At 65.5% G+C, this 54,795-nt stretch carries 54 protein-coding genes, 1 tRNA gene and 1 rRNA gene (1 of these 56 only partly in view); 28 read left to right on the forward strand and 28 right to left on the reverse strand.

Annotated features, from left to right (window positions below; genetic code table 11):
- Positions 1-58 precede the first annotated feature (58 nt).
- The 10 genes from rrf to TQ98_RS00050 all read left to right on the forward strand — a co-directional run bounded on the left by rrf (position 59) and on the right by TQ98_RS00050 (position 11,274).
- A 5S ribosomal RNA gene (gene rrf, locus TQ98_RS00005) occupies positions 59-174 on the forward strand.
- A gap of 156 nt (positions 175-330) precedes the next feature.
- Positions 331-1,323, forward strand: a complete 993-nt coding sequence (locus TQ98_RS00010; protein WP_044870899.1) for an asparaginase — start codon at positions 331-333, stop codon at positions 1,321-1,323.
- 331 nt (positions 1,324-1,654) lie between these two features.
- Positions 1,655-2,806 (forward strand): hypothetical protein, encoded by a 1,152-nt coding sequence (locus TQ98_RS00015; RefSeq protein WP_044870900.1) that lies wholly within the window; start codon positions 1,655-1,657, stop codon positions 2,804-2,806.
- Between the two features lie 57 nt (positions 2,807-2,863).
- A complete protein-coding gene (locus TQ98_RS00020; RefSeq protein ID WP_044870901.1) occupies positions 2,864-3,751 on the forward strand; it encodes a hypothetical protein in 888 nt (295 codons plus the stop codon).
- A gap of 27 nt (positions 3,752-3,778) precedes the next feature.
- Complete coding sequence (locus TQ98_RS00025; RefSeq protein WP_044870902.1) at positions 3,779-5,080, forward strand: hypothetical protein; 1,302 nt, start codon at positions 3,779-3,781, stop codon at positions 5,078-5,080.
- Between the two features lie 25 nt (positions 5,081-5,105).
- Positions 5,106-7,502 (forward strand): hypothetical protein, encoded by a 2,397-nt coding sequence (locus tag TQ98_RS00030; RefSeq protein ID WP_052659151.1) that lies wholly within the window; start codon positions 5,106-5,108, stop codon positions 7,500-7,502.
- Between the two features lie 61 nt (positions 7,503-7,563).
- On the forward strand, positions 7,564-8,664 hold the full coding sequence (locus tag TQ98_RS00035; protein WP_044870903.1) for a hypothetical protein: 1,101 nt from the start codon (positions 7,564-7,566) through the stop codon (positions 8,662-8,664).
- Positions 8,665-8,737: 73 nt separating this feature from the next.
- Complete coding sequence (locus TQ98_RS00040) at positions 8,738-9,622, forward strand: hypothetical protein (protein ID WP_044870904.1); 885 nt, start codon at positions 8,738-8,740, stop codon at positions 9,620-9,622.
- A gap of 35 nt (positions 9,623-9,657) precedes the next feature.
- Positions 9,658-10,674: a DUF4438 domain-containing protein gene (locus tag TQ98_RS00045; RefSeq protein WP_082073147.1), complete on the forward strand. Its 1,017-nt coding sequence runs from the start codon at positions 9,658-9,660 to the stop codon at positions 10,672-10,674.
- Positions 10,675-10,902: 228 nt separating this feature from the next.
- Positions 10,903-11,274 carry a helix-turn-helix transcriptional regulator gene (locus TQ98_RS00050; RefSeq protein WP_044870905.1) on the forward strand — a complete coding sequence of 124 codons (372 nt, stop codon included), beginning with the start codon at positions 10,903-10,905 and terminating at the stop codon, positions 11,272-11,274.
- Between the two features lie 101 nt (positions 11,275-11,375).
- Here TQ98_RS00050 and TQ98_RS00055 read toward each other — a convergent pair whose 3' ends face one another.
- Complete coding sequence (locus tag TQ98_RS00055) at positions 11,376-11,672, reverse strand: hypothetical protein (RefSeq protein ID WP_052659152.1); 297 nt, start codon at positions 11,670-11,672, stop codon at positions 11,376-11,378.
- A 530-nt stretch (positions 11,673-12,202) separates the two neighbouring features.
- Here TQ98_RS00055 and TQ98_RS28000 point away from each other — a divergent pair.
- Together TQ98_RS28000 and TQ98_RS28005 are read left to right on the forward strand one after the other, a co-directional pair.
- The gene (locus TQ98_RS28000; RefSeq protein ID WP_242443022.1) at positions 12,203-12,772 is read left to right on the forward strand and encodes an ATP-binding protein; all 570 of its coding nucleotides are present in this window, start codon (positions 12,203-12,205) and stop codon (positions 12,770-12,772) included.
- Positions 12,733-13,671, forward strand: coding sequence for an ATP-binding protein (locus TQ98_RS28005; protein WP_242443024.1), 939 nt, complete (start codon positions 12,733-12,735; stop codon positions 13,669-13,671). The genes TQ98_RS28000 and TQ98_RS28005 overlap by 40 nt, the downstream gene beginning before the upstream one ends.
- Positions 13,672-13,848: 177 nt before the next feature.
- Here TQ98_RS28005 and TQ98_RS27525 read toward each other — a convergent pair whose 3' ends face one another.
- Together TQ98_RS27525 and TQ98_RS00065 are read right to left on the reverse strand one after the other, a co-directional pair.
- Entirely contained in the window at positions 13,849-14,184 is a 336-nt protein-coding gene (locus tag TQ98_RS27525) for a hypothetical protein (protein ID WP_146035980.1), read from the reverse strand.
- Positions 14,157-14,233 (reverse strand) — tRNA-Arg (locus TQ98_RS00065). Before TQ98_RS00065 ends, TQ98_RS27525 begins: the two co-directional genes overlap by 28 nt.
- A gap of 322 nt (positions 14,234-14,555) precedes the next feature.
- Here TQ98_RS00065 and gabD point away from each other — a divergent pair.
- From gabD to TQ98_RS00085, 4 genes are all read left to right on the forward strand, one after another.
- The gene (gabD, locus tag TQ98_RS00070) at positions 14,556-16,007 is read left to right on the forward strand and encodes an NADP-dependent succinate-semialdehyde dehydrogenase (protein WP_044870906.1); all 1,452 of its coding nucleotides are present in this window, start codon (positions 14,556-14,558) and stop codon (positions 16,005-16,007) included.
- Between the two features lie 169 nt (positions 16,008-16,176).
- Positions 16,177-17,454 carry a 4-aminobutyrate--2-oxoglutarate transaminase gene (gene gabT / locus TQ98_RS00075; protein ID WP_103102821.1) on the forward strand — a complete coding sequence of 426 codons (1,278 nt, stop codon included), beginning with the start codon at positions 16,177-16,179 and terminating at the stop codon, positions 17,452-17,454.
- A gap of 241 nt (positions 17,455-17,695) precedes the next feature.
- Positions 17,696-18,907, forward strand: coding sequence for an HDOD domain-containing protein (locus tag TQ98_RS00080; protein ID WP_044870909.1), 1,212 nt, complete (start codon positions 17,696-17,698; stop codon positions 18,905-18,907).
- A gap of 130 nt (positions 18,908-19,037) precedes the next feature.
- Positions 19,038-20,255, forward strand: a complete 1,218-nt coding sequence (locus TQ98_RS00085) for an HDOD domain-containing protein (protein WP_044870910.1) — start codon at positions 19,038-19,040, stop codon at positions 20,253-20,255.
- Here TQ98_RS00085 and TQ98_RS00090 read toward each other — a convergent pair.
- Both TQ98_RS00090 and TQ98_RS00095 read right to left on the reverse strand, forming a co-directional pair.
- Entirely contained in the window at positions 20,252-20,842 is a 591-nt protein-coding gene (locus TQ98_RS00090; RefSeq protein WP_103102822.1) for a 2-hydroxychromene-2-carboxylate isomerase, read from the reverse strand. The genes TQ98_RS00085 and TQ98_RS00090 overlap by 4 nt on opposite strands.
- Before the next feature lie 94 nt (positions 20,843-20,936).
- Positions 20,937-21,677 carry an SDR family oxidoreductase gene (locus TQ98_RS00095; RefSeq protein ID WP_044870913.1) on the reverse strand — a complete coding sequence of 247 codons (741 nt, stop codon included), beginning with the start codon at positions 21,675-21,677 and terminating at the stop codon, positions 20,937-20,939.
- Positions 21,678-21,764: 87 nt separating this feature from the next.
- On the opposite strand from TQ98_RS00095, the gene TQ98_RS00100 reads away from it, so the two are divergent.
- Positions 21,765-22,337, forward strand: a complete 573-nt coding sequence (locus TQ98_RS00100; RefSeq protein ID WP_044870914.1) for a TetR/AcrR family transcriptional regulator — start codon at positions 21,765-21,767, stop codon at positions 22,335-22,337.
- Here TQ98_RS00100 and TQ98_RS00105 read toward each other — a convergent pair.
- Together TQ98_RS00105 and TQ98_RS00110 are read right to left on the reverse strand one after the other, a co-directional pair.
- On the reverse strand, positions 22,326-23,246 hold the full coding sequence (locus tag TQ98_RS00105; RefSeq protein ID WP_044870915.1) for a LysR family transcriptional regulator: 921 nt from the start codon (positions 23,244-23,246) through the stop codon (positions 22,326-22,328). The genes TQ98_RS00100 and TQ98_RS00105 overlap by 12 nt on opposite strands.
- Positions 23,247-23,306: 60 nt before the next feature.
- Positions 23,307-24,209: a DMT family transporter gene (locus TQ98_RS00110; RefSeq protein WP_044870916.1), complete on the reverse strand. Its 903-nt coding sequence runs from the start codon at positions 24,207-24,209 to the stop codon at positions 23,307-23,309.
- Between the two features lie 146 nt (positions 24,210-24,355).
- Here TQ98_RS00110 and TQ98_RS00115 point away from each other — a divergent pair, with 146 nt between their 5' ends.
- Entirely contained in the window at positions 24,356-25,279 is a 924-nt protein-coding gene (locus tag TQ98_RS00115) for an autotransporter domain-containing protein (RefSeq protein ID WP_044870917.1), read from the forward strand.
- Positions 25,280-25,411: 132 nt separating this feature from the next.
- Here TQ98_RS00115 and TQ98_RS00120 read toward each other — a convergent pair whose 3' ends face one another.
- Together TQ98_RS00120 and TQ98_RS00125 are read right to left on the reverse strand one after the other, a co-directional pair.
- A complete protein-coding gene (locus TQ98_RS00120; protein WP_044870918.1) occupies positions 25,412-25,576 on the reverse strand; it encodes a rubredoxin in 165 nt (54 codons plus the stop codon).
- Positions 25,577-25,672: 96 nt separating this feature from the next.
- Entirely contained in the window at positions 25,673-26,746 is a 1,074-nt protein-coding gene (locus tag TQ98_RS00125; protein ID WP_044870919.1) for a fatty acid desaturase, read from the reverse strand.
- A gap of 100 nt (positions 26,747-26,846) precedes the next feature.
- Between TQ98_RS00125 and TQ98_RS00130 the strand changes: the two genes are divergently transcribed.
- Positions 26,847-27,863, forward strand: a complete 1,017-nt coding sequence (locus TQ98_RS00130) for an AraC family transcriptional regulator (RefSeq protein WP_044870920.1) — start codon at positions 26,847-26,849, stop codon at positions 27,861-27,863.
- A gap of 119 nt (positions 27,864-27,982) precedes the next feature.
- On the opposite strand, the gene TQ98_RS00135 is transcribed toward TQ98_RS00130, so the two are convergent.
- Positions 27,983-28,678 (reverse strand): Crp/Fnr family transcriptional regulator, encoded by a 696-nt coding sequence (locus tag TQ98_RS00135; RefSeq protein WP_044870921.1) that lies wholly within the window; start codon positions 28,676-28,678, stop codon positions 27,983-27,985.
- 85 nt (positions 28,679-28,763) lie between these two features.
- On the opposite strand from TQ98_RS00135, the gene TQ98_RS00140 reads away from it, so the two are divergent.
- Positions 28,764-29,288: an Mpo1-like protein gene (locus TQ98_RS00140; protein ID WP_044870922.1), complete on the forward strand. Its 525-nt coding sequence runs from the start codon at positions 28,764-28,766 to the stop codon at positions 29,286-29,288.
- A 76-nt stretch (positions 29,289-29,364) separates the two neighbouring features.
- On the opposite strand, the gene TQ98_RS00145 is transcribed toward TQ98_RS00140, so the two are convergent.
- The 8 genes from TQ98_RS00145 to dibA form a co-directional block, all read right to left on the reverse strand.
- A complete protein-coding gene (locus TQ98_RS00145; protein WP_044870923.1) occupies positions 29,365-30,102 on the reverse strand; it encodes a hypothetical protein in 738 nt (245 codons plus the stop codon).
- Between the two features lie 123 nt (positions 30,103-30,225).
- Positions 30,226-30,966, reverse strand: coding sequence for a sulfite exporter TauE/SafE family protein (locus tag TQ98_RS00150; RefSeq protein WP_103103118.1), 741 nt, complete (start codon positions 30,964-30,966; stop codon positions 30,226-30,228).
- Between the two features lie 174 nt (positions 30,967-31,140).
- Positions 31,141-32,130: a sulfate ABC transporter ATP-binding protein gene (locus TQ98_RS00155; protein ID WP_044870925.1), complete on the reverse strand. Its 990-nt coding sequence runs from the start codon at positions 32,128-32,130 to the stop codon at positions 31,141-31,143.
- 3 nt (positions 32,131-32,133) lie between these two features.
- Positions 32,134-33,006, reverse strand: a complete 873-nt coding sequence (gene cysW, locus TQ98_RS00160) for a sulfate ABC transporter permease subunit CysW (protein WP_044870926.1) — start codon at positions 33,004-33,006, stop codon at positions 32,134-32,136.
- A gap of 10 nt (positions 33,007-33,016) precedes the next feature.
- A complete protein-coding gene (gene cysT / locus TQ98_RS00165; protein ID WP_044870927.1) occupies positions 33,017-33,835 on the reverse strand; it encodes a sulfate ABC transporter permease subunit CysT in 819 nt (272 codons plus the stop codon).
- 236 nt (positions 33,836-34,071) lie between these two features.
- Complete coding sequence (locus TQ98_RS00170) at positions 34,072-35,070, reverse strand: sulfate ABC transporter substrate-binding protein (protein ID WP_044870928.1); 999 nt, start codon at positions 35,068-35,070, stop codon at positions 34,072-34,074.
- A 128-nt stretch (positions 35,071-35,198) separates the two neighbouring features.
- Entirely contained in the window at positions 35,199-35,381 is a 183-nt protein-coding gene (oscA, locus tag TQ98_RS00175) for a sulfur starvation response protein OscA (protein ID WP_044870929.1), read from the reverse strand.
- 199 nt (positions 35,382-35,580) lie between these two features.
- Entirely contained in the window at positions 35,581-37,485 is a 1,905-nt protein-coding gene (dibA, locus tag TQ98_RS00180) for a phosphodiesterase DibA (RefSeq protein WP_044870930.1), read from the reverse strand.
- A 172-nt stretch (positions 37,486-37,657) separates the two neighbouring features.
- Between dibA and desA the strand changes: the two genes are divergently transcribed.
- Positions 37,658-38,842 carry a delta-9 fatty acid desaturase DesA gene (gene desA / locus TQ98_RS00185; protein WP_044870931.1) on the forward strand — a complete coding sequence of 395 codons (1,185 nt, stop codon included), beginning with the start codon at positions 37,658-37,660 and terminating at the stop codon, positions 38,840-38,842.
- A gap of 199 nt (positions 38,843-39,041) precedes the next feature.
- Here desA and TQ98_RS00190 read toward each other — a convergent pair whose 3' ends face one another.
- The 3 genes from TQ98_RS00190 to TQ98_RS00200 form a co-directional block, all read right to left on the reverse strand.
- Positions 39,042-40,370: an OprD family porin gene (locus TQ98_RS00190; RefSeq protein WP_103102823.1), complete on the reverse strand. Its 1,329-nt coding sequence runs from the start codon at positions 40,368-40,370 to the stop codon at positions 39,042-39,044.
- A gap of 212 nt (positions 40,371-40,582) precedes the next feature.
- Complete coding sequence (locus tag TQ98_RS00195) at positions 40,583-40,789, reverse strand: hypothetical protein (RefSeq protein ID WP_044870932.1); 207 nt, start codon at positions 40,787-40,789, stop codon at positions 40,583-40,585.
- Between the two features lie 89 nt (positions 40,790-40,878).
- Positions 40,879-41,844, reverse strand: a complete 966-nt coding sequence (locus TQ98_RS00200) for a LysR family transcriptional regulator (RefSeq protein WP_044870933.1) — start codon at positions 41,842-41,844, stop codon at positions 40,879-40,881.
- Between the two features lie 151 nt (positions 41,845-41,995).
- Between TQ98_RS00200 and TQ98_RS00205 the strand changes: the two genes are divergently transcribed.
- The 3 genes from TQ98_RS00205 to TQ98_RS00215 all read left to right on the forward strand — a co-directional run bounded on the left by TQ98_RS00205 (position 41,996) and on the right by TQ98_RS00215 (position 45,148).
- Positions 41,996-43,057, forward strand: coding sequence for an HlyD family secretion protein (locus TQ98_RS00205; protein ID WP_103102824.1), 1,062 nt, complete (start codon positions 41,996-41,998; stop codon positions 43,055-43,057).
- 15 nt (positions 43,058-43,072) lie between these two features.
- Positions 43,073-44,101, forward strand: a complete 1,029-nt coding sequence (locus TQ98_RS00210) for a DUF2955 domain-containing protein (protein WP_044870936.1) — start codon at positions 43,073-43,075, stop codon at positions 44,099-44,101.
- Positions 44,102-44,176: 75 nt separating this feature from the next.
- A complete protein-coding gene (locus tag TQ98_RS00215) occupies positions 44,177-45,148 on the forward strand; it encodes a sensor domain-containing diguanylate cyclase (RefSeq protein ID WP_044870937.1) in 972 nt (323 codons plus the stop codon).
- A 29-nt stretch (positions 45,149-45,177) separates the two neighbouring features.
- Here TQ98_RS00215 and TQ98_RS00220 read toward each other — a convergent pair whose 3' ends face one another.
- The gene (locus TQ98_RS00220; RefSeq protein WP_044870938.1) at positions 45,178-45,525 is read right to left on the reverse strand and encodes a hypothetical protein; all 348 of its coding nucleotides are present in this window, start codon (positions 45,523-45,525) and stop codon (positions 45,178-45,180) included.
- A gap of 1 nt (position 45,526) precedes the next feature.
- Complete coding sequence (locus TQ98_RS00225; protein ID WP_146035981.1) at positions 45,527-46,171, reverse strand: hypothetical protein; 645 nt, start codon at positions 46,169-46,171, stop codon at positions 45,527-45,529.
- 540 nt (positions 46,172-46,711) lie between these two features.
- On the opposite strand from TQ98_RS00225, the gene TQ98_RS00230 reads away from it, so the two are divergent.
- Positions 46,712-47,293, forward strand: coding sequence for an alpha/beta hydrolase (locus tag TQ98_RS00230; protein ID WP_044870940.1), 582 nt, complete (start codon positions 46,712-46,714; stop codon positions 47,291-47,293).
- A gap of 70 nt (positions 47,294-47,363) precedes the next feature.
- On the forward strand, positions 47,364-48,284 hold the full coding sequence (locus TQ98_RS00235; protein WP_044870941.1) for a sigma-54-dependent transcriptional regulator: 921 nt from the start codon (positions 47,364-47,366) through the stop codon (positions 48,282-48,284).
- Positions 48,285-48,400: 116 nt separating this feature from the next.
- On the opposite strand, the gene TQ98_RS00240 is transcribed toward TQ98_RS00235, so the two are convergent.
- The 5 genes from TQ98_RS00240 to TQ98_RS00260 form a co-directional block, all read right to left on the reverse strand.
- Positions 48,401-49,591, reverse strand: a complete 1,191-nt coding sequence (locus tag TQ98_RS00240) for an MFS transporter (RefSeq protein ID WP_044870942.1) — start codon at positions 49,589-49,591, stop codon at positions 48,401-48,403.
- Positions 49,592-49,808: 217 nt separating this feature from the next.
- A complete protein-coding gene (gene tcyN / locus TQ98_RS00245; protein WP_044870943.1) occupies positions 49,809-50,555 on the reverse strand; it encodes an L-cystine ABC transporter ATP-binding protein TcyN in 747 nt (248 codons plus the stop codon).
- The gene (gene tcyL / locus TQ98_RS00250; protein ID WP_044870944.1) at positions 50,555-51,223 is read right to left on the reverse strand and encodes a cystine ABC transporter permease; all 669 of its coding nucleotides are present in this window, start codon (positions 51,221-51,223) and stop codon (positions 50,555-50,557) included. The genes tcyN and tcyL overlap by 1 nt, the downstream gene beginning before the upstream one ends.
- Positions 51,220-52,017: a cystine ABC transporter substrate-binding protein gene (gene tcyJ / locus TQ98_RS00255; protein ID WP_044870945.1), complete on the reverse strand. Its 798-nt coding sequence runs from the start codon at positions 52,015-52,017 to the stop codon at positions 51,220-51,222. Before tcyJ ends, tcyL begins: the two co-directional genes overlap by 4 nt.
- A gap of 111 nt (positions 52,018-52,128) precedes the next feature.
- Positions 52,129-53,130, reverse strand: a complete 1,002-nt coding sequence (locus tag TQ98_RS00260; protein ID WP_044870946.1) for a D-cysteine desulfhydrase — start codon at positions 53,128-53,130, stop codon at positions 52,129-52,131.
- Positions 53,131-53,414: 284 nt separating this feature from the next.
- Here TQ98_RS00260 and TQ98_RS00265 point away from each other — a divergent pair, with 284 nt between their 5' ends.
- Positions 53,415-54,197 (forward strand): MetQ/NlpA family ABC transporter substrate-binding protein, encoded by a 783-nt coding sequence (locus TQ98_RS00265; RefSeq protein WP_044870947.1) that lies wholly within the window; start codon positions 53,415-53,417, stop codon positions 54,195-54,197.
- A 238-nt stretch (positions 54,198-54,435) separates the two neighbouring features.
- Positions 54,436-54,795: the start of a PLP-dependent aspartate aminotransferase family protein gene (locus TQ98_RS00270; protein ID WP_103102825.1), read on the forward strand. 831 nt of this gene lie beyond the right edge of the window; only the first 360 of its 1,191 coding nucleotides appear in the window; the start codon lies at positions 54,436-54,438; its stop codon lies off the right edge, out of view.

Raw genomic sequence — 54,795 nt, forward strand, 5'->3', positions numbered from 1 at the left:
AAACTTGTCACATACCTGATTCGGGGTCGCGTCCTGCGACGAGGCCCCTACCGAATTGCTTGACGACTATAGAGCGTTGGAACCACCTGATCCCATCCCGAACTCAGCAGTGAAACGACGCATCGCCGATGGTAGTGTGGAGCTTCTCCATGTGAGAGTAGGTCATCGTCAAGCTTCTATCCCAAACCCCCGATACGCCCCGGCGTGTCGGGGGTTTGTCTTTGCGCGCGGGAAATGCTGGTTCGCGAAATGCCACCAAAAGCCCGTAGGCCAAGGCCTTGAGCGGGTTTAGGATGGCTGGGACTGCGGTACAACAATAACGGAGAAGCTATGTCCCCCTCCCGCAAGCTCCTGGTGCTCTATACCGGCGGCACCATCGGCATGCAGATGACCGATGCCGGCCTCGCTCCAGCCTCCGGCTTCGAAGCCAGGCTGTGCGCTGAGCAGGCAGCCCACCCGCAGCGCCCAGCGCCGCCCTGGGTGTTCCGCGAAATGCTGCCGCTGCTGGACAGCGCCAACATGACCCAGGCCAATTGGCTGGCCATGCGCGATGCCATAGTCGACGGTGTGGAGAAGGACGGCTGCGATGCCGTGCTGCTGCTGCATGGCACCGACACCCTGGCCTATAGCGCCGCCGCGCTCTCCTTCCTGCTTCTGGGTCTGCCGGTGCCGGTGGTGCTCACTGGCTCCATGCAGCCCGCAGGCGTCGAAGGCGGCGATGCCTGGCCCAATCTCTTCGGCGCCCTGGCGCTGCTCGCCGCAGGCGTCGCCCCTGGCGTGCACCTCTACTTCAACGGCAAGTTGCTCAATGGCGTGTGCGTCACGAAGCGGAGGAGCGATACGTTCGATGCCTTCGCCGAGGCCGGTCGGCCGCGCCATGGCCAGCGCGTGCAAGGCGTACCCGCAGAGCTCGACTACCGCAGGCCTCGCCAGCCGGTGCGCCTCGCCGTGCAACCCCTGTTCCCCGGGCTCTCCGCCGCGCAGTTGCGTGCTGTGCTCGACAGCGGCGTCCAGGGCGTGCTGCTGGAGTGCTACGGTAGCGGCACCGGCCCTTCGGACAACGCCGACTTTCTCGCCGCCCTCAAGGAGGCCCGCGCTCGCGGCGTAGTGCTGGCCGCCATCAGCCAGTGCCCGGAAGGCGCGGTGAAGTTCGGCGTCTATGCCGCTGCCAGCCACCTGGCCCGTACAGGCTTGGTGTCGTGCGCCGGCATGACCCGCGAAGCAGCGCTGGCCAAACTCTTCAGCCTTCTCGGCGTGGGCCTGCCCCAGGCTGAAGTGGAGCGCTGGCTGACGCTGGATCTCTGCGGCGAGATGGCCCTCTGAGCCGAGCATGATGACAAGGCCCCGGCAGCGAGCCGGGGTTGTCGCGGCACACTCACAACGCCTGGCGCGAACCCTCGGCCAGTGCGCGCAAGCAACGCACGCCCAGCAGCCCCTCTCTCCCCTCCGCCCACTTTAGCGGGCCGTCCACGTCTCCCCGCCCTCACTCATTCCGCTACCCAGAACGAGCTACCCGGTTCGCGCTAGCGCGCCCGGACTACCGCGAACCGGCGATTGTTGCCCTCCACCCCCGCGACTAGAACTGACACAGCGGCCGCACAAGGTCCGGCGCTCGCAGCCAGGCGGCATCCGCCGCAGCTACAGGAGGTTTTCCATGAGCCAACAGTTTGATGAGGACGTGATGGACGAACTCACCGCGGACGTCCCGGCCGCCGCCGACGAATTGGACGAAGGCCTGGATATGGAGGGATTCGAAGACGGCGAGGCCTACGACGAGGCAATGGGCGATGCGATGGAAGACGAAGCCGATTTTGCCGACGAAGCCATCGACGAAGCCTTTGCCCTGGACGAGTACGACGCCGGCGACGGGTTCGACGAAGGCGCCGACGAATACGACGAAACCGAGTTGCTCGACGCCTTCGAGGACGTGATGGCCGATGCCCTGGATGCCGGTGATGCCGATGAATTCTTCGGCCGCCTGCTGGGTGGAGTCAGCCGGCTGGCCGGTCTGGTCGGGCGTGGCGCCCGCGGTGCAGGCCAGCTAGCGCACAATGTGCGTGGTGGGGCCCGCCAGGTGGGCGGCATCGCCCGTACGGTCGGCCGTGCTGCCGGTCAGGTCGGCCGGGTGGCCGGGCGGGTCGGCCATGTCGCCAACCGCGTTGGGGGGATCGCCGGACGTGTCGGCAACGTTGCCGGGCGTGCCAGCAGCATCGCCAACCAGGTGGGCGGGATCGCCGGCAGTGTCGGACGGATCACTGGCCGCGCCGCGCAGTCGGCCGATCCTCTCGGCAGCCTGCTGCAGCAACTGGTGCCGATCCTGCAGCAATACCAGGCGCAGGGGCTCGATGAACTGGATGCGTTCGAGGACATGGCCGACTGGCTGGCCGAAGAGGACTTCGACGGCGCCTTGCCGGTGCTCGGCGGCCTTGCCGCACGCGTGTTGGTACGGCCAGTGCTGCAGCGCGCGGCCGGTGCCGGAATCGCCCAGCCGCTGCGTCGGCAATTGGTACGCAGCGCTACCCAGGCGGCGCGGACCCTGGCCCAACGTCGCGGTCCACAGGCGGTGCGGGCATTGCCGCGCCTGGCACAGGGCGTCGCGCGCACGGCGCAGCGCCGCCAGACACCGGCACGAGCCCTGCCCCGTGCGATCCGCCGCACCGCCAGCCAGGTTGCGGCGCGGCCGCAACTGATTCGCCGCCTCGCGCAAATAGGGATCACCGGTGGGCCCGCAGTGGGCGGCGCTACCGCTCCTGTGCAACGGATAAGGCTGAACGGGCCGGTCGAGCTCGTCATACATCGTCGATGAACGCAATCCACGGCACGTTCGCGTGCTGAAACAGCAGCGCAAGCGAAGGAGAACGCCATGAGCGACTTTGATACCGATGTGATGGAGGACCTGATGGATGCCGTGGAAGGTCCGGCGCGGCAGGCCTACGACGCATTCGATGAATACGACGAGGGCGATGAGTTCGACGAATACGACGAAGGCGATGAGTTTCTCGGCGGGATCGCCGGCCGGGGGCAGGCGGCCGACGATTTCGACGAGTTCGCCGACAGTTACGCCGAGGCGGGCTTCGACTCGCTGGAAGATGCCGTGGCCGATGCCCTGGAGGCCGGCGACGGAGATGAGTTCTTCAGGCGGCTGGGCAATATCGCGCGTACTGTCGGTCGCGGCATCGGCCGGGTTGCGCGCGTCGTCGCGCCCATCGCCAGTGCGATTCCGCTGCCCCAGGCGCAACTGGTCGGGCGCATCGCCGGCATGGCCGGACGCCTGCTGGCCGATGGCGCCGACGAGTTTGAGGCGATCGACGAACTGGTGGACAGCTATGACGACGACGCCATCGATGCCGCCGCGCCGATAGTCGCCGGGCTCGCGGTACGCCGCGCGGTGCCCAACGTCGCGCGCCTGCCGCAACAGCAGCGCCGGCAACTGGTACGCAGCGCGACCCAGGCCACGCGCACCCTCGTGCGCCGCCAGGGCGCCCCGGCCGCACGCGCGGTGCCGCGCATCGTCACCACGGCGCAACGGGCCGTGCGCGCTCGGCGCGTGCCGGCGCGGGCGATGCCGCAGGTGGTCCGTCGCGTAACCCAACAGGTGCTCCGGCGCCCGGCACAGGTTCGCCAGTTGGCCCGGCCGCTGACCCGCGCCACCACGCGAGTGACTCCGCGCGCTGCGGGCGGTGTTTGTCCGCATTGCGCGCATCGGCACCTGCGGATTCGTGGCCCGGTGACCATCCATATCGGGCGTTGAACGCGGCATGGCAAGGAGGCGACGGTCATGGACATACGGAAATTCCTGCGCACCAAGGTCCTGGGTCTGTCGGCGCGCCTGTCACGGCTGGCGCGCATCGACAATGCCTTCGTCGGCCTGCGCGCGCAGGATCTGCCCTATGCACCGTCGCCTGCCCATATCCAGGTCGCGAACCAGCGTCTGGCCGGTATCGAGGCGAACATCAAGCGACGCTACCGGCACCTGGCCAATACCTGGGAACAGGCACCGGCCAATCGCGTGCTGATCGACATCGCGCTGGTGGAGCGTGAGCTGGACCGGGCACGCCGCGCCTTTGGCATGTTCTTCGAAGTGTTCGCCCAGCGCGGTACCAGCTTCGGTCCGGCGTTGTCGGCCCATGACGCCATCGCAGCCGACTGCTACGACGCGATTCGCCTGCATGCGCCCCGCATTTTCGACGGCCCGCTGCTCAAACCCGTTTGCTACATGGAGCACGGCTATTCACCGGCGACCATGCGCCGTGGCGTGCAGCTCTCGCGCCTCCTGGGCGAGGCCAACCCGTTCCCGCTGATCCGTATCCCGTGGGATCGCGACCAGCCCTGGCAGGCCGTGTTCCTGCACGAGGTCGCGCATAACCTGCAGGCAGACCTGGGCATCTGGCAGGAGAATCGCCAGGCGGTAATCCGCCGGTTGCTCGGGCAACTGCGCGACCCGGCCATCACCTCGGTCTACGCCCGCTGGCACAAGGAAATCTTCGCCGACCTGGCGGCGATCCTGCTCGGCGGGCCGGCCGCGGCCTGGGGCATGGCGGAGTTTCTCGCCCATCCGGCGCCGCGGGTCCTGACCTACAGGCCCGGGGCCCACCCCACCGGCTACCTGCGCATCCTGATCCTGGCGGAGATGTTGCGTCGGCTGGGCTTCCAACGCGACGCCAGCCAGCTGACACAGCTGTGGAACACCTTCTACGACCCGAAGCGCTTCCACCGGCTGCCGCCCCGCCTGCTCGGCAGCGCCGAGCGCACCATCCCGCTGGTGGTCGACGAAATCGCCTTCCAGACGCGGCGCAACCTGGCCCAGCGCGCCCTGGTGGACATCCTGCCATTCGGCCCTGCCGACCAGGCGCGCATCACCGAAGGCGCGCGCCTGTTGACGCAGGGCCGGGCATCGCAACTGACGCTGCCGCCGCGCCATGTCGTCAGTGCGGCGGCCTATGCGCTGGCGTCGGGCCGCATTGCCCCACGCGTCCTCGCCGACCAGGTCACCGCGTACCTGAATGGCGAACCCGTTCCGCGAACCGAGAAGTCACGTCCACGCGTGGCGGCGCGACGTGAGCCCGTGTCTGTCGCCTAACGCTGCAATGGAGATGAGGTAGACCATGGTCACTTATTCGAGCACCACCGCTTCCCCTGCCGGCAGCGGCAGCAACGCCGGGACACTGGAAAACCAGCAACGCACCCTGGCACTGGACAACCTGATCCGCCGCGAGCTGAAGGTGGGCGATCCGAGCGACCCGCGGCAGATCGCCACGGCGTTGCTCGACCGCTACAAGGCCGACCCGCGCGCCCATTCGATCGCCACCGAGGCCAAGGGACTGCCCACCCAGGCCAACGGTTACACGCCCGCCATTGCGGTGCCGGTCACCACCTCCACCGATGCCGAATGGCAGCAGGCGCTCGACGACATCGAACTCGACCTGCGCGAGCTGACCAGCAACGTCCTGGTCAAGGACATCGTGCCGGAGCTTCGGGGCTGGGCGCAGGCCATCCGCTCGGCGCTGAAGGAGGGTCACCAGGCCGCCCGCTTCGCCCTCGATGCCCGCCAGCGTGACAAGGTCTTCGGCATCCGCAGGCAATTGAACGACTATGCGCGGCTGGCTCGGCTCATCGGCGTGCTGACGCCGTCCATTGCGCAGAACTACCGCAAGTTCGCCCAGAGCCTGGATGAAGCAGCGGCCGTGCTGCTGGTGATGATGGGCGAAGTGCTCGCCCAGATCGGCTTCGGCGGTGGCCGCTTCCTGCTGCAGGCGCCTTATTCCGAGCTGCAGGGACGTCGCGACGCGGTGATCTACGCGCTGCGTAACCTGATCGGCTCGGCCCAGGAAGCGTATCGGCAGAGCGAGTGGCCGCGTGGCGTGGATGCCTACCGGCGCCTGTTCAAGGCCCTGGAGGATCGTGGCCATGGCGACCTGCGCGCCCTGCTGGTGGAAAACGAACTGGCGCGGGTGATGGACGAACTGCTGCAACGTGCATCGCAAGGCGAAAGCGAAGGGCTGCGCGCCCTGGGCTCGACCGCGCAGATCGACCTGGCGCGCTTCCGCCACCTGGTCGCGGTCAGCCGCAGCTTGGTGTCGCCTGAGTCGCCCTCGCTGACGGCCTTCCTCGAAGCCCTGCTGCTGTTCGCCGAAGCCTTCGACTCGGCAGGCGGCTTCCGCCTGCTGCGCATCGCCCGGCCACCGATCCTGCTCTACGGCCTGTATGGTGCCCATGGCGACAACCAGCGTGCCGAAAGCCGCCTGCTGGAGCTTATCCATCAGCGCGCGCTGCTCGCCCATCGTCTGGATTGCCTGGCCAATTGCGCCTGCGAGGGCGACGGGGTGAGTCGCCAGATCGTGCTCGACAAGGTGCTGTACGACATCGACCGCGCCATCGACCTGTACGCGCTCGGCCGTCCGGAGGCCGACTTCGGCCTGCATGAGCAACGGGCTTCCGCGTACAGCTACATCATCGACGCGGCATTGCTGGAGTGCGGCGTGTATGGCGGCGGCTCGCTCAAGCCGCGCGCGGAGCTGTTCATTTCGAGCAACGAGAAAGGGCAGTCCTTTATCGAAGTGCAGTGCGGCAAGCGCGCGGACCTCAATACGACGGTCACGCCGATAGAGGCCGGGTTGGAGCGCCTGAGGGGCCTGCTGCGTCCAACCTTCTACAGCGACGACAGCTGGTCCACCGATGCCAGCGTGCTGGCCGAGGCGGGGCCACAGTCCGCACGTCTCCAGGAGCTGCGCGTTGCCGGCCACCTGGAGTCGAGATGGAGTGAAATGGTGGCGACGATGGCGCCCGGCTGCATCAGCCACCTGCGCATCTTCAATGGCGATGGCGTGCTGGTGCGTCTGATCAGGCGCGGCATCGTGCTCAGCAACAACGACTGGATGATGCACGTGAAAAAACATGGAAAGTCGGCAGTACGGCTGCACGTCGGCAATAGCCTGAATACCCGGTCCGCCGAACTGGGCAAGGTCATCGAGGCGCTGGATTCCGCCGTCGAAGGCGCCGCCGATTACGACGTGCTGGACATCGGCATGCCGCCGACCCTGGAAACCACGGCGGAGATGTTTGTCAGGGGTATCGAGCGCAGCGGGCTCAAGCGCGACGAGGTGGCCGAAGGCCCGAACATCGTCATACAGACGGAGGATCTCTCGCCCGAACCAGGCTCCTATCTGTCGGGCACCGCCACGGACCCGGAAGCCGCCGTCGCCCTCGTCCAGCAGCTTGGCATGGCGCTGATGGAGGGTGCGCGGTACGAGCAGTTCCTGGCCAGCGCGCAGGCGCTGGAAGCGCAGCAAGACGTCCTGCTCGCCAGCGTGCCAAACATCAACGAGGCGGAAGCGCAGCGCATCGTCGGCGAACTCGTCGGCTATGCCAGGAGCCTGCAGGGCAAGGACGCGGACGCGTACATCAAGCGCAACCGCAACAAGCTGCAGGGCCAGGTCTACCGCCTGTTCGAACTGGCCAGCGGCGACTCCAGGCTGGCCGAACAGGAGCCCGCTGATGCCTAGGCGGCGATGAACGCAAGAGCAGCACCAACCAAGTCCAGGTGAACCTGCCGGGAGAGCGGCCATGAGTTTTCAAACGACGGAAGTCATTCAGCGCCTGTGGGAAACCTTTCTGCGCGACCAACTGGCCAATTTGGCCCCCGAACAGCGACAGCAGTTCGAGGTGCAGTTCGAACAGCGCTTCGAACAACTGCTCAAGGGGGCCGCCAATGGCAACGGGCGCGACGGCTTTCTCGACCTGATCGGGTTCGGCAGCGAGGGCCCGGTCGATTTCGAGGACATCAGCTACCCCTACGTGCAGCCGGATTTCGACGATTCGGTGGTGCCGAGCCAGCTGCATGCTGCCGCCGAGCTGTACTTCATCTACCAGCACGAGCGCATGAAAGTGTTCCAGGTGGTGGACGTGCTGCAACGGCTGTTCCGCCTCGGCAAGATGCGCATCCAGCGCGGGCCGGGCGCGCGCGGGCTGTACCTGCTGGAGAAATGGAAGCCGCTGCGCTACTCGGCGCGGGACCGCATGGTCGCCTACCGGCGTGCGTTCAACTACGGCAACGCGCAGGCGCCGGCCGGGGCCATCGTCAACAAGAACTTCCATCGCCAGATGGTCGGCTTCATGGTCGCGGTCTCGCATTACTTCCGCGACCTGCTCATCGGCGAAGTGATTCGCGGCGGCCAATTGATCGACCAGCGCCCCTTCGGCTCAGTGGCGACCATCCAGCGCCTGGGCATCGACCTGCGCTACGCGCTGGATCGCTCCACCTACGGCAACATCTTCTCGCTGTCGATGGAGGTCGGGCATTACCTGCGCACCGTATTGCAGTTGCTCGACTCGCCCGACATCAAGAAGTCCTTCGACGCCAATACCAAGTGGGATGTCATCGAGATCGTCTCCAACCGCTACCTGGGTGGCATCGCCGAACCCTCGCAGCGCGCCAAGATGGCCGAGTCGGGACGGCGGCTGCTGCAGTTCATCGCTGACAACGACTTCAAGACGGCGATCGATCCGATCCTCTTCCAGTCGACCATACGGCCGCTGGGCCCGCACGCCGAAGCCTGGATCGCGGCGTACCGGATGACGCCGGATGGCCGCAGTTTCGCCGGCGTCACGCCTGCCCTCAAGGACGCCGTTGGCCAGCGGCCGCAGACATTGCGGGTCGTCGCCTGACGACCCGCAATGACAGGGAAGTTGTTGCGGCACCGGTAGTTCGGACGGCCGACAGCGGCAGGGAGTAAGCACCATGCTACAGCCCGATCTTTCCGTCACCCTGAGCCAGCGCCGCCGCAGCTGCGTCCTGGACCCCGCGCTGGCGCTGGCCACACCGTTCGGCCCGCAACTGGTCGAGCGGTTGGCGCCGTGGCTGGAGCTGTGGATGGCGCGTGCCTTCTGGCACATCCTCGACAGCAGCGAGTTTTTCCTGAGCCGCCCCGAGCAACTGTTCGCGGACCTGCATGCGGACTCGGCACAGCAGGTGAATGCCACCCAGTCGCTGCGCCTGTGGGAGCAGCGGCGCACGCAGACCGATTGCGCCAACCTGCCGTTCCACTGGATCGGCGACTGCACCAGCGAGTCGAGCCTGCCGAGCGCGTGGCAGAACGGCGCCGGCAGTGCCCTTATCCAGCGCTTTGAAACCCTGCACATCAGCCTGGTCGAGCGGGAATGGCAACGCGACGGCGGCGGGCGCTCTGAGCTGCGGCTGGCGCGTCTCGACGCACTCGCGCTGGCAGCGGCGCTGGGGCAGGCATTCGTGCTGACGACCCGAACGGAACATGGCCCGCAACTCTGCGGCGATATCGCCGCGCTGAAACTGGCCGACGGTGTCGAGGCGCTGTCGCGCGGCACATCCGGCGCCGCCCTGGCCAGCACCGAGCGTGAGTGGTTGTGCCAGTTGCTGGCGCAGGCCGGTGCGGCGCCGTTGGTCCTGGCCGGGCTGCCGCTGGCGGTGGTGCATGTGCTGGCGCCGGCTGCCAGCCTGCTCGCGGTCCAGCCGGTAGAAGAGCCGCTGCCGGCGATTGCCGAGCCGGACCCGGAGCTGGACGCACTGCTGGAGAGCGAACTGTCGACGGCGCATGAGGCCGCGCTCGACCCCTGGGGTGATGCGCGGATTTTCTGGTACCCGCTTTAAGTCTCTCCCCGTGCGGGAGAAGGGAGCCAATGGATATGTCAGAGACCTTGCAGGAGTACCGGGAACCCAGGACCCTCGACCGTGCCGCCGATTCCGGGCGCCGGCCGCGGCTGAACGAACGCGCGCTGGTCATGGTCAGCGTGGCGGGCCAGATCGCCCACCCGGTCGGCCGCGCAAACCCCTACCGCATCGGCTACGACGGCGTGCCGCGGGTGCTGCCGGCCACCGGCGGCATCGTCCTCAATCACCGGATCGGCGACCCGTGCATCGGCCTCGCTGGCGATCACATCGAGCCTGGCGTGGCGCTGCACAACAACGGCCGCGAAGTGGTCGGCCCGCGCGATGGCCCGAACACCGCGCTGATGACCTATGCCTGCGTCGGCAACCACGCACGGGTGATCAGCGGCCCCTGCGCGGGGCAGGCGGGCGTCGTCACCGGCAAGCACGGTGGCATCAACCACGTCCTGGTGGACTTCCCGACCAAGGTGCTCAGCCGCCTGCAGATCGGCGATCGCATCCAGATCGTCAGCCACGGCCTCGGCGCGCGGCTGCTCGACTATCCCGATATCGAGCTGCTCAATTGCGCGCCACGGCTGCTCTGGCGCTGGGGCATCCAGGAGCGCGACGGCCGGCTGCTGGTGCCGGTCAGCCACCGGGTGCCCTCGGTGCTGATGGGCTCTGGCCTGGGCAAGAACAGCACCTGGCGCGGCGACTACGACATCCAGCTCGCCGATCGTGGCCTGCGTGAGCGCTATCGGCTCGGCAGCCTGCGCTTCGGCGACCTGGTGGCCATCGTCGATGCCGACAACCGGCGCGGCCCGTTGTACCGGCCGGGGCGGGTCACCATTGGCGTCATCGTGCATGGCGACAGCACCGTCAGCGGCCACGGACCCGGTGTGACGCCCCTGCTGACCGGGCCCAGCGCCCGCCTTGTGCCGCACCTGAGCCCCAGGGCCAACCTCGCCGCGGTGCTGGATATTCGCGAGCCGGCGCCCTTGCGTGACTACCGGACCCTGATCGAGGCCAGCACGACCCGAGGGCGGACGAGATGACCGCAAGATGAAATTTCTTCAGCGGCCGGCACGGCGGTAGGGGGTCAACTATGCTTGCACTCCCTGTTTTGGAACTGTCCGCGCTGGTCGGATGGCACGGCGAGCCGCCGGGGTGGGAGTGTGGGCGCTCAAAACCCGCCCGACATCCCCGTGGTACGGAACGCATGCGCTCGCCGGGGAAGGCTGCGGGTAGTGGTGTCGGCGCAACTGAGGCCAGGGAATGTCAATATGGAAGACAAACGGGAATGGCGCGCGGCCGATCTGACCGCGCTCGCCGAGAGGTTGAACCTACCCCACCAACCGACGCGGTCGGGCATGGAACCGGCGATTCTCGCCACAGGCGTCGACTCGTCGGACAGGCTGCTGATGCTGCTCACTGCACGCGAACTGCAGATCGCCACGCTGGTATGCCTCGGCCGACTCAACAAGCAGATCGCGGCTCAACTGAAAATCAGCGAACACACCGTCAACACCCACCTGCGCCGCGTCTACTCCAAGCTGGGCGTGAACAACCGGGCGGCGATGGTCTTTCGGTGTGCGCCCTATCTTGAGCATGACTGCCAACTGGGGCTGCAACGTACGTCCGACCGCGCCGGCTGAGTGCAGGCTTCACGACCCTTTCGTCGCCAACGGTCGCGGAGCCTGGCAGGGGCAGGGCAGTGTGTGACAGGAGGGTGACGCTGCAACCGCGCGGGGAGGGCTCAGCCGTCCGCTTCCCGCCGCATCGCCGTGCGCGCGGCCAGCAGCAGGTCGCAGGCGTCCGTCAGCAGCAGTTCCGCCGCCTGGGCGAAATGCACCAGGTCGCGCTCGTCGGCGTAGCCCGGTTCTATCGACGCCAGGCTTTGCAACAGGCCCCTGGCCGCGTTCAGACGCAGGTCGGCGCATTCTTGCAGGTCGAGAGAGGAACAGCTGCCGTCGAGCAACAGGACAGGCGTCCTCCTGGCATTGCCGGTGAGGGGAATCAGTTCGGCGGAGGGGGTTGGGAAATCCGTGTGCATATGAAGCTCCAACTTGAAGTGAGAGCTGCCACGCTTCGCGGCCAAGCGAAGTAGGGTGGCAACTGTACGCGGGTTGGCCGACCGGAAAGTTGGCATCCGGCACACCCGAAGGTGTCCCACGTACAGCTGCCATGACACGACATCGCATACGCGGAAGCGCTGCGATGGGGATGGGCGGCTGTACGCCAACTTGAACGACCGGCCAAGGTCGGCCACGGGATTGACCGTGGCGGGCCGGACTATAGGCGGGGAAAGAGGGATAAGGCAACGGCCGCTGCCGTGCCGTTCCGCTGACATTGACACAGTCGGCGGGAAGTCAGCCCTGAAACTGCGTCTTTGGTTAAGATGCCTGGCTCATGCCGCCAGACCGGGGGCGTATCAAATCCCCCTGGCTGGTCAGCCTTTCGAGACGAAGCATCTGCAGTGAACCACGCGGTCCACAACAAACTGGTTTCCTTCATCTGGTCCCTTGCCGATGATTGTCTGCGTGTGGTGGAGCCTGGCGACATAAAGGAATGGGGGATCGCCTGATGACGGTGGAGCGTGACCTTGGCTATCTGCAATCCCTGCTCAGGGAGTTGTGCGCGCTGCCACAGGAAACCGAGTGGGTGGAGTTCAAGCAGGACAACGACGATGCGCCAATGATCGGCGAATATATCTCGGCGCTGGCCAATGCCGCTGCCCTGCTCGGTAAGCAATATGGCTATCTGGTTTGGGGCGTTGAGGATGTCAGCCATAGCGTGATCGGCACGACCTTCAAGCCCTCTACCACTCGCTACAGGCAGCAGGAGCTGGAAAGCTGGCTGTTGCAGAAGACCGCGCCGAAGATCCATTTCCGCTTTTTCGAATTTGCCGCCGCCGACGGCCAGCCGGTGGTGATACTAGAAGTCCAGGCGGCTAGCCATACCCGGTGCAGTTCGATGGCATCGAATATATCCGCGTCGGTTCCTACAAGAAGAAGCTGCGCGACTTTCCGGAAAAGGAACGGGCGCTCTGGCGGGTGTTCGACCGTGTGCCCTTCGAGCAGCAACTGGCCGCGCAAAATCTTGGCGTCGACCAGGTGCTCAAGCTGCTCGACTACCCGGCCTACTTCGACCTGACCCACCAGCCGCTACCGGAAGGGCGCGAGGCAATTCTCGCCGCGCTGGCGGCCGACCGGATGATCCAGCGTAGCGATAGCGGTCAATGGCATATCAGCAACCTGGGCGCCATTCTCTTCGCCAAGCGCCTACAAGATTTCCCGGCCTTGGGGCGCAAGGCCGTGCGCCTTATTCACTACAAGGGCAACGGCAAGCTTGAAACCCTGCGCGAACTCACGGGTAACAAGGGCTACGCCCTGGGCTTCGAAGGGTTGATCGACACCCTGAAGACGCTGCTCCCGTCCAACGAGGAAATCGGCAAGGCCTTTCGCCAGGACGTGCCCATGTATCCGGAGCTGGCCCTGCGTGAGCTGGTGGCCAATGCCATCATCCACCAGGACTTCAATCTGAGTGGCACCGGGCCGATGATCGAACTGTTCGAGCGGCGCATGGAAATTACCAACCCGGGCGTGCCGCTTGTGGACCCGCAGCGCTTTCTCGACAGCCCACCACGCAGCCGCAACGAGGTGCTGGCCTCGTTCATGCGCCGCATCGGCATTTGCGAAGAACGTGGCAGCGGTATAGACAAGGTCATTGCCCAGACGGAGCTGTACCAGCTCCCCGCGCCCATCTTCGAACAGACGGACGAGCACACTCGCGTGGTGCTGTTCGCGCACAAAGACTACAGAGATATGGAGCAGGAGGATCGTATTCGCGCCTGTTACCAGCATTGCTGCCTGAAGTACGTGAACCGTGAGCCAATGAATAACACTTCGCTGCGTGAGCGCTTCCAGATCGACGAGGGCAATAGCGCCATGGTTAGCCGGATCATCAAACAGACCATTGAGGCGGGTTTGATTCGCTTGTATGACCCCAAGGCCAATCGCAAGGCCTATCGCTATGTGCCGAGCTGGGCTTGAACTCATTTGACGGTCATTTGATTGGACGGGCCGCCGCCAGCGCGCAGGCATGGGGAACCGCGCGATTTCAGCCGCTTCCACTCGCGTCGCTCATTTGCCGGCCATTTGACTGCGGCGGCCAATGCCGCCGGGAAAATACCCTTACGCGTCGTAGATTCAAGGCGTTGGAAAAGGCGCTCATTTGACTGAACAGATATCTATAGACGAATTGGCCGAGCTGCCAGAGCCGCCGCAGCGCAGTACTTCGATAATGTCGATGCGAGGCAGTTGGCTGTGCTGATCGAAACCGCCGTAGAACGATTCGATGCAGATGTGCTGAAGCCAGGATCTGGAGCTGTACTGCTTGGCGGCCAGCGACGCGGTACTCAAGTCGACATTTGAGCAGAGTTTGCTGGGATTGCTGGAATAAGGATTGCCGCCCCACTGGCCGGCAGGCGCAGGAAAAACAAAGGCCCCAGGACTGCTCCTGGGGCCTTTTCTGTAGATGGCGCATCCGGCGGGATTCGAACCCACGACCCCTGCCTTCGGAGGGCAGTACTCTATCCAGCTGAGCTACGGATGCGTATGGGGCCGCAATCATACCCATCTCGCGGGCGTGCGTCCACGCGAGATGCCTTGTTCGCGATGTTGAACGATGGTGCCGCTTCTGGTCATCTTTGATCAGGATTTCGACAAACTGCACTGACTTTTTGTTGATTTTATCGAACGGGCTATTGCCCTCGAGTTTCCCGCACCCTAGGATTCCGTTTGAGATTTCAAACGCCCCATTGCCCCTCCATGAACCGGGCCGTTCCAATCGACTCCGTCATGGCGGATCCCGCATTGGCCGTAGAACAACAACCTGCCCCGGCGCCCCGTACTGCGCTGGCGTGAAGGAGACAGAGATGCAACTGAATGACGCCAAGCTGTTCCGCCAGCAAGCCTATATCGATGGCACCTGGCTGGACGCCGACAGCGGCCAGACCATCAAGGTCAACAACCCGGCCACTGGCGAAATCATCGGCACCGTGCCGAAGATGGGCACCGCCGAGACCCGCCGCGCCATCGAGGCTGCCGAGCGTGCTCTGCCGGCCTGGCGTGCGCTGACCGCCAAGGAACGCGCCAACAAGATGCGTCGCTGGTTCGAGCTGATGATGGAGAACCAGGACGACCTGGGCCGCCTGATGACCATCGAGCAGGGCAAGCCGCTGGCCGAAGCCAAGGGCGAGATCGCCTACGCTGCCTCCTTCATCGAGTGGTTCGCCGAAGAAGCCAAGCGCGTCTACGGTGACGTGATCCCCGGCCACCAGCCGGACAAGCGCCTGATCGTGATCAAGCAGCCGATCGGCGTGACCGCCGCCATCACCCCGTGGAACTTCCCCTCCGCGATGATCACCCGCAAGGCCGGCCCTGCTCTGGCCGCCGGTTGCACCATGGTGATCAAACCTGCCTCGCAGACCCCGTTTTCCGCCCTGGCCCTGGTTGAACTGGCCGAGCGCGCCGGCATCCCGAAAGGCGTGCTGAGCGTGGTCACCGGCAGCGCCGGCGAAGTGGGTGGCGAGCTGACCAGCAACCCCATCGTGCGCAAGCTGTCCTTCACCGGTTCCACCGAGATCGGCCGCCAGCTGATGGCCGAGTGCGCCAAGGACATCAAGAAGGTGTCCCTGGAACTGGGCGGCAACGCTCCGTTCATCGTGTTCGATGACGCCGATTTGGACGCCGCCGTGGAAGGCGCGCTGATCTCCAAGTACCGCAACAACGGCCAGACCTGCGTCTGCGCCAACCGCCTGTACGTGCAGGACGGCATCTACGACGCCTTCGCCGAGAAGCTGAAGGCCGCCGTGGCCAAGCTGAACATCGGCAACGGCCTGGAAGCTGGCGTCACCACTGGCCCGCTGATCGACGAGAAGGCCGTGGCCAAGGTCCAGGAGCACATCGCCGACGCCGTTTCCAAGGGCGCCAAGCTGCTCGCCGGCGGCAAGCCGCACAGCCTGGGCGGCACCTTCTTCGAGCCGACCATCCTGGTCGACGTACCGAAGAACGCTGCTGTCGCGAAGGAAGAAACCTTCGGCCCGCTGGCGCCGCTGTTCCGCTTCAAGGACGAGGCCGATGTGATCGCCATGGCGAACGACACCGAGTTCGGCCTGGCTTCCTATTTCTACGCCCGTGACCTGGGCCGCGTGTTCCGCGTGGCCGAGGCCCTGGAGTACGGCATGGTGGGTATCAACACCGGCCTGATCTCCAACGAAGTGGCGCCCTTCGGCGGCGTGAAGGCCTCGGGCCTGGGTCGCGAAGGCTCCAAATACGGCATCGAGGATTACCTGGAGATCAAGTATCTCTGCCTCGGCGGTATCTGATCCAAAGACGGGGCAAGGCGCGAAAGAGCGCGCGGCGCCCCAGCTCCACCTTTAAAGCAAACGGGCCTCCGGCAAGCCTTCGCAGTCGATCATCGTATGCTGCGACGGCCCCTACCGGGGGCATTCATCCTTGAGACTGCGCCGCCCGATGAGCGGCCGTGAGGAACTTATGAGCAAAAACGAATCCCTGCTGAAACGCCGTGCCGCTGCTGTTGCCCGCGGTGTCAGCCAGATCCACCCGATCGTCGCCGAGCGCGCCGAGAACGCCACTGTCTGGGACGTCGACGGCCGCGAGTACATCGACTTCGCCGGCGGTATCGCTGTACTGAACACCGGCCACCTGCACCCGAAAGTGGTCGAGGCCGTTCAGGAGCAGCTGACCAAGCTGTCCCACACCTGCTTCCAGGTGCTGGCGTACGAGCCCTACATCGAGCTCTGCGAAGAGATCGCCAAGCGTGTTCCGGGTGACTTCGCCAAGAAGACCCTGCTGGTGACCTCCGGCTCCGAAGCCGTCGAGAACGCCGTGAAGATCGCCCGTGCCGCCACCGGCCGCGCTGGCGTGATCGCCTTCACCGGCGCCTACCACGGCCGCACCATGATGACTCTGTCCCTGACCGGCAAGGTGGTTCCGTACTCCGCCGGCATGGGCCTGATGCCGGGCGGCGTGTTCCGTGCCCTGGCTCCGTGCGAACTGCACGGCATCAGCGAAGACGACTCCATCGCCAGCATCGAGCGCATCTTCAAGAACGATGCCCAGCCCCAGGACATCGCCGCGATCATCATCGAGCCGGTTCAGGGCGAGGGTGGCTTCTACGTCAACTCCAAGCCGTTCATGCAGCGCCTGCGCGCCCTGTGCGACCAGCACGGCATCCTGCTGATCGCCGACGAAGTGCAGACCGGCGCTGGCCGTACCGGCACCTTCTTCGCCACCGAGCAACTGGGCGTAGTGCCTGACCTGACCACCTTCGCCAAGTCCGTTGGCGGTGGCTTCCCGATCTCCGGCGTAGTTGGCAAGGCCGAAGTCATGGACAGCATCGCTCCCGGCGGCCTGGGCGGTACCTACGCCGGCAGCCCGATCGCCTGCGCCGCGGCCCTGGCCGTGCTGAAGGTATTCGACGAAGAGAAACTGCTGGAGCGCAGCCAGGCCGTGGGCGAGCGCCTGAAGGCCGGTCTGCGTGACATCGCAGCCAAGCACAAGGTCATCGGCGACGTCCGTGGCCTGGGTTCGATGGTCGCCATCGAGCTGTTCGAAGGCGGCGACGAAAGCAAGCCGGCTGCCGAACTGGTTGGCAAGATCGTGGCCAAGGCTCGCGACAAGGGCCTGATCCTGCTGTCTTGCGGTACCTACTACAACGTCATCCGCTTCCTGATGCCGGTCACCATTCCCGACGCACAACTGGACAAGGGCATCGCCATTGTCGCCGAGTGCTTCGACGAACTGGCCTGATCCCTCAGGTGGTGAAAAAAGACCCGCTTCGGCGGGTCTTTTTTTGCCCGCAGAACGGGGCGCTCGGCTCCCGCCTGCCGCAAGCCACATCCCACCTTGGTCTATACCACTACCCACCGCACAAGGCCGGGTTTAGACTGCGCGCCTTCAATTCTGACGATACATACGACTTTCCCTTCGGCCGTTTCCCGGCCCAGCGTGGAAGCCGTCAGGGACGACTCTTCCGCCAGCCGAGGTATCCATGCCCGCCGCCCCCCAGGCCCCGGAAATCCTGATTGCCGAGGCCGACCCCTGGACGTCCGACCTGCTCGTCCAACTGGTGCTGGACGTCCGCGCCGACGCCAAGGTGGTGCAGGTGGCGGATGGCAGCGAGGCCCTGGCGCGCTGCAAGCGCCGCCTGCCGGATCTGGTGATCGCCGACGGCGAATTGGCCGGGATCGACGGCGTCGAGCTGCTGCGTCAGCTGCGCCGCCACCCGCGCACGCCGGCGCTGCCTTTCGTCCTGATCAGCGCCCGCGTGGATGCCGCCAGCGTGCGCGCCGTGCGGCCCCTGGCGCCGTCCGCCTACCTGGGCAAGCCCTTCAACGCGGCCAAGCTGCGCAAGCGCCTGGTGGCCCTGCTGCCGGCGGGGGAAAGTGCCGTGGGCCACAAGGCACCGGCGCTGCTGGTGGACACCCTGAAGGAATACCTGGACAGCGTGCGCGAGGAAGGCCAGGGCGCGCCCCTGCTGGACGACGTGCGCGATGCCGTCAGCCAGTGCCTGCAAGCCGACCAGGTGGACCTGCGCGACCTGGACGCCATCTTCTCCCGCGATCCCCAGATCACTGCCCGGCTGATCGCCGCCGCCAACAGCGCGGCCCAGCACCACGGCATGCCCTGCCAGACACTGGGGCAAGCCATGCAGCGCCTGGGCGTTACCCGCGCGCTCAACCTGGTGCTCGGCATGGCCCTGGAGCGCAATGCACGGCTTCGCGACCCGCGCCTGGCGGAGCTGGCCGAACTGGTCTGGCAGGCCGCCCAGCGCAGTGCCGAACTGGGCTACTGGCTCGCCAGTGAACTGGAGCTGGATGCGGAGCTTTGCTATACCGCCGGACTCTTGCACAACATGGGTGAACTGGCCCTGCTGCGCAGCCTGCAGGACTGGCAGGATGCCGGCGGCCACCTGAGCAACGAAGAATTGCTGGACGTGATGCAGCACCGCGCCGCCGGCTTCGGCTCGGCCCTGCGCATCCGTTGGCGATTGCCCTTCGGCCTGCGCGAGCTGGTGGCCGCCTTCCACGGCCTGGGGGCTGGCGTGTTCTCCCGCGAGGCGCTGGTGCTCAACCTCTGCGCCGCCCTGCTGCGCCTGCCGCGAGGGCAGGCACCGGCCAGCCTGCTGGACGAACGCTCGGCGCGCCTGCTGCGGCTTGACCCCGTTGTGCTGGAACGCCTGCCGGAGCGCCTGCTGACCTGACGTCGTGTAGCAGGCGTCGGAATGGCTCCGGGCGCCGGCATTGTCTAGTCTGCTGGTGTGCTTGTTTGTTGTACGAGCCGTACAGGAATCGTCCGGGAGTTACAGCGGAACAGGACTACCGAGGCCACGCATGGCGGAAATCGAACGAGAGCCCAGGGTGTTGATTGCCGATCCTGATCGCTGGAGTGCCGAACTGCTCACCGAACTGGTGCGCAAGGCGCGTTGCGACGCGCAGCTCGTGATTCTCCAGGACAGCGAGAGCGTGCTCGAACATTGCCGCGCCGACTGGCCCGAACTGCTGATCGTCGACTACGGCCTGCCCGGCATTGGCGGCCTGGAGCTGCTACGGGAAGTTCGCCGCCAGCGTCGCCATCCGCCCGTGCCCTTCTTCCTCATCACCGACCGGGTGGACGCCGCCAGCGTGCGTGCCGCCCTGCCGCTGGCGCCCACCGCCTACCTGGCCAAGCCCTTCAATGCGGAAGACCTGCTCCAGCGCCTGCGCAACCTGCTGCTGGAGCCGGGCGAGGAAGTGGCCTGCCCGATGCCGACCCTGCCGCCCACGCAGGGCCTGGACACCTACCTGGCGGAAGCCCGGGACTCCTCAGCGGGTGCGCCGCTGCTGCCCGTGGTGCGGGACGAGTTGGAACTTGCCATGAAGGTCTACACGCGCGATCTCGCCGAACTGGAGCCGCTGTTCCGCCAGGACCCGCAGATCACCGGCCAACTGATTGCCGCAGCCAACAGTGCTGCCCAGCACCTGGGCGACAGTTGTCAGACCCTCTCCCAGGCGCTGGCGCGGCTGGGTGCGAAGCACAGCCTCAACCTCGCCCTGGGCCTGGCCCTGCAGCGCAGCGTCGGCCTGAGCGACCCCGTGTTGCTGCCGTTCGGCGAACGCCTCTGGAGCCAGTCCCGGCGCACCGCCGAGCTGGCGCACTGGCTGGCCCAGCGTCTGGAGGGCGACGACGAGCGCTGCTTCACGGCGGGGCTTCTGCACCTGCTGGGGGATTTGGCGGTGCTGCGCAGCATCCAGAGCTGGCGTGACCTGGGGGGCGCGGAGTTGACGGCCGAGCAGGTGGCGGACGCCCTTCGCGAACATGCCGCTCCCTTTGGCTCCGCGCTGCGTACCCGCTGGCGCCTGCCGCTGGAACTGCGCCAACTGATCGCAGCGGCGTACCAGCTGGGCGGTGGCGTCTATTCCAGGGAAGCCCTCATCGTTCACATGGCCAAGCTCGCGGCCGAGCTTCCCGAGGGCGAAGACGCCAGCAGTCTCGCCCGGCACAAGGCGGCACGGATGCTCGGCCTCGACGCCACGCTGCTGGCGTCGCTGCCGAAACCGGCGACCACCTAGGCCAGCGCCTCCTCGACGAAATCCAGGCGGTCCTGGCCGAAGTACATCTCGTTGCCGACGAAGAAGGTGGGCGCGCCAAACGCGCCGCGCTTCACGGCTTCCTCGGTGGCCGCCTTGAGGGCGTCCTTCACCTCCTGGTCACTCGTCAGGGCAAGGATCGCCTGTGGGTCGAAGCCGGCGGCATCCAGGGTGGCGGCCAGCACCGCCGGGTCGCCGAGATTGCGCTTGTCCTGCCAGAACGCCGTGAACACAGCCGCCAGATAGGCCTCGAAGCGTTCCGGCTGGCGCATCTGGATGCCGATGGCACCACGCATCAGCAGCAGGGTGTTGATCGGGAAGTGCGGGTTGAACTCGAGCGGGACACCATAGCGCCGGGCGAAGCGCTGGAAGTCGATCATGGTGTAGCGGCCCTTGGCGGGAATCTCGATGGGCGAGGCGTTGCCGGTGGCCTGGAACACACCACCGAGCAGCATGGGGCGATACACCAGGCGCGCGCCTGCCTTGGCGCAAATGGCGGGCAGCTGGGTCCAGGCCAGGTAGGTGCTGGGGCTGCCGAAGTCGAAGAAGAATTCGACGGTCTTGGTCATTTTTTGTCCTTGCCGAAAGTGTTGGCACGAGATCGAGGCCGAGCGAGCCGCGCCAACGCCGCATGGGCGTGGCGCAGCCGGCCGTTAGTAACTTCTACCAGCGTTCCATCCAGGGGCGCAGATCCAGCTCAAACGTCCAGGCATCCCGAGGCTGACTGTGCAGATACCAGTAATTCTCGGCAATGTGCTCGGGATCGAGGATGCCGTCCTGGTCCTTCAGCGCGTAGCGCTCGGGGAAGGACTCGCGGATGAACTCGGTGTCGATGGCGCCATCCACCACCACGTGGGCCACGTGGATATTCCGCGGCCCCAGCTCGCGGGCCATGCTCTGGGCCAGGGCGCGGATGCCGTGCTTGGCTCCGGCGAAGGCGGCGAACCCGGCGGCGCCTCGCAGGCCGGCGGTGGCGCCGGTGAACAGGAGGGTGCCGCGCTCGCGGGTGACCATGCGCTTGGCCACCGCCTGGCTGGTGAGGAAGCCCGAGAAGCAGGCCATCTCCCAGATCTTGAAGTATTTGCGCGGGGTTTCTTCGAGGATGCTGCAGGGTACGTTGGCGCCGATGTTGAAGACGAAGGCTTCGATCGGGCCGATGTCCCGCTCGATGGTTTCCACCAGTTCGGCAACGTCCTCTTCCTTGCGCGCGTCGGAGCCGAACCCGTGGGCCTCGAAGCCCTCGGCGCGGATGGCATCCACCAGGGGCTGCAGCTTGTCGGCGCTGCGCCGGGTCACGCAGGCCACATAGCCCTCGCGGGCGAAGCGCCGGGCGATGGCGCCGCCGGTGGCGTCGCCCGCACCAATTACCAGTACGACTTTCTTGTTTTCGGTCTCGCTAGCCATGCTGTTCACCTTTACTGAACGATCGTTAGCTGAACGGACGTTATGCTATGCTCGCCAACGCGTCAAGCCAGTCCACCGGAGGTCGTCGTGCGTTACTCAGCCACCCACAAGGAAGAAACCCGCCAGAAACTGCTGGAAAGCAGCGGTGCGATCGCCAAGCGTGGCGGTTTTTCCACCACGGGCGTCGACGGCCTGATGAAAGCCATCGGCCTGACCGGCGGGGCCTTCTACAGCCACTTCCCATCGAAGGACGATCTCTTCACCGCCATCGTCCAGCGCGAGCTGTCCCGCAGCCTGATCGGCCAGGTGGCCCGTGGCGAAGGCTTCTGCCGCGACAAGCTGGAACGCTGCCTCGACCGTTACCTGAGCATGGCCCATCTGCAGAACCCCGACACGGGCTGCGCCATCCCGGCTCTTGGCGCGGAAATCGCCCGTGCCGACCTCCCGGTACGCGAGGAAGCCGAGCACTGGATGCTGGAGTTGCAGCGGGCCTGGGCGGAAATCCTCGAAGACGGCGAGCTGGCCTGGGCACTGATTTCCCAGTGCGTCGGTGCATTGGTCGTCGCGCGAATGCTGGCCAGTGAAGAGACCCAGGCCGAAGTGCTGAGTGCGAGCCGGGGTTTCCTCGGCCGGGTGGTGGACGACCTGCTAGAGCATTGAATGCTCGGCGCAGACGCTCAGGATTTGCTCCCGCAGCCAGATATTCGCCGGGTCCTGGTCGAAGGGTTGGGCCCAGAGCATTTCCAGGGAAAAGCTCGGCAGACTGGGCAGCGGATTGGCGACGGTGCGGGCGTCGGCCAGGCGTTCGTGGACTCGCGCCGGCAGCACCAGCAGCAGGTCGCTGGCGGGAATCAGTTGCAGCGCGGCGAGGTAGTTGTTGGTGCGCGCGGCGATCTGCCGCGAGCGGCCCTGCTGCTGCAACCAGCCATCGATCATGTTGCGGTCCGAATCCCAGGGCGTGGGGAACACCTGGCGCCGCGCGCAGAAGGCGTCCAGGTCGTGGACCGCTGCGCTGCCGGCATCGCGGACGCAGATCAAGTCGTCCTTCAGCAACGCCAGGCTGACCAGCTCCGGGTGGGCGCGATGCTGGTGCGGGCCGAAGCCCAACGCCAGGTCCAGCTCGCCGTGCATCAGTGCTTCGGCGGGAATCTCCCGGCCGAGACGCCGCACGTCCAGGCTGACCGGGTACCCCGCATCGCTCAGCCGGCGCAGCAGCGGCGGCAGGATCAGCAGTTCGAAATACTCCGGCGCGCAGAGTCGGAACGTACGCGGCGCCTGGCTGGGGTCGAAGGCGCTGGATTCGCTGAAACAGGCGTTCATCAACTCCACCATGGCCCGCGCGTGGGGCCGGATGGCCAGGGCCTTGCGGGTGGGCTGCATGCCGCTGCGGGTGGCGATGAAGAGCTCGTCGGCGAGGGTGCCGCGCAGCTTCTTCAAGCTGTAGCTGACGCTGGAGGCGCTCAGGTTCAGCACCTCCGCCACCTCGCCCAGGTGCTGGCGCTCATGGATTTCGAGGAAGACCAGCAGGTCCTGGATATCGATCTTGCGCAGTCCGTTGGCGAGCAGCATGTCCGGGTTCCATTGGGCAGGAGCGCCATCAGAACCCGCGCCAGTCGACATGGCAAGCACTCAGGCGGTCACCGTGCGCGCCGGGCTCAGTCGCGCCAGCCAGACCATGCCAAGCACGATCAGCGCCGCACCGGCCCAGGCCAGCGGCGCCGGCGCCTGGTGGAGCGAGAAGCTCTGCAGCAGCAGCGCGAACAGGCCGCTCAGGTAGCTGTACGCGATCACGGTGGCGGGCGGCAGCCAGTGGATGGCGCGGTGCAGCAGCCAGAAGGTGGCGAGGGTGGCGGTCAGCGCCAGGTAGATCAGCCAGGCCATGTCACGCAGGGCGAGTTCCTGCAAACCGTTCCAGCGTTGCCCCAGGGTGCAAGCCAGGGCCAGCAGCAGCCCACCGGCCAGCAGGTTGCCGCAGGCCAGGGACGCAGCGCTGCGTTGGGCGCCGAGCCAGGGCTTGAGGCGCTGGCTGAGTGGCCCATAGAGCGCCATGGCCAGGCAGCCGACGCCGTACAGGCTGTAGGCGTAGGCATCGAAGTGGGCGTTGTCGAGACCGAGCAGGGCCAGGGCGCCGAGGGCGGCAATCAGGGTCGGCCACAGGCGCTGCAACACCGGCTTGCCCAGCAGCAGGCGCTCGCCGCCGAGGGTCAGCAGCGGCACGCTGACGTAGAGCAGCGCGGTGTCCAGCGCCTTGGTGTGCTTCAGCGCCTCGAACAGGCTGCCGAAATAAAGGGCCAGCAGGCCGCCGAGCATGGCATGGGCCAGGAGTGCCCGTCCGCTGGTACGGCCGGGCCGGCGCAGCAACAGGAGGGGCAGGAACAGGCTGCCCGAGAGCAGCAGGCGCAGTGCGGTCAGGGGCAGGGCGTCGAGCGTCGGGTTCACCTCGGCGGCGGCGAAGAACGACAGCGCCACCAGCAGCGCCCAGAGCAGCATCGAGGCGTGGGCGTTGAGGCCGGGGGAAAGGGGCTGGCGCATGGTGTGGCTCCTTGTGTATGCAGGTGGCCATTGCGCCAGCGCGGCGAATCTCCGGCAAATCAAAAAGCCAGGGGGAGATTCGGGAAATTGAATTGCCCACCGTGCGGCTAGAGTTATCCACATTCTCCGATTCGAAGGTGTCCGCCATGGCTCAGGAACATTCGCCACGCATTACCCTGGCTGGTCTGTGCGCACTGTTGGCCGCCAGCCCGGCGCTGGCCGATTCACTGGCCGCCAGCAGTCGCGCCTTCTTGCTGGAAGACAGCCATTTCCTCCGCGACGCCGCCTCCGAGCGCATTCAGCAGGTCCGCTTCTCCTTTCGCGAGCCGCCCCTGGAAGAGGGCCAGGTGCCGGCCTGGGCCCGTGCTTACGGGAGCCACGGCTCGGTGGATGCCGACCATCGCGCGCCACGCCGGAAGCGCGACATCGGCGGCGGGCTGCTGGGCAGCGAGCGCCAGCTGGGGACGTGGTTGGCGGGCGTCATGGGGGGCTACTCGGCGACTTCGGTCGAGGTGGATGGTGCCGATGCGGATATCCACAGCCTGCACCTGGGTGCCTACGCCGGCACCAAGATCTACAACCAGATCGGTGTGAAGCTGGGGGCGGCCTGGAGCGGCCATGACGGCGACCAGCGCGCCGCCGACGCGGACAGCGGGCAGCTGTTCGGCGAACTCAGTTACTCCCTGGATTACCGCGACTTCAGCGCCGAGGGCTTCGGCGAACTGGCCTACGTGCGACTGGACAGCGATTCCCATGGCGCCCTGGATAGCCAGCGCGACGAGATCGGCTACAGCACTTTCGGCCTGCGGGGCACCACGCGCTTCGACCTGGAATCGGGCCGGCGTCTGACGGCGCGTATCAGCTCGGGCTGGCGCCACGCCTTCAGCGACAGTCGCCTGGAGGACGAAAGCGGCGCCGCCGTGGCCCTCACCGAAGACGCCATCCGCCTCGACATGGGGCTGGACTACCAGCTCACCGAACAGGCCTATGCCGGGCTCTTCTACAACGGCACCTACGCCGAGGATGCGCGGGATAACGGGATGACGGCGCGGCTGAGCTTGAGGTTCTGAGTAGTTCGGACGGTCACGGCATCTGTAGGGGCGATTTCAATCGCCAAGCGGACCTTTTGAGGGGCAGCTCTGTAGGATGGGTTTTGCTCCGCTCTACCCATCCTACGAAAGAGCACCGAAGCGCGCCGGTATTCAGATTTCCTGCATGTCGAAATCGTTCTTGCCCACACCGCAATCCGGGCAGATCCAGTCGTCCGGCACATCGACCCAGCGGGTGCCGGCCGGAATGCCCTCTTCGGGCCAGCCCTTGGCTTCGTCGTAGATCAGGCCGCAGACCACACAAATCCAGGTTTTCATGCCGCTACCTCTTGCTTGCAGCTGTGCTCGGGGAAGGCGCGCGCCCAGGGGCGCGCGTTGTCGCGATCATAGGGGCGGCGCGTTGCCGCCCGTGCCCTATCCAAGGGTGGGTTGGGCGGGTTGCGTCGCCGGCTTGTCCTTCGGGTGCCAGCGGTTGGCGCGGGCGAAGGTGCCGAAATCGTTGAAGCGCACACCCATCTCACGCATCACCCGGTGGGCCACCGGCGCGGTGAGCTGGCGGATGTAGAAGGGTTCCTTGACCACGAAATGGTGGATGGCGTGGGTGCTGCCGAAGTTGAAGCAGAAGGCCTGCAGCGGCCACAGCCACCAGGGGTTGAGCACCTGGGTCTGCTGGATCACGTTGCCCGCCTCGATATCGCCGTAGTAGTGCATGTTGGAACTGACGAAGTGCAGGCAGAAGGTGCGCAGGACGTTCGGCCCCACCAGCACCACCACCGCGATATCGACGACCGTCATCGCCTCCAGGGTGCCGGCGGACCAGGCGACGGGCGCGCCGAAGGCCGAGGCCAGCGCATCGATGGCATGGAAGCCGAGGAAGACATACCAGGTGCCCCAGTTCAGCAGCGCCAGGGGCGCGTAGACCTTCAGGGTGCGCGCCAGGATGCTGCGCTTCTGCGCCCAGGTCTTCGCCCGCAGCATGCGGATCAGCGAGGACATCACGTTGTCCCCTACCATCAGCAGCCGCGCCAGTCCCCACGGTTCGCCGTTGGTGATGGCGCGCTCCTCCATGTCGGCCTCGGAGCCGGACACCTTGTGGTGATTCAGGTGCAGGTGGCGGCGGATCCAGGGGTTGATTGTGCTGGGCCGCGCCATCCACACCAGCGCCATCATCAGGTTGTGGGGCACCTTGCGCTTGCGGAAGTACATGCTGTGGATCAGGTCGTGCTCCAGCTCATGGGTCAGCGACGCGAAGAAGGCGTTGAGGAGCAGGCAGGCCCACCAGGCGATCTGCTCATTGAGGTAGAGCAGGGCGGAGCCGACCATGCCGGCCAGCGCGAAGGCGAGGATGCCGGCGCCGAGGGTGTCCTGATGGTTCAGCACGGGGTAACGCTGGCGCAGCGCGTTGCCATGGGCCATCACCACTTCACGAATATGGGCCGATCGCTGCTGGTCATTCAGCATCCGGGGACTTGCGGGTGTGCGGGACATGCTTCCATCCTCTTGTTGACGATGGTCTTACTCTGCCGGCGCAAGCCGGTGCCGCGCCCGACCGAGCACGCCAACCTGTTGACCGGAAACGCCAACCTGCATGAGTGAACCCACCACCCTCGCCAGCTGGACCCGCGCCCTGCGCAAGCAGCTGGACGCGCTCGGCCTCGACAGCGCCGCCCTGTGCCGCCAGGCAGGACTGGACCCGGCGCTGATGGACGACCCCAACGCCCGCTACCCGCTGTCCGCCACCACGCGCCTGTGGGAGCTGGCGGTGGCAGCCAGCCGTGACCCGGCGCTGGGCCTGAAGATTTCCGCCTACGTCAGCCCCACCACCTTCCACGCCCTGGGCTACGCCCTGGTGGCCAGCGCCACGTTGCGGGAAGTCTTCGAGCGCATCGTGCGCTACCACCAGGTGGTGAGCGATGCAGTGGAGCTGGAACTCACCCGCCAGGGCGAGCGCTACCTGTTCCACCTGCGGGTGCCCGCCGACGGCGTCCAGCCCGCTCCCGAGGCGGTGGATGCCTTCGCCGCCATTTACGTGCGCACCTGCCGCAATCGCATCGGCCGTGATTACGCGCCGCTCGCCGTGCATCTGCGCCGGCCAACCCCGGCGGACCCGCAGCCCTGGCAGCAGGTGTTCCGCGCGCCACTGGTCTTCGAGGCACAGGAAGACATGCTGGAGTTCGCGGTGGAGGATTTCGAGCGGCCCCTGGACGACGCCAATTCCGAACTGGCCGAACACAACGAAGCGGTGCTCAGGCGCACCCTGGAACAGCTCCAGCAGCCCACCTGGGCCCGCAAGGTGCGTGCCTGCCTGGAGGCCCAGCTGCCCAATGGCGAGCCGTCCGCCGAGCGGATTGCCCAGTCCCTGCACCTCAGCCTGCGCAGCCTGCAGCGGCATCTGGCGGACGAGGGCTGCAGCTACGAGCAGTTGCTGGGCGATACGCGCCAGGCGCTGGCGCTGGCCCACATGCGTGACCCGCGCTGCTCCATCAGCGAGATCGCCTACCTGCTCGGCTTCGCCGACACCAGCAGCTTCAGCCGCGCCTTCAAGCGCTGGACCGGGCAGAGCCCGAGCCAGTATCGGGAAAACCTCACCGCAGGTTATCGCTGAGCGCGGCGAAGCGGTTTTCCTGTAGGGGCGATTTCAATCGCCAAGCGGACCGCAGGTTCGCCATGAGCAATCGCAGGGGGCGGCTGCGCCACCCTTGGCGAATGAATTCCACAGAAGGGCTACGGTTTGCCATTGGCCGCTCGCTGCAACAGCTCGATATCGAGAATCTCGATTTCCCCGTAGGTCAGGCGCAGGACGCCCTGGGCTTCCAGGTCCTTGAGGATCTGGTTGGTGGTCTGGCGCGACACCGACAGCATCGAGGCCAGCTGTTCCTGGGCCAGCTGGATCGACCGCCGCCGACCGGAGAGCCCGCCATACCCTTCGGCGATCATCAGCAGCCGCCGGGCCAGGCGCTGGGGCGCCGGGAGCAGGCTCATCTCCTCCAGGGAGATGAAGGCCAGGCGCAGCTTCTGGGACATCAGCAAGGCGAGATCGCGCCAGTAGCCGGGCTGTCGGGCCAGCAGGGCCAGCAGCGCCGCCTGGGGCAGATTGAGGAGGGTTACCGGGCCTTCGGCGAAGGCATCGTGGGTGCGTGCCTGGCCGTCGAACAGGGCGATCTCGCCGAACCAGTAGGGCGGTTCCACCAGCATCAGCAGCGCTTCCTTGCCGCTTTCGCTGACGTACCCGATGCGCATCGCGCCTTCCAGCACCGCATAGAGCCCGCAGGGCGGATCGCCACGGCGGAACAGGCGTTGCCCGGGCTCCAGCCGGCGCAACTGGGCGATGGCCAGGAGTTCGTCCTGCAGCGCAGCGGGAAGCTGGCTGAACCATTGGCCGGTGAGCAGCAGGTCGCGGTGGTGCTTGAATTCAGTCATGGGCTTTGTCGGCTAGCTGACAGAGGTTTTCCTGGGTATGGCGCGATTATCGGCGCAACTGCCTGCAAACCCGAGGAGCAGAACAATGAAAACCCTCATCGATCAACTTGGCCAGTACGCCGAATACCACCGCGACCGGCGCAATATCGCCACCCACTTCGTCGGTATCCCGCTGATCGTAGTGGCGGTGGCCGTGCTGCTGTCGCGTCCGGGCACCGAGGCCTTCGGCCTCTGGCTGTCGCCGGCAGCGCTGGTGGGCCTGCTTTCGGCGCTCTACTACGTCCGCCTCGACCTGCGCTACGGCGTGGTGATGGCGGGGCTGCTCGCCATCAGCCTGTGGATCGGCGCCACCCTCGCCGTGCAGGGCACCGCTACCTGGCTCGGCACGGGGCTGGCGCTGTTCGTGGTGGGCTGGGTGATCCAGTTCGTCGGCCACTACTACGAGGGGCGCAAGCCGGCCTTCGTCGACGACCTCACCGGGCTGATCATCGGGCCGCTGTTCGTGGTGGCGGAGCTGGGCTTCCTGCTGGGGCTGCGCAAGGGCGTGGAGCGCGCCGTGGAAGAGCGCGCAGGGCCGACCTGTATTCGGGAGAAGAAGGCTGCGGTCTGACTTGTCTTTGTGACCCTCCCCCCAGCCCCTCCGGGGAGGGGGCTGGGGGGAGGGTACTTTCCGCCGTGCCGAGCCATCACTTGCCCAGCGCCAGCAACTGCCCACTCATCGACCGCGCATGGCGGTCCACCACCACAGGCGCGTAAGGTCGGCCGGAGGCGCTGACCAGGGCATTGCTCTGGCTGTTCAGGTCACTCAAGGCCGCCCTCAGGAAACTCCAGCGGGTCTTCAGCTTGGCCACTGCCGGGTCGGCCTTGTCGTCCAGCGGCGCCAGTTGCTGGTCGATGTCCGGCAGCAGGAGGCGTTCGTCCTGGCCGACGTAGCTGTCGCCGTTCTCCCGGGAAATCTCGAAGGTGCCGATATAGGCGCGGCTCAGGTACTGCACGTTGAGGTATTCCACCTTGGCCGGCAGCTCCTCGGCCCCGGCATTGCCCAAGTGGGTGCGGGCGGCAATCAGGAAGTCGCGCAGGGCCTTGGCCAGCTCCTGGGGATAGCGCCAGGGCACGTCCTCTTCCTTGTGGCCGAAGGAAACGCCCCGGTTGAGCTGGGTAACAAGGTTGTCACGGGCCTTGCGCAGTGTTTCGCCGGGTTGGTCGATGCGCTGGAAGGCGGCGTCCAGTGCCTTGAGGTCCGCCTGCAGGCGGGCCGAATGAACCTCCTGGAATCCTTCGCCACGGAACAGCAGCAAACTGCTGGTGGCACGGCAGGCGTGTACCTGCGCCAGTTCCAGCGGTGGCAGGTCGTTGGCGCCGGCCAGGTAGGGGAAGCCGAGGAGAAAGCAGAACAGCGGGTACAGCAGGACCTTGCGAATCATCTCGGGTGCTCCTGTTGTTGTTTTTCTGAGGAGTCGCGGAGGGGGCCGGCACAGCCTACTGTGCCGGGATCTCCAGGCTATTACCCGAAAGAGTGATTTGTTGCGGGACGGGGCACCCCCGGTTCAGACCAGGCCGCGCAGGGCCAGGTCGGTGCCGAGCAGCAGCAGGCCGATGAAGAACCACCGGCGGAAGCGCTCGGCGCTGATGCGCTTGCGCAGCCACTGGCCGCCGGCCATGCCGAGCAGGGCCGGCAGCAGGGCCAGCAAGGAAGCGCCGAATACCGCCGGTTGCAGCAGTTCTCCGCTGTGGCCAAGGCTCGCCGCCAGGGCGAGGGTGGAGGCGGTGAACGACAGGCCGAGGGCCTGCACCAGTTCGTCCTTCTCCAGGCCGATGGCTTGCAGGTACGGCACTGCGGGGATCACGAAGACGCCAGTCAGCGCCGTCAGGGCGCCGGTGACGGCACCGATCACCGGGCCCAGCCAGCCTTCATTGGCCGGTGCCACGCTGAAGCGCACCGAGGCCAGCCCGAGCAGGGAGTAGGCCACCAGGGCGACGCCCAGCAGGGTCGTGGCTTCGGGCAGTTCAGCAGCATTCACCACCCAGGTCATGGCCCAGGTGCCGACGCAGATCCCCGCCATCATCGGCCACAGGCGCCGCAGCATGGCCAGTGGGCTGCTGCCGGCGGCGAGCTGCCAGATATTGGTGACCATCGACGGCACGATGAGCAGGGCGGCGGCCTGCATCGGTGGCATCACCAGGCCCAGCAGGCCGACGGAGATGGTCGGCAGGCCCAGGCCGACGACGCCCTTCACGGTGCCGGCGAGCAGGAAGGTGGCGGTGATCAGGGGCAGGTAGGTAATCAGTTGTTCGGCCACGGTTTCACTCCTTGTGTGGGGCGCACGTTGATGCGCCGGTGGGGTCGTGGCCATTGTTGCCGCGCGGACGGCGGGATGATTCGGGGTGGAGTGAAGTGTGGAATGCAGGAGGGGGCGGGCTGCCCTCTCCCTGAAGGGGAGAGGGCGGCTTGGCAGGGAAGCTTAGAACCCCGCCGCCTTCTGCCAGACCTTGGGCTTGAAGAACAGCGTCTCGCCCCGCACCAGGCCCACCAGGCTGTCGTGGTCCTTCACCACTTCGGCCTCGATCAGTTCGTCCTGGCCGTCCACCTTGAGGGTCACGCGGGTGATCGCGCCCAGGGGGCGGATGTCGCGGACTTCGGCGGCGCGGTGTTCGGCCACTTCCTGACGCGACAGGGAGACTTCATGGGGACGGAACAGCAGGTGCTGGTCGTCGCCCAGGTGCAGGCGGTTGGAGTCGCCGAGGAAGTGATAGACGAAGTCGCTGGACGGGTGCTCGTAGACCTCGCCCGGCGAGCCGATCTGCTCGATCACGCCCTTGTTCATCACCACGATGCGGTCGGCCACTTCCATGGCTTCTTCCTGGTCGTGGGTGACGAACACGGAGGTCAGGTTGATCTCTTCGTGCAGCCGCGCCAGCCAGCGGCGCAGCTCCTTGCGCACCTTGGCGTCGAGGGCGCCGAAGGGTTCGTCCAGCAGGAGGATCTTCGGCTCCACCGCCAGGGCACGGGCCAGGGCGATACGCTGGCGCTGGCCGCCGGAGAGCTGCTCCGGGTAGCGGTCGGCCAACCAGTCCAGCTGCACCATGTTCAGCAGCTCGTGGACCTTCTCGGCGATCTGCTTCTCACTCGGGCGTTCGCGCTTGGGCTTCATGCGCAGGCCGAAGGCGACGTTGTCGAACACCGTCATGTGGCGGAACAGGGCGTAGTGCTGGAACACGAAGCCGACATTGCGATCACGCACGTCGTGCTGGGAGACGTCCTCGCCGTGGAACACGATGCTGCCGACGTCCGGGGTTTCCAGGCCGGCGATGATCCGCAGCAGGGTGGTCTTGCCGCAGCCGGACGGGCCGAGCAGGGCGACCAGCTCGCCGCTGTGGATATCCAGGTTGATCTGGTTGAGGGCCTTGAAGGCATTGAAGTTCTTGCTGACGTTACGGATTTCGATGCTCATCAGTTACTCCTCATCAGCATTCGACTTGAGACGGGACAGGCGCGACTCGCTCCACTGCTTGAGCAGCAGGATGAACAGCGCGAGCACCAGCAGCAGGCTGGCGACGCTGAAGGCGGCGACGTGGTTGTACTCGTTGTAGAGAATCTCGACATGCAGCGGCAGGGTGTTGGTGACGCCACGGATATGGCCGGAAACCACCGACACCGCGCCGAACTCGCCCATGGCCCGCGCGGTGCAGAGCACCACGCCGTAGATCAGGCCCCATTTGATGTTCGGCAGGGTCACGTGCCAGAACATCTGCCAGCCGTTGGCGCCCAGCAGGCGTGCGGCTTCTTCTTCCTGGGTGCCCTGTTCCTGCATCAGCGGGATCAATTCGCGGGCGACGAAGGGGAAGGTGACGAAGATGGTGGCCAGGACGATGCCGGGCACGGCGAAGATGATCTGGATGTCGCGGTCGCTCAGCCATTGCCCGAAGTAGCCCTGGGCGCCGAACAGCAGCACATAGATCAGGCCGGCGATCACCGGCGAGACCGAGAACGGCAGGTCGATCAGGGTCACCAGCAGGCTCTTGCCGCGGAACTCGTACTTGCTCACGCACCAGGCGGCGGCCACGCCGAACACCAGGTTGAGCGGCACCGAGATGAACACGGCGATCAGGGTCAGCTTCAGCGCGGAAAGGGCATCCGGCTCGAAGATGGCGGCGAAGAAGGTGCCCAGGCCGTCCTTCAACGCCTCGCCCAGGACCACCAGCAACGGCAGCAGGAGGAACAGGGCGAAGGCCAGCCAGGCAGCGGCGATCAGGATGCGGCGACCCCAGGCGCTGCCCCGGCGGGCGGCGTTGGCGGAGGACGCGGCGGTCAGGCTTGCAGAACTCATGGCGCTCTCCTCACGGGGTCTCGATACGGCGTTGCAGCAGGTTGATCAGCAGCAACAGGACGAAGGCCACCACCAGCATCAGCACGCCGATGGCGGTGGCGCCGGTGTAGTCGTACTGGTCCAGCTTGACCATGATCAGCAGCGGCAGGATCTCGGTCTTCATCGGCATGTTGCCGGCGATGAAGATCACCGAGCCGTACTCACCCACACCCCGGGCGAAGGCCAGTGCGAAGCCGGTCAGCCAGGCCGGCAGCAGGGCCGGCAGCAGCACGTGGCGGAAGACCTGCACCGGTTGGGCGCCCAGGCAGGCGGCGGCCTCTTCCACTTCGCGGGGGATGTCCGCCAGCACCGGCTGCACGGTCCGCACCACGAAGGGCAGGGTGACGAAGGTCAGGGCCAGGGTGATACCCAGCGGGGTGTAGGCGATCTTGAAGCCGAGGTCGGTGGCGAACTGGCCCACCGGGCCGGCCGGCGCATAGAGGGCGGTGAGGGCGATACCGGCCACCGCCGTCGGCAGCGCGAAGGGCAGGTCGACCATGGCGTCGATCACCTTGCGGCCGAAGAAGTCGTAGCGCACCAGCACCCAGGCCAGCAGCGTGCCGATGATGCCGTTGATCACGGCGGAGGCCAGGGCGGTGCCGAAACTGAGCTTGAGGGCGGCGAGTACGCGGGGGGCGCTGATGATGGCCCAGAATTGCTCCCAGGAGAGCTGCGTGGTCTTGAGGAACAGGGCACCCAGGGGGATCAGGACCAGCAGGCTGAGATACACCAGGGTGTATCCCAGGGTCAGCCCGAAGCCGGGTATGACCGGTGAAATGCGTCGCGACATGTTCTGTCCTTACTCTGCGTTGGAACGCTTGGTTTCTCTGGGGCCGGCCCCGTCGAGCCGTTTCCAGCAAACAGGCCCGATCCGTGGATCAGGCCTGGTTTTCGCTCCTTCCGTGGAGCCCGTTCGATGGGTATCGCTCCGCTCGCGGAGCGCCGCCCGACCCATCCTACGAGGAAGCCGTAGTTACGTAGGATGGGTGGAGCTTGCGATACCCATCATCCCGGTCGGCACATTGGTTACTGCGCCTGGTAGATCTGGTCGAAGATGCCGCCGTCGTTGAAGAACTTGGGTTGGGCTTCCTTCCAGCCGTTGAAGTCCTTGTCCACGGTCACCAGGTCGAGTTTCGGGAACTGCTTGGCGTACTCGGCCGCAATCTTCTCGTTACGCGGGCGGTAGAAGTTCTTCGCCGCGATGCGCTGGCCTTCCTCGCTGTAGAGGTACTGCAGGTAGGCTTCGGCGACCTTGCGGGTGCCCTTCTTGTCGACGTTCTTGTCCACCACCGACACCGGCGGCTCGGCCAGGATCGACAGGCTCGGCGCGACGATCTCGAAGTTCTCGCCGCCCTGTTCCTTCAGGGCCAGGAAGGCTTCGTTTTCCCAGGCCAGCAGCACGTCGCCGATCTGGTTGTTGACGAAGGTGATGGTCGAGCCACGGGCGCCGGTATCCAGCACCGGTACGTGCTTGTACAGCGCCTTCACGTATTCCTGGGCCTTGGCGTCGCTGCCGTACTCCTTCTTGGCCCAGGCCCAGGCGGCCAGGAAGTTCCAGCGGGCGCCGCCGGAGGTTTTCGGGTTCGGGGTGATGACTTCGACACCGTCCTTGGTCAGGTCGCCCCAGTCCTTGATGCCCTTGGGGTTGCCCTTGCGCACCAGGAACACGATGGTCGAGGTGTAGGGGGTGCTGTTCTGCGGCAGGCGCGTCTGCCAGTTTTCCGGGATCAGTTTGCCGAGCTTCTGCAGCTCGTCGATATCGCCGGCGAGGGCGAGGGTCACCACGTCGGCCTTCAGGCCGTCGATCACGGCGCGGGCCTGCTTGCCGGAGCCGCCGTGGGATTGCTGGATCTTCACATCGTCGCCACCTTCGGCCTTCCAGTGCTTGGCGAAGGCGGCGTTGTATTCCTGGTAGAGCTCACGGGTCGGGTCGTAGGACACGTTGAGCAGTTCGGTGGCGGCGGCAGCCGGGCCGGCGATCAGGGCACTGGCGAGGGCGGCGAGGGCGAAACGGCGAATCGACATCTTCAAGCTCCTGGAAATTGGAATTAGGTGTTGGCTAGGGCTGGTTGTTGTGTGTTTGTCGAAACGCCCTCCGGCTGTCCGGTCGGGCCTCAAGCCTGCTGCGCAGGCCTCAAAAGAAAATCGGTGAATCAGTTGCTGCGTGGGTTCGGTTGCTGCAGGCGGAATTTTTCCTTGCGTTCGATCTGCACCACCTGGCCGTTGTGCACGGTGATCTCCACCGAGCCGAAACGCAGGCCGTGCAGGGCACTCTGGATTTCGCGCAGGATGCTGGCTTCGTCCTGGCCTTCCAGGCTACGGAGGGTTGCGCTCATGGTCGTGCTCCTTGAATGCGCCTGCGGCAATGTGTGGGACGGGAGTTTCGCGAGGCGTGGAGCGCATATTAAGCAAGCAGCTAATATTCTTAAAAATACTGTTTAAGAATTTTTATATAACTATTTTGATTGGCTCGGGTGGCCTGGGGGCGCTGCCGGAGGTGCCCAGGGTTTCGCAGGGGCCGCTTCTGGGCCGTGATCAGGCGGCGACCCAGAGGCGTTCCACGTCAGCCGCCGGCAGCGGGCGGCTGAACAGGTAGCCCTGGCCGTAGTCGCAACCCAGTTCGCGGAGGAAGTCGGCCTGGGCATCGCCCTCGATGCCCTCGGCCAGCACGCTGAGCCCAAGGCTGTGGCCCAGGGCGGTAACGGCGTGGGCAATGGCGATGTCGTTCTGGTCGGCCGGCAGGCCGCGCACGAAGCTCTGGTCGATCTTCAGCTTGTGCACGGGCAGGCGCTTGAGGCGCTGGAGGGAGGAGTAGCCCGTGCCGAAATCGTCGATGGCCAGGCGGACGCCCAGGTCGCGCAGGCGTGTGAGCAGGCCTTCGGCGGAGTCCGGATCTTCCATCACCGCGCTCTCGGTGATTTCCAGTTCCAGGTAGTGCGGCGCGAGACCGGTGTCGGCCAGCACCCGGGCCACTTCGGCATCCAGCTCGGCGCGGCGGAACTGTCGGCACGACAGGTTGACCGCCACGAAGACCAGGTCCCGTCCCTGCTCCAGCCAGCGCTGCATCTGGCGGCAGGCCTGCTCCAGGACCCAGGCGTCGATATGGCCGATCAGTCCGCTTTCCTCGGCCACCGGAATGAACTCGCCCGGGGGCACCAGGCCGCGCTCGGGGTGCTCCCAGCGCACCAGGGCCTCGAAGCCGATCAGGCGGCTGTCGGCCAGGCGCTGGATGGGCTGGTAGTGAACCCGCAGCTGGCCCTGCTCCAGGGCGCGGCGCAGGGCGCCGACCAGCTCGACGCGCTGGTGCGCCTGCTCGGTCAGTTCCTGGCTGTAGAAGGCATAGGAATCGCGACCGGTACTCTTCGCCTTGAAGAGCGCCGAGTCGGCATTGCGCATCACCTGCTCGACGCTGTCGTCGCCGTCCGGGAAGAGGCTGATGCCCAGGCTGGTGCTGATGAACAGGTCGTGCCCGCCCAGGCGGAATGGGGTGCAGAGTTCGGCGCGGATGCGTTCGGCCAGGGCCGCTGCCTGGTCGGGGTGGGGGCAGTTGTCCCAGAGCAGGCCGAATTCGTCGCCGCCCAGACGCGCCAGGGTCATGCCGCCTTCCAGCAGCGCCTGCAGGCGTGTGCCGACCATTTTCAGCAGCAGGTCGCCCTGGGACGGGCCGAGGCTTTCATTGATGTGCTTGAAGTGGTCCAGGTCGAGCAGCAGGACCGCGCCGTGCTGCCGTTCGCGACGCGTGCGCTCCAGCACCTGCTCGACACGCTCGGTGAAGAGCAGGCGGTTGGGCAGGTTGGTCAGCGGGTCGTGGTGGGCGAGGAAGTCCAGCTCGCGCTGGGAACGCTTGATCGCGCTGATATCGGAGAACACCGCCACGTAGTGGGTGAGCTGGCCGTCGTCGTCGTGGATGGCGCGGAGGTTCTGCCAGAGCGGGTAGATCTCGCCATTCTTGCGCCGGTTCCACACTTCGCCGCTCCATTCCCGGCGGTTGTTCAGCGCGTGCCACATGGCCTGGTAGAAGTCCGGAGCGTGGCGGCCGGAACTGAAGATGCGCGGGTTCTCGCCCAGGACCTCGGCTTCCTCGAAGCCGGTGATGCGGGCGAAGGCGCGGTTGACGTGAACGATGCGGCACTCGGCATCGGTGACCAGCACGCCTTCCTGGGTGCTGTCGAACACCGCCGCCGCCTGGCGCAGGCTGCTTTCATGGGCGCGACGGGCGTCCAGGTAATGCTTCAGATGGCGCAGGTGCAGGCAGACCAGGGAGAACAGCAGGACGCTGGTGACCAGGACGAAGAACAGGCCCTTGGCGGTCTGCAGCTCGTCCAGCAACTCGCGATCACCCACCAGGGCAATCAGCAGGCGATCGCTGAACAGCACCCAGAGGCTGGCGAGTATGAAATAGGGCAGCACCAGTCGCAGGGCGCTGAACTTGGAACGCATGGGCGCAGCCTCCCTGGCCTGGGTCACACGTGGAGGCGCGCATTATACGGGCAACCGACGATCGGGGGAGTTCTATCTAAAAGACAGGATGGTTTTCTCCGGGGGCAATGTGATAATCCGTCGCAGGTTTGTCCTGCAAGCCCCGTTCACATTTCCCGAGGCAACACCATCCATGTGGTACAACGGATTTCTCGACCTGTCGCTGTGGCAACTGGTGGCGGTCACCCTGGTGCTGACCCACATCACCATCGTCAGCGTCACCGTCTATCTGCACCGCTATTCGGCGCACCGCTCCCTGGAGCTGCATCCGGCGCTCAAGCATTTCTTCCGCTTCTGGCTGTGGATGACCACCGCCATGAACACCCGCGAGTGGACCGCCATCCACCGCAAGCACCACGCCAAGTGCGAAACCGTCGACGACCCGCACAGCCCGGTCATCAAGGGCCTGTGGACCGTCCTGCGCAAGGGCGCCGAGCTCTACCAGGAAGAGGCGAAGAACGAGGACACCCTGCGCATCTATGGCAAGAACTGCCCGGATGACTGGATGGAGCGCAACGTCTACAGCCGCTTCCCCATTGGTGGCGTGGTACTGATGGCGCTGATCGACCTGGCCCTGTTCGGTGCCGCTGGCATCACCATCTGGGCCGTGCAGATGGCCTGGATTCCCGTCTGGGCCGCCGGCGTGATCAATGGCCTGGGCCACGCCATCGGTTACCGCAACTTCGAATGCCGCGACGCCGCCACCAACCTGGTGCCCTGGGGCATCCTCATCGGCGGCGAAGAGCTGCACAACAACCATCACACCTACCCCAACTCCGCCAAGCTCTCGGTGAAGAAGTGGGAGTTCGACATGGGCTGGGCGTGGATCAAGCTGTTCAGCTGCTTTGGCCTGGCCAAGGTGCAGCGCGTGGCGCCCATCGCCCACCGCGTCGAAGGCAAGGGCAACCTGGACATGGACACCGCCATGGCCATCCTCAACAACCGTTTCCAGATCATGGCCCAGTACCGCAAGCTGGTGATCGGCCCGCTGGTGAAGCAGGAACTGGCCAAGGCCGACGAGTCGGTGCGTCACCTGTTCCGCCGCGCCAAGCGCCTGCTGTCCCGCGAGACCAGCCTGCTCGACGAAGGCCACCAGGCGCGCATCGCCGCCATGCTGGAGCAGAGCCAGGCCCTCAAGGTGATCTACGAGAAGCGCCTGGCGCTGCAGCAGATCTGGGTCAAGACCAGCGCCAATGGCCACGACATGCTCGAAGCCATGAAGCAATGGGTGCACGAGGCCGAGGCCAGTGGAATCCAGTCCCTGCGCGACTTCGCCGAACAGCTGAAGACCTACTCCCTGCGTCCGGCTTCTGCCTGACACTGGAAGTGCCCATGAAAAGGCCGGCAGAGATGCCGGCCTTTTTTTGTTCAAGCGAAGGATTCATCCGTCGATTCGGCGGGGTTTCTCGGGGGCAGCCTGCGCTGCCCTTCGCGATTGAAATCGCTCCTACAGGTCGAGAAGGGATGTCGGCTCTTGGAGGAGCGAATTAATTCGCGAAAGCGGAGCGAGCCGAGCCTCAGAACACCTCGATCGGGTAGTCCACGATCAGGCGCAGTTCGTCCACGTCGTTATCCACGGCGCTGTAACCGTTGCCGCCGCGATGGTTGGCCCAGCGGGCGCGCAGGGCGAGGTCCTTGGCCGCGCCTTCCTGCACCACATAGCGAATGTCCAGATCGCGTTCCCAATGCTTGGCGTGCTTGCCGTCTGCGCTGAACAGATAGCCGTAGCCGGGGCTGTTCGGATCGACCTTGGTCAGGTCCAGTTCGCCGCGGGAGTAGGCCGCCAGGGCGCTCAGGCCGGGAATACCGAGGCCGGCGAAGTCGTAGGCGTATTGCAGCTTCCAGGATTCCTCGTTGGGACCGTTGAAGTCCGAGTACTGCTGCGAGTTGTCCAGGTAGATGCTGTCGCCCTGGTTGATGTAGTCGAACGGCGTGTTGCCATTGACCTTCTGGTACACCGTCGTGAGCGTGTGGTGGCCGATACCCACGGCGAAGTGCGCGCTGTAGGTGTTGTTGTCGATCTCGCCAAGCAGTGCGCTGCCGGTGTCCTGGGTGCGGTAGTAGTTGATGCCGGGGTTCAGGCTGACCAGGTCGTTGAGCTGCCAGGTGTAGTCCAGGTTGGCGTAGTACTGCTTCCATACGTCCTGCAGTTCGGCGGCGTAGAGGCTGCTGGACAGACCTTCCACGCCGGTCCAGGTGCCGCCCAGCCAGCTGATGTGGTGGCTCTTGCGATCATCCGGGAAGACGCCGTAGGAGCTGTCGATGCGCCGGTGACCGCTCTGGTTGTAGAGCTTGGTGAAGCTCACCTGGCCGCCTTCCAGACGCAGGTCCCGGACGCTCTGGTTGACCAGGCTCACGCCACGGAAGGTCTGCGGCAGCATGCGGGTGGTGCCGCCGGCGATCACCGGGTTGTTGATGAACTGGTCGCCGAGCTTCAGCTCGCTATCGAAGCCGCGCAGCTTGAGCGCCGCCCCGCCGCTGGAGAAGTCGTCCGGAGCCTTGCCGAATTTCAGGCCGGGTTTGTCCGGCGCGGTGGTCGGGAGAATCGAGGAGCCGCCGGTACCACCGCCGCCATCCAGCTTCAGGCCGAGCATGCCGTAGGCGTCCACGCCGACGCCGATGGGGCCCTGGGTGTAGCCCGAGTTGAACAGCCCAATGAAGCCCTGCCCCCATTCCTGGCTGTTCTGGGTGCCGGCGTCGCGACGGTCGCGGTTGAAGTAGTAGTTGCGGGTCTGGAGGGTCAGGTGGGAACCCTCGACGAAGCCTTCGTCGGCGGCTTCTTCGGCGTGCGCGCTGGCGGCCAGCAGCGCCAGCGCCAGAGGGGTCATCAGGTACTTGGCGTTCACGTGGTGTTCCTTGTCGTTATGGCAGTGCGAAGAGCGGAAAGCGGCACGGCGGCCTCGGCTGGGCGGCTTGGCCGGTGGAGCCTCAGTCTCCTGGTGTTTGCTGGGGACAGCGCAAAAAAAGGCCGCTCATCGTGAGCGGCCTGAACAGGACGTCGATATAGGAGCTGTCACGCATCAACGTCAGGAGGTGGAGAAAACGAGGGGGGGAGGACTCAGCTGTCCTGGGCGTCGTCGGCCTGCTGCTGTCGCTGCGCGGCGCGCTGCTCGGCAGCGGCCTTCTGCTGGGCGGCCTCGGCGCGCTGCTCGGCCAGAGCTGCGTTACGCGCAACAAAGGTGCCGGATTCGCTGGCCAGGGTCAGTTGCGAGAAAAACAGGGAAAATACGGCGAAAACAGCGGTAAAAATCAGATTACGTTGCATATCTTGAACCTCTCAGATGGTTTCTTGCGAAACATGGCGCCATCTTAGGGAGGTCAGGAAAGGCGAAAAATAGCGGTTTGAGTGAAGAACTATTTCTCTCTGCGCAACAATTTGGAATTGATTGCCCAGTGCTTCGGATCTTCCAGCTGGGTCTCGTCCTGGTTCAGCAGCGGCGGCAGCTCGGCCTTGAGGAACTCCACCCAGGTCTTGATCTTGGCGTCGAGGAAGCGCCGCGAAGGGTAGATCGCGTAGATGTTGCGCTCGCGCAGGCGGTACTCGGGCAGCAGCCGCAGCAGCTTGCCGTCGCGCACGGGCGGGCAGGCGACGAAGGAGGGGAGCAGGCAGACGCCCATGCCGGCCTGGGCCGCCTTGGCCAGGGATTCGGCGACGTTCACCTGGAAGCTTTCGGCGGGCAGCACGTTGAATTCGCCGTGCTCGCCGTTGAACACCCAGCTGTCCTCGTAGAGCGGGTCCAGCAAGCGCAGGTAGCGATGCTGCTGGAGGTCCGCCGGCCCCAGGGGCACGCCATGCTTCTTCAGGTAGCCGGGGGCGGCGCAGAGCACGCTGAACATCGGGCCCAGCACCTGGGCCACCATCTGCGAGTCGGGCAGTTCGCGGGCGAAGGTGATGATGACGTCGTGGCCGTCTTCCAGCAGGTCGGGGGTGCGCTGGGACAGGGTCAGCTCCACCACCACTTCCGGGTACAGCTCGGTGTAGCGCGCCACCAGGGGGGTGAGGTGCTGCAGGCCGAGGCCGGTCATGGTGTGCACGCGCAGGCGGCCGTGGGGCTTGAGGTGGGCGCCGCGGGCCTCGGCGGCGGCTTCGTCCACTTCGCCGAGGATCTGCCGGCAACGCTGCAAGTAGCGCTCGCCCACTTCGGTCAGTGCCAGACGGCGGGTGGTGCGATGCAGCAGGCGGGCCTGGAGCTGCTGCTCCAGTTCCGACACCAGGCGTGACACCTGGGCGGTGGACAGGTCCATGGCCTGGGCGGCGGCGGTGAAACTTCCGGTGTCTATCACCCGCACGAATACCCGCATGCTGTGGAGCGTGTCCATTGTTACCCCTTGTGTAAGGCTGATTCTCGATTTCAGCAGATTATCGACGAAATTTCCGAAAATATACTTTCCCCCATGAGCGGCATTGGCCGAGGGCTGGCCGTTCACGTCTTTCCCGCCCGCGTTTTCAGCGGGCCCCTTCGAGGTTCGCATGACTCCGGATCAGAGATTCGCCCGCCGGGTCCAGGTGGCCGTCGCCCTGTTCGTCCTGCTGTTCGCCTATTTCCTTGCGGCGGACCTGTGGATGCCCATCACGCCCCAGGCGCAGCTGACCCGCCCGGTGCTGCGCATCGCCCCGCGGGTGGATGGCCAGGTGCTGGAGGTGGCCGTGGCCAACAACCAGCACGTCGAGGCTGGCCAGTTGTTGTTCCGCCTCGATCCGCAACCCTTCCGCCTCGCCGTCAGCGCCGCTGAGCTGGCGCTGGAACAGGCCGGGCAGGACAACCGCCAGCTCGACGCCGCGATTGCCGCCGCCCGTGCCGACCAGACAGCCGCCCAGGCCTCGGCCAGCGAGTTGCAACGCGAGGCTGCGCGCCTCGGCCGCCTGGTGCAGAGCCAGCATGTGTCGCGCCAGCTCTTCGAGCAGACCGAGGCCCAGCGCCAGGCCGCCGAGGCCAAGCTGGCCGCCGCGGGTGCGCGCATTCGTGAACTGAGCGCCCAGCGTGGTGCTGCCGGCGAGCACAACCTGCGCTTGCGCCAGGCCCGCAATGCCCTGGAGCAGGCCCGCCTGCAACTGGCATACAGCGAAGTGCGGGCCGAGCGCGCTGGCGTCCTGAGCAACCTGCAGCTGTCCCCCGGCGCCTTCCTGCACGCCGGCAGCCCGGTGGCGGCGCTGGTGGCGGACGAAGCGGACATCAGCGCCGATTTCCGCGAGAAGGCCCTGCGCTATGTGCGCCTGGAGGACAGCGCCTCGGTGGTGTTCGACGCCCTGCCCGGACACATCTTCGACGCGACAGTGACCGCCATCGACGCCGGCGTGAAGGAAGGCCAACTGGACGCCAATGGCGACCTGGCCGCGCCGGCGGTGTCCGACCGCTGGGTGCGCGACGCCCAGCGCCAGCGCCTGCACGTGAGCCTGACCGAAGCCCTGCCCCACGCACTGCCCAGCGGCGCCAAGGCCACCGTCCAGCTCTACCCGCGCGACTCGCACCTGGCGGACCTCTGCGGTCGCCTGCAGATCGCGCTGATCAGCCTGCTGCACTATGTCTATTGAGGGCTGGGTGTACTGATGAGCCGCAGGACAGCGCTGACGGAAAACGACCTGCGCCAGTGCCTGCGCCTGGCCGGCGGCGGCACCCTCGGGCTGTTTCTCTGCAAGCTGATGGGCTGGGACAACGGCTCCTTCTTCTGCGTTTACCCCATGCTCCTGCTGGGCCTCTCGCCCACCATCAACGCCCATGTGGTGCGGCAGTTCCTGCTGCAGTCGGTGGTGGTCAGTCTTGAAGTGCTGCTGATCTACGGCCTGTTCGGCGACCGGCCACAGCTGATGGTGCCCCTGGCCTTCCTAGCCTTCCTCTGGCGCTTCCGCCTCATGGCCCAGGGACCGCTGTTCATGTTCGGCGCCCTCGGCAGCGTGTTCCTCTCCATGCAGCTGCACTTCGCCAGCTACCCGGATACCCACCTCTACGACCTGGTCACCAGCAATCTGGTAGCCGCCGGGCTGACCGTGCTGATCGCCTGGCTGATGTTCTGGCTGTTCCCCGATGCCGAAGCGCGTCCACCTCGGCCGATGCCGGCCAAGGACCTGCCCAGCCAGCGTCATGAGGCGGTGCTCGGGGCGACCATCGCGACCCTGTCGTTCATGCTGTTCCAGAGCTTCGACCTGCGGGACTCGCTGTCCGCCCAGGTGGCGTCAATCCTGGTGCTGTTCCCCATGCACTGGAACGGCATCCGCTTCGCCGGCCGCATCCGCGCCCTCGGCACGCTGCTCGGCTGCGCCATCGGCCTGGCCTTGCAACTGGTGCTCTACAGCCACTACGACGTGCTGCCGCTGGTGACCCTGATGTACTGGACCGCCGCCTTCTGCTGCGCCCGCCTGCACGTGCTGGAGGGCGCCCAGGGCGTCGGCTTCGGCGCGCTGACCACCCTGGCGATCGTCTTCGGCCAATACCTCACGCCACAGCACGACGTGGTCTACTCCATCGCCTACCGTCTCTCTTCGGTCTGCGTGGCGGTATTCCTGACCCTGGTGGCGGTCTTTGTCCTGCATCGACTGCTCAACCGCTTCGCTGCCTTCCGTCATGTCAGCCACGCCTGACCGTCGGTTCGACGCCACGCTGCACTTTTACCCGCCTAATCTGTCGAAGGCAGGTCCTGTCAAGGTAGTGGCCGAATGGAAACGTCCCTGGAATCCCCGAGCGAACTGGAAAAACTCACCCTCGCCCTGCTCCACAGCCGCGGCGAGGTGGAACGGCTGCGCGAGCGCGAAGCGATCTACAGCAGCCTGCTGGGCAGCGTGAATGCTGTGCTCTGGGCCTTCGACTGGGAGGCCCAGGGGGTCATCTATGTCAGCCCCGCCTACGAGACATTGTTCGGCCGCTCCGCCGCCCTGCTGCTGGCGGACTACAGCGAGTGGCGCAATTGCATCTACCCGGACGACGTGGACTACGCCGCACAGAGCTTCGCCGATGTGCTGGAGAAGGGCGCCATCGAGGCCCGCGAGTACCGCATCATTCGCGCCGACGGCCAACTGCGCTGGATCAGCGACAAGTGCTTCATCAGCCAGCGCGGTGGGGAGGGGCAGCCGACCATCGTGGTCGGCATCGCCGAAGACATCACCGAGAAGAAACAGCTGGAAGGCGAGCTGCACCGCCTGGCCACCACCGATGTGCTGACCAAGAGCAGCAACCGCCGGCACTTCTTCGAATGCGCCCAGCACGAGTTCGACCTCGCCGTGCAGTACGGCACTCCGCTGGCCTTCATCCTGCTGGACATCGATGACTTCAAGCAGATCAACGACACCCACGGCCACCAGGTCGGCGACCAGGTGCTGCAACGCATCGCCCAGTGCGGCGCCAATGCCCTGCGCCGGGGCGATCACTTCGGCCGCATAGGCGGCGAGGAATTCGCCGCCCTGCTGCCCGGCTGCACACCGGAACTGGCCCGGCAGATCGCCGAGCGCCTGCAACGAGAGGTGCAGCGTCTGAGCGTCACCATCGAAGGCCGCACGTTCGGCGTCACCGTCAGCCAGGGCCTGGCGAACCTGCGCGACGACGGCAGCCTCGACAGCCTCTACGCCCGCGCCGATGCGGCCATGTACAAGGCCAAGCGTGGCGGCAAGAACCAGATTGTCCTGGCGGACTGAGCCGACCGCCGGTTCGGCCGCTATTGAAACTACCAGAAGGTCAGTTCTATCTGGTTTCTGTATGCCGAGAAGGTCGTGACCATGCAGGCCAACCCTTTGAGTTTGATTGTGCTGCCTGAGAGTTTACCGGCCAGATCCCCAAGTGCTTCTCTCAGCCACTTTTGATGGGCCCCGATGGCCAGACCGGACGTCACTCCACCGAGTAGACTCAACATATCGCTATTACAGCGGCGATCACTCTCAATGGCCTGTTGCACTATGTCGACAGTCGCCCCGTTGAACATGCTCTTTTTGGATGAGAAGACTTGCGCATATTTTCCCCAAAGAAGCTCCATGATCAGGTAAAGACTTTCTTGTTCTGCAGGTGAAAGATGCATGTCAGTTCCCCAGTATTCCTCTATCTAGATAAACGTTGTCAAAAATTATTCTTTTTAGTTCTTTCTCGCTAATTCCTTTTGCAGAAATAAAGTTGAGTGCCTGGGGGTTGTCGTCGGCTGTCAGGTAGCCATCCACATATCCATCCTGTTCGTCTATTAACAGATAGGCGATTCCACCTGGGATTTTCATGACGTTCGCTCGACGCCCCTGTGCGATAGCGCGTGACGTGTTACGGATATCTTCTTGGGCAATTTCACTCAGCCCCAGCTCCGACGTAAGCTCATCCAGCCCTAATACGAGTCGGGGGAACTTCCGCATATCGATGTCGTAACCAAAAATGGGGTTATAGAAAGCGAATATGGAGAGCATCCTCTGCCGACCTGTCTTGTTCCGTCTGTCGAAGATCACACCCAAGCCATTGTTTTCAGACCCCATGATCGTTACGCCGTCCAATGCGCCGACGGGGATCTTGAACGAATAGGGCCTGACCATCAGGTCGATATATCCAAGTTCCCTCGGTTCTGTCGGATTTGAATTGCATCCGCTCAGTAAAAGAAATAGCCCAACGAAAAGCAGAGTCCGCCAGAAGATCATGCGTTTACTCCAGGTAAAGAATGCGGAAAAGAGCCTAGCAGCGGAGATCATGATTAACTCGCTGAAAGTTTCAGCGAGTCATGTAAGAAATTTCGAATTACGGGCCGGATGTAACCTTGGTGCAGTCAGGTTCCACTCTTCTAGGGCACCTCGTATCTAGTGCTCCACCATCACGCGGCAATGCCCTGCTCAGCCCTCGTTGCGCAGGCGGTACAGGCGGCACTCGGTGACCAGCGCCTGCTGGTTTGGGTCGCGTTTGCGAGCCTTCAGGAAGCCCGCGCGTCGTAGCCTGCGACAGGTTGCCGTTGCGCATGAGGGCGAGGAAGGTATCCAGCTCCTTCCGGCTCAGTCCATCGTCGAATTGCATGGCGGCCATTTGGCGCGTTGCTGGTTGGTGCATAGCAACGCGATGGGTATCGCTCTGCTCGCGGAGCGCCGCCCTGCCCATCCTGTAGACCTGCTCCGTCGCGACGGAGATGACGTTGTGCGAATAAGCCAACAAGGAATAAGCAAATAAATTCTTATTCCTTAACAGATATATGAAGAGCGCCTAGACTGCCCAGCATCGAACTTCAGCAAGGAGGGCTCGCCATGCGCAGCCAGGCCATTCGCTACTTGATTCTGCCGGGATGGCAGGGCTCGTCCGACGAGCATTGGCAGAGCCATTGGCAACGCACCCTGCCCAATGCCAGCCGGGTCGAGCAGGCCGACTGGGACAACCCGGAGCGCGATGCCTGGGTGGCAGCGGTGGAGCGCGCCATCGATGCCGAGCGCACACCGGCCATCCTGATCGCCCACAGCCTGGGTTGCGTGACGGTCGCCCACTGGGCCGCGCAGTCCGACCCGGATGTGCTGCGTCGCGTGCGTGGCGCGCTGCTGGTGGCGCCGGCGGATGTGCAGCGCCCCGGTTGTCCGGAGCCGCTCAAGGGCTTCGCCCCCGTACCCCGTAATCTGCTGCCCTTCCCCAGCCTGCTGGTGGGGTCGGACAACGACCACGCCGCCAGCCCTCAGCGGGCATTGGAAATGGCCCGTGACTGGGGCGCGGAAGCCGCCATTCTCACCGGTGCCGGCCATATCAACGTGAAGTCCGGGCACCACACCTGGGAGCAGGGCTTCGCTCACCTGTATCGCCTGCAGGGTCGCGTCGAGCAACTGGCTCGCAAGCACGCCTGATCCTCCTCCGCATTCAGCAATACGCCAGGGTCCGCTGCTTTGCAGCCTGGGCCCGGCGGGAGATTTCGTCATGTACAAGGAAACCCCCGGTCAGCCGTTGCTGACCTTCGCCGACGCCGACCGCAGCCCCCTGAGCATCCGCGCCCGCGCGCTGGTCTTCGTCGATGAGCGCTCGCGCCGCCTGCGGGAAGACGTGGACCAATTGGCCCCCAGTGCGCTGCCGGTGCTGATCCAGGGCGAGACGGGAACCGGCAAGGAGCTGCTGGCGCGCCAGATCCACCGTTCCAGCGATCGGCCCGGCCTGTTCGTGGCGGTGAGCTGCAGCGCCATCAGCAGGAGCTACGCCGAGGCCGAGCTGTTCGGCCACGCCGCCGGTGCCCACAGTGGATCGGCCAGCAGCCGTGCCGGCTGGTTCGGTTCGGCCAATGGCGGAACCCTCTACCTGGATGAAATCGGCGACCTGCCGCTACCGCTACAGGCCAAGCTGCTGGCGGCACTGGAGAGCCGTGAGGTGATTCGCGTCGGCGCCCAGCAGCCGACGCCTGTGGACGTGCGCCTGGTGGCCGCCACCAGCATCGACCTGGCCAAGGCGGTGCGCGTGGGCAAGTTCAATGCACGGCTCTATCAGTACCTGGATGAGGGGCGGGTGGAGTTGCCGCCGCTGCGCGAGCGCCCCGCCGATATCCTGCCGCTGGCGGAGTACTTCCTCGGCATCTACGCCCAACGCCTGGACCTGCCACTGCCGCTGATCGGCCCGGCCGCCCAGGCGGCCCTGGAGGCCTATCCCTGGCCGGGCAATACCCGCGAGCTGGAGAACAGCGTGCACTTCGCCCTGCTGGTGAGCGAGGGGGACGAGATCCAGCCGCAACACCTCAACCTGCCGCCCCTGCCGGGCTATGCCCAGCTTGCCGTGCAGTTGCGCCGGCTGGCGGCCAATGACGAGGAACGCGACCACCTGCGCCAGTTGTTCGCCGAAGTGTTGGCAGGGTAGGCGAGCTGCGGACGTAGGGTGGACCACGCCTCATCGGTCCACCATTCGAGGTTCGGCCAGGCTCCGTCGGTGGATGTAAAAAGCGACATCCACCCTACGGTCCTGTTCTCCGCCGATCAGTGAATCTGTCCAGTGGCCTTCAGGTGGTCCTTCACCGACCGCAGGCGCGGCAGCGGCAGGCAAACGAGGATGCTCAGGACCAGCACGCCCGCGCCCATCAACGGCAGGTTGGCCAGGCCCATGCTGGTGCTCAGCCACAGACCGCCGACGAAGGCGCCGCTGGCGTTGCCCAGGTTGAACGCGGCGTGGCTCAGCGTGGCGGCCAGGCTCGCGGATTCGCCGGCCTGCTCCACCAGCAGCAGTTGCAGCGGCGAGGAGATGGCGAAACTGGCCACGCCCCAGAGGAACAGGCAGCCCAGGGCCAGGGCCGGAATCTGCGCGAAGACGAACAATCCCAGCAGGCACAGCGTGCTCACCCCGAAGGCCAGGGGCAGGGCGTGGCGGAAGCCCTTGTCGGCCAGGCGCCCACCCAGCAGGTTGCCCACGGTCAGGCCGATGCCGAACAGCAGCAGGGCGAAGTTGGCGTGCTCCGGGCTGAAGCCGGAGACGTCGCGCAGCAGCGGGCTGATGTAGGTGAACACGCCGAACAGCGCCACCGACGACAGGCTGCAGACGAACAGCGCATGCAGTACCGGGCGACGCAGGATGCCGCTCCAGGCCCCGGCGGTATTGGATTGCGGCTTGGGCGCGGCCGGCAGCCAGAGGGCCTGGGCGAGCAAGGTGAGGAAGCCCAGACCCGCCACCACCATGAATGTCACCCGCCAGCTGGTGGCCTGGCCCAGCCAGGCGCCCGCCGGCACGCCGAGCACGTTGGCGATGGTCAGGCCGCTGAGCACCAGGGCCATGGCCGAGGCACGACGATGCGGCGGGGCCAGTTCGGCGGCCAGCAGGGTGGCGCAGCCGAAGAAGCCGGCGTGGCTGAAGGCGGTGAACATACGCATCGCCAGCAGCCATTCGTAGGTCGGCGCGAGGGCGCAGCCGAGGTTGCCCAGGGCATAGGCGCCCATCAGCCAGAGCAGGGCCTGGCGTCGCGGCAGGCGTCCGAGCAGCGGACCCAGCAGCGGCGCGCCGATTACCACGCCCATGGCGTAGGCGCTGACCAGCAGGCCGGCGTCGGAGAGGCTGACCTGGAGGTCTTTGGCGACCTCGGGCAACAGGCCCATGATGATGAATTCGCTGCTGCCGACGACGAAGCCGCCCAGGGCGAGGGCCAGCAATGGCAGGGAGAGGAGGGTGCTCGGGTTCATGCGGGTTCCGGTGGCGGGGCGGTATTGCGAGGGGCGCGGATTCTACGCGCAATTCCTTGCAGGGAGCTTGCCGGAAGGAACAAGCGGCGGAGGACAATCTGTAGGAGCGAATTCATTCGCCGAGGGCAGCGCAGCTGCCCCCTGGAAGCCCAAGTGGCAGACCTGCGGCCTACTTGGCGAATGAATTCGCCCCTACAAGGAAATGCCTCGGAAACTCTCAGCCGTTAAGGAACTTGCTCAGGAACTGCTTGGTGCGCTCTTCCTTCGGCGTACTGAACAGGGCCTTGGCGTCGCCCTGTTCGACGATCACGCCCTTGTCGATGAAGATCGCGCGGTTGGCCACGTCGCGGGCGAAGCTCATCTCGTGGGTGACGATGACCATGGTGCGCTTCTCCTCGGCCAGGCCGCGGATGGTGGCGAGCACTTCGCCCACCAGCTCCGGGTCCAGCGCCGAGGTGGGTTCGTCGAAGAGGATCACGTCAGGCTCCATGGCCAGGGCACGGGCGATGGCCACCCGCTGTTGCTGGCCGCCGGACAGGCGCTTGGGGTAGGCGTCTTCCTTGCCCGCCAGGCCGACCTTGGCCAGCAGCTTGCGGGCCCGCTCGATGGCTTGCTCACGGGGCTGTTTCTTCACCACCACCGGGCCTTCGATGACGTTCTCCAGCGCAGTGCGATGGGGGAAGAGATTGAAGTTCTGGAACACGAAGCCGACGTGCTGGCGCAGCTTGCGAATCAGCGTCTGCTGGTGCTTCAGTGGCTTGCTGGCGTCGATGTCGATCTCGCCCACCCGAATATGGCCGCCGCTGGGTTCCTCCAGCAGGTTGAGGCAGCGCAGCAGGGTGGTCTTGCCGGAGCCGCTGGGGCCGATGATGGCCACCACTTCGCCCGGCTCGATGGTCAGGTCGATGCCCTTGAGCACCTCCTGGCCCTTGAAGGACTTGGTCAGGTTACGGACGGTGATCATCAGGCGTCGCGCTCATGCTGGTTGACCCGTGCCTCGAGGCGGCCCTGGAAGTGCGACAGCACGGTCGCGAGCACCCAGTAGAGCAGCGCGGCGGCCAGGTACATGGTGAAGATCTCGAAGGTGCGCGCGGTGATCAGCTGCGCCTGGCGGAAGAGTTCCGGCACCTGGATGGTGGCGGCCAGGGCGGTGTCCTTCACCAGCGAGATGAAGCTGTTGCCCAAGGGCGGCAATGCGGTGCGCGCGGCTTGCGGAAGGATGGCGCGCACCAGCGTCTGGGTGCGGCTCATGCCGATGCTGGCGGCGGCTTCCCACTGGCCCCGGTCGATGGAGGCGATGGCGGCGCGGAGGATTTCCGAGGTGTAGGCGGCCATGTTCAGCGAGAAGCCGATCAGCGCGGCGGGCAGCGGCTCAAGCTGGATGCCCAGCTGCGGCAGGCCGTAATAGATCATGAACAGCTGCACCAGCAGCGGCGTGCCACGGAAGAAGGACACGTAGATCCGCGAAAGCCACTGCAGGGCGGTGAAACCGTAGAGGCGCATCAGGGCGAGGGTGAACCCCAGCAGCAGGCCGAAGAACATGCCGCCGAGGCTCAGTACCACCGTAAAAACCGCGCCCTTCAACAGGAAGGGCGCGGAATCCAGCGCAAGTTGCAGGCTGGTGTCGATCATTGGGTAACGTCAGCCTTGAACCATTTCTCGGAGAGCTTCTTCAGGGTGCCGTCGGCCTTCAGCTTGGCCAGGGCCTTGTCGAGGGCGGCCAGCAGTTCCGGGTTGCCCTTGCGCAGGGCGATGCCGGCTTCCTGGCGGGAGAAGGGTTCGCCGGTCACGGCCAGCTTGCCATTGGTCTTCTCGACCATTTCGAAGGCGGCCAGGCGGTCCACCAGGATGGCGTCGATGCGGCCGACGTTGAGGTCCTGGAACTTGGTGGGGTCGTCGTCGTAGGTGCGGATGTCGGCCTGCGGGACGTTGTCCTTCAGCCACTGCTCGTAGTTGGTGCCCAGGCCCACACCGACCTTCTTGCCAGCCAGGTCAGCGGCGGACTTGATGCCGCCCTCGTCACCCTTGCGCACCAGCGCCTGGATGCCGGAGACGGTGTAGGGGGTGGAGAAGTCGTACTTCTTCTTGCGCTCGTCGGAGATGGTCACCTGGTTGATCACCACGTCCAGGCGCTTGGATTCCAGGGCCGCGAGGATGCCGTCCCACTTGGTGGGCTGGAACTCGGCCTTCACACCCAGCTCCTTGGCCAGGGCCTCGGCCAGTTCGACTTCGAAGCCGGTCAGCTTGCCGCTCTCGTCCTGGTAGTTGAAGGGCGGGTAAGTGCCTTCCAGGCCGACCTTGATGGCGCCTTTCTGCTGGATGTCCTGGAGCAGGTCGGCGGCGAAGCTGGTGCCGACAAAGCCGGCGCCGAGCACCAGGCTCAGGCTGCCGAGGATGAACTGGCGACGCAGGGTTGCGAATGTCATATGAGCCTCACGGGGGCAGGTTGCTAAAGGTGTGGCAACTCTAGGGTTTTGGTTATATGCAATAAAATAATCAAAAATTATTTACTGCATATTTTTTGGAATAAGCGCATTTCACACGACACCCGCTGGATGATAGGCGAAGAGTGCCGGAGAGCCACCGGTGTGGAGGAAGAGCACCGGCCCGTTGCCTTCGAAGGCGCCCTTGGCGACCCCATCGAGCAGGCCGGCGAAGGCCTTGCCGGTGTACACCGGGTCCAGCAGCAGGCCCTCGTGGCTGGCCACCTGGCGCACCGCGTCGAGAGTGCCGGCATTGGGCTCGCCGTAGCGCGGGGCGAAATACTGGTCCCACAGCTCCACCTTGAGTCCGGCCGGAACCGGGACGCCGAGCAAATCAGCCGTGCGTTGCAGCAGGCCCTCCACCTTGGGTCGCTGGGTGGCGTCCGGGCGGGAGACGGTGACGCCCACCACGCGGGTGCCGGGCAGGGCGTGCTCCAGGGCCAGCGCGAGGCCCGCGTGGGTGCCGGCGCTGCCGGAGGCCAGCACCACGGCGGAGAAGGTCTCGCCACTGGCCTTGATCTGCTCGGCCAGTTCCAGGCCGGCGCGCACATAACCCAGGGCCCCCAGGGCATTGGAGCCGCCGATGGGCACCAGGTACGGGCGCTTGCCGGCGGCGCGCAGGCGCTCGCCGGTGGCGGCGAGGAGCTCGTCGGCGGTGTCCAGGTTGGGCACCAGCTCGACCTCGGTACCGAACAGGTCCAGCAGCAGGCGGTTGCCATTGCTGAGGTAGTTGCTGTCGGTGGTGCCGATGGGGTTTTCCAGCAGGGCGACGCAGCCAAGACCCAGGCGCGCGGCCAGGGCGGCGGTCTGGCGGACGTGGTTGGACTGGATGGCACCGGCGGTGACCAGGGTATCGGCCCCCTGGGCCAGGGCGTCGGCGGCGAGGAATTCCAGCTTGCGCACCTTGTTGCCGCCGAGGGCGAAGGGGGTGATGTCGTCGCGCTTAACAAAGACGTCACGCCCCAGCTTGCTCGACAGCCGCTCCAGCTTCTCCAGCGGGGTGGGCGAGGGGACCAGTTCCAGACGGGGGAAGCGGGAAAGGGCGGCATTGAGCATGGCGGTGGCTCGGTGGGCAGTTGCGAAGGCTGCCACTCTAGTGAGCCGGGGCGTTGCAGGCAATTCGCAGACGCGACATGGAAATACTGGTCAGTCAGGGCGCGAACGTTATCAAGTGCGCTGTTTTTATATCCATTTTGGAATATAAAAATAAAAAATCGATATTTGTTCGTTATAAGAATTCACCGTAGTGTCGCCCTTAACCCGGCACACCCAGACCGGGCACTCCAACACCCGCTCGCGGCTGACGATCCAGCCGGAGCCACAGAATGAGACGGACCATCATGAAGAAGACCCTGCTGCTGACCGCCCTGGCCGCTGCCCTTTCCGCCACCTTCGCCCAGGCTGGCGAAAAGCTCGTCGTCGCCGCTACGCCGGTCCCCCACGCAGAAATCCTCGAGCTGGTGAAACCCCAGCTGGCCAAGGAAGGCGTGGATCTGGAAGTGAAGGTCTTCACCGACTACGTGCAGCCCAACCTGCAGGTGGACCAGAAGCGCCTGGACGCCAACTACTTCCAGACCAAGCCCTACCTGGACAACTTCAACAGCGGCAAAGGCACCCACCTGGTAATCGTCAAAGGCGTTCACGTCGAGCCCTTCGGCGGCTACTCCAGCAAGTACAAATCCCTGAAGGAACTGCCGGACGGCGCCACCATCGCCATCCCCAACGAAGGCAGCAACAGCGGCCGCGCCCTGCTCCTGCTGCAGAAGTCCGGCCTGCTGAAACTGAAAGATCCGAAGAACGCCCTGGCCACCCCCAAGGACATCGCCGAGAACCCGCACAACTTCAAGTTCAAGGAGCTGGAAGCGGCCCTGCTGCCGCGCGTGCTGGACCAGGTCGACCTGGCCCTGATCAACACCAACTACGCGCTGGAAGCCAAGCTGAACCCGTCCAAGGACGCCCTGGTGCTGGAAGACCGCACCTCGCCCTACGTGAACTACCTGGTGGCCCGTCCGGACAACAAGGACAGCGACGCCATCAAGAAACTCTCCGCCGCGCTGACCAGCCCGGAAGTGAAAACCTTCATCGAGCAGAAGTACTCCGGCGCGGTTGTGCCGGCGTTCTGATCCCCCGCTAGCCACGGTGGTGCAGGCCCGGCCTGCGCCTCTCCTCACGCCGACGAGGCTGTACTATCGTCGGCGTTCTTTTTTCTGCTGCCGTCCCGTGGGGCAAGGAATGGTGTAGGGGCGAATTCATTCGCCAAGCAGTCCGCAGGACTGCCCTGCAGAGTCCGGGCCCGCTTCGCGGTCCTTGGCGAATGAATTCGCCCCTACAGGGAAAGCGGCTCTCCACCCGGAGCCCACCATGTCCGAATCCAAACCCGGCCTCTCCACCCTCTCCGTCCACAGCGGCAATGACATCGACCAGAAGATGGTCACCCGCCCGAAGAGCCTGCCCATCTACGAATCCTCGGTGTTCGTCTACGACTCCCTGGAACAGGTGGACGATTTCCTCGCCGGCAATCCCGACAACTACATGTACACCCGCATCGCCAACCCCAATCAGGCGGCGTTGGAGCAACTGATCAAGGACCTGGAAGGCGGCGCAGCGGCGCTGTTCTCCGCCTCCGGCATGGCCTCGGTGAGCGCCGCGCTGCTGGGGCGGTTGAATGCCGGCGACCACCTGATCGCCAGCCGCGAGCTGTACGGCACCACCCAGAGCCTG

Source organism: Pseudomonas sp. LFM046, from assembly GCF_000949385.2.
In the GTDB taxonomy this organism is placed as follows: Bacteria; Pseudomonadota; Gammaproteobacteria; order Pseudomonadales; family Pseudomonadaceae; genus Metapseudomonas.

What these genes read in the sequence shown, in the direction of transcription:
- TQ98_RS00010 (WP_044870899.1), top strand. Translation starts at nt 331, where the DNA reads ATGTCCCCCTCCCGCAAGCTCCTGGTGCTCTATACCGGCGGCACCATC.
- TQ98_RS00015 (WP_044870900.1), top strand. Translation starts at nt 1,655, where the DNA reads ATGAGCCAACAGTTTGATGAGGACGTGATGGACGAACTCACCGCGGAC.
- TQ98_RS00020 (WP_044870901.1), top strand. Translation starts at nt 2,864, where the DNA reads ATGAGCGACTTTGATACCGATGTGATGGAGGACCTGATGGATGCCGTG.
- TQ98_RS00025 (WP_044870902.1), top strand. Translation starts at nt 3,779, where the DNA reads ATGGACATACGGAAATTCCTGCGCACCAAGGTCCTGGGTCTGTCGGCG.
- TQ98_RS00030 (WP_052659151.1), top strand. Translation starts at nt 5,106, where the DNA reads ATGGTCACTTATTCGAGCACCACCGCTTCCCCTGCCGGCAGCGGCAGC.
- TQ98_RS00035 (WP_044870903.1), top strand. Translation starts at nt 7,564, where the DNA reads ATGAGTTTTCAAACGACGGAAGTCATTCAGCGCCTGTGGGAAACCTTT.
- TQ98_RS00040 (WP_044870904.1), top strand. Translation starts at nt 8,738, where the DNA reads ATGCTACAGCCCGATCTTTCCGTCACCCTGAGCCAGCGCCGCCGCAGC.
- TQ98_RS00045 (WP_082073147.1), top strand. Translation starts at nt 9,658, where the DNA reads ATGTCAGAGACCTTGCAGGAGTACCGGGAACCCAGGACCCTCGACCGT.
- TQ98_RS00050 (WP_044870905.1), top strand. Translation starts at nt 10,903, where the DNA reads ATGGAAGACAAACGGGAATGGCGCGCGGCCGATCTGACCGCGCTCGCC.
- TQ98_RS00055 (WP_052659152.1), bottom strand. Translation starts at nt 11,672, where the DNA reads ATGCACACGGATTTCCCAACCCCCTCCGCCGAACTGATTCCCCTCACC.
- TQ98_RS28000 (WP_242443022.1), top strand. Translation starts at nt 12,203, where the DNA reads ATGACGGTGGAGCGTGACCTTGGCTATCTGCAATCCCTGCTCAGGGAG.
- gabD (WP_044870906.1), top strand. Translation starts at nt 14,556, where the DNA reads ATGCAACTGAATGACGCCAAGCTGTTCCGCCAGCAAGCCTATATCGAT.
- gabT (WP_103102821.1), top strand. Translation starts at nt 16,177, where the DNA reads ATGAGCAAAAACGAATCCCTGCTGAAACGCCGTGCCGCTGCTGTTGCC.
- TQ98_RS00080 (WP_044870909.1), top strand. Translation starts at nt 17,696, where the DNA reads ATGCCCGCCGCCCCCCAGGCCCCGGAAATCCTGATTGCCGAGGCCGAC.
- TQ98_RS00085 (WP_044870910.1), top strand. Translation starts at nt 19,038, where the DNA reads ATGGCGGAAATCGAACGAGAGCCCAGGGTGTTGATTGCCGATCCTGAT.
- TQ98_RS00090 (WP_103102822.1), bottom strand. Translation starts at nt 20,842, where the DNA reads ATGACCAAGACCGTCGAATTCTTCTTCGACTTCGGCAGCCCCAGCACC.
- TQ98_RS00095 (WP_044870913.1), bottom strand. Translation starts at nt 21,677, where the DNA reads ATGGCTAGCGAGACCGAAAACAAGAAAGTCGTACTGGTAATTGGTGCG.
- TQ98_RS00105 (WP_044870915.1), bottom strand. Translation starts at nt 23,246, where the DNA reads ATGCTGCTCGCCAACGGACTGCGCAAGATCGATATCCAGGACCTGCTG.
- TQ98_RS00110 (WP_044870916.1), bottom strand. Translation starts at nt 24,209, where the DNA reads ATGCGCCAGCCCCTTTCCCCCGGCCTCAACGCCCACGCCTCGATGCTG.
- TQ98_RS00115 (WP_044870917.1), top strand. Translation starts at nt 24,356, where the DNA reads ATGGCTCAGGAACATTCGCCACGCATTACCCTGGCTGGTCTGTGCGCA.
- TQ98_RS00120 (WP_044870918.1), bottom strand. Translation starts at nt 25,576, where the DNA reads ATGAAAACCTGGATTTGTGTGGTCTGCGGCCTGATCTACGACGAAGCC.
- TQ98_RS00125 (WP_044870919.1), bottom strand. Translation starts at nt 26,746, where the DNA reads ATGTCCCGCACACCCGCAAGTCCCCGGATGCTGAATGACCAGCAGCGA.
- TQ98_RS00130 (WP_044870920.1), top strand. Translation starts at nt 26,847, where the DNA reads ATGAGTGAACCCACCACCCTCGCCAGCTGGACCCGCGCCCTGCGCAAG.
- TQ98_RS00135 (WP_044870921.1), bottom strand. Translation starts at nt 28,678, where the DNA reads ATGACTGAATTCAAGCACCACCGCGACCTGCTGCTCACCGGCCAATGG.
- TQ98_RS00140 (WP_044870922.1), top strand. Translation starts at nt 28,764, where the DNA reads ATGAAAACCCTCATCGATCAACTTGGCCAGTACGCCGAATACCACCGC.
- TQ98_RS00145 (WP_044870923.1), bottom strand. Translation starts at nt 30,102, where the DNA reads ATGATTCGCAAGGTCCTGCTGTACCCGCTGTTCTGCTTTCTCCTCGGC.
- TQ98_RS00155 (WP_044870925.1), bottom strand. Translation starts at nt 32,130, where the DNA reads ATGAGCATCGAAATCCGTAACGTCAGCAAGAACTTCAATGCCTTCAAG.
- cysW (WP_044870926.1), bottom strand. Translation starts at nt 33,006, where the DNA reads ATGAGTTCTGCAAGCCTGACCGCCGCGTCCTCCGCCAACGCCGCCCGC.
- cysT (WP_044870927.1), bottom strand. Translation starts at nt 33,835, where the DNA reads ATGTCGCGACGCATTTCACCGGTCATACCCGGCTTCGGGCTGACCCTG.
- TQ98_RS00170 (WP_044870928.1), bottom strand. Translation starts at nt 35,070, where the DNA reads ATGTCGATTCGCCGTTTCGCCCTCGCCGCCCTCGCCAGTGCCCTGATC.
- oscA (WP_044870929.1), bottom strand. Translation starts at nt 35,381, where the DNA reads ATGAGCGCAACCCTCCGTAGCCTGGAAGGCCAGGACGAAGCCAGCATC.
- dibA (WP_044870930.1), bottom strand. Translation starts at nt 37,485, where the DNA reads ATGCGTTCCAAGTTCAGCGCCCTGCGACTGGTGCTGCCCTATTTCATA.
- desA (WP_044870931.1), top strand. Translation starts at nt 37,658, where the DNA reads ATGTGGTACAACGGATTTCTCGACCTGTCGCTGTGGCAACTGGTGGCG.
- TQ98_RS00195 (WP_044870932.1), bottom strand. Translation starts at nt 40,789, where the DNA reads ATGCAACGTAATCTGATTTTTACCGCTGTTTTCGCCGTATTTTCCCTG.
- TQ98_RS00200 (WP_044870933.1), bottom strand. Translation starts at nt 41,844, where the DNA reads ATGGACACGCTCCACAGCATGCGGGTATTCGTGCGGGTGATAGACACC.
- TQ98_RS00205 (WP_103102824.1), top strand. Translation starts at nt 41,996, where the DNA reads ATGACTCCGGATCAGAGATTCGCCCGCCGGGTCCAGGTGGCCGTCGCC.
- TQ98_RS00210 (WP_044870936.1), top strand. Translation starts at nt 43,073, where the DNA reads ATGAGCCGCAGGACAGCGCTGACGGAAAACGACCTGCGCCAGTGCCTG.
- TQ98_RS00215 (WP_044870937.1), top strand. Translation starts at nt 44,177, where the DNA reads ATGGAAACGTCCCTGGAATCCCCGAGCGAACTGGAAAAACTCACCCTC.
- TQ98_RS00220 (WP_044870938.1), bottom strand. Translation starts at nt 45,525, where the DNA reads ATGCATCTTTCACCTGCAGAACAAGAAAGTCTTTACCTGATCATGGAG.
- TQ98_RS00225 (WP_146035981.1), bottom strand. Translation starts at nt 46,171, where the DNA reads ATGATCTCCGCTGCTAGGCTCTTTTCCGCATTCTTTACCTGGAGTAAA.
- TQ98_RS00230 (WP_044870940.1), top strand. Translation starts at nt 46,712, where the DNA reads ATGCGCAGCCAGGCCATTCGCTACTTGATTCTGCCGGGATGGCAGGGC.
- TQ98_RS00235 (WP_044870941.1), top strand. Translation starts at nt 47,364, where the DNA reads ATGTACAAGGAAACCCCCGGTCAGCCGTTGCTGACCTTCGCCGACGCC.
- TQ98_RS00240 (WP_044870942.1), bottom strand. Translation starts at nt 49,591, where the DNA reads ATGAACCCGAGCACCCTCCTCTCCCTGCCATTGCTGGCCCTCGCCCTG.
- tcyN (WP_044870943.1), bottom strand. Translation starts at nt 50,555, where the DNA reads ATGATCACCGTCCGTAACCTGACCAAGTCCTTCAAGGGCCAGGAGGTG.
- tcyL (WP_044870944.1), bottom strand. Translation starts at nt 51,223, where the DNA reads ATGATCGACACCAGCCTGCAACTTGCGCTGGATTCCGCGCCCTTCCTG.
- tcyJ (WP_044870945.1), bottom strand. Translation starts at nt 52,017, where the DNA reads ATGACATTCGCAACCCTGCGTCGCCAGTTCATCCTCGGCAGCCTGAGC.
- TQ98_RS00260 (WP_044870946.1), bottom strand. Translation starts at nt 53,130, where the DNA reads ATGCTCAATGCCGCCCTTTCCCGCTTCCCCCGTCTGGAACTGGTCCCC.
- TQ98_RS00265 (WP_044870947.1), top strand. Translation starts at nt 53,415, where the DNA reads ATGAAGAAGACCCTGCTGCTGACCGCCCTGGCCGCTGCCCTTTCCGCC.